At 69.4% G+C, this 53897-nt stretch carries 52 protein-coding genes and 1 other RNA gene (2 of these 53 running past the window's edge); 24 read left to right on the forward strand and 29 right to left on the reverse strand.

Features of this window, described 5'->3' with window-relative positions; translation table 11 throughout:
- The 4 genes in view from AC3WQR_RS02175 to AC3WQR_RS02190 are tightly spaced (at most 29 nt apart) and all read right to left on the reverse strand, a layout consistent with a single transcriptional unit that may run on beyond the window.
- Window positions 1-349, reverse strand: the 5' portion of a protein-coding gene (locus AC3WQR_RS02175) for an aconitase X swivel domain-containing protein (RefSeq protein ID WP_492741017.1). It extends 95 nt beyond the left edge of the window; only the first 349 of its 444 coding nucleotides appear in the window; its start codon is at window positions 347-349; its stop codon lies off the left edge, out of view.
- Window positions 350-375: 26 nt separating this feature from the next.
- The gene (locus AC3WQR_RS02180; protein WP_492741018.1) at window positions 376-1200 is read right to left on the reverse strand and encodes an SDR family NAD(P)-dependent oxidoreductase; all 825 of its coding nucleotides are present in this window, start codon (window positions 1198-1200) and stop codon (window positions 376-378) included.
- Window positions 1201-1229: 29 nt separating this feature from the next.
- A complete protein-coding gene (locus AC3WQR_RS02185; protein ID WP_492741019.1) occupies window positions 1230-2285 on the reverse strand; it encodes a beta-keto acid cleavage family enzyme in 1056 nt (351 codons plus the stop codon).
- Between the two features lie 6 nt (window positions 2286-2291).
- The gene (locus AC3WQR_RS02190) at window positions 2292-3263 is read right to left on the reverse strand and encodes a Bug family tripartite tricarboxylate transporter substrate binding protein (RefSeq protein ID WP_492741020.1); all 972 of its coding nucleotides are present in this window, start codon (window positions 3261-3263) and stop codon (window positions 2292-2294) included.
- Window positions 3264-3394: 131 nt separating this feature from the next.
- On the opposite strand from AC3WQR_RS02190, the gene AC3WQR_RS02195 reads away from it, so the two are divergent.
- The 3 genes from AC3WQR_RS02195 to AC3WQR_RS02205 all read left to right on the forward strand — a co-directional run bounded on the left by AC3WQR_RS02195 (window position 3395) and on the right by AC3WQR_RS02205 (window position 4940).
- Window positions 3395-4411 carry an AraC family transcriptional regulator gene (locus AC3WQR_RS02195; RefSeq protein WP_492741021.1) on the forward strand — a complete coding sequence of 339 codons (1017 nt, stop codon included), beginning with the start codon at window positions 3395-3397 and terminating at the stop codon, window positions 4409-4411.
- Between the two features lie 95 nt (window positions 4412-4506).
- Window positions 4507-4704: a hypothetical protein gene (locus AC3WQR_RS02200; protein ID WP_492741022.1), complete on the forward strand. Its 198-nt coding sequence runs from the start codon at window positions 4507-4509 to the stop codon at window positions 4702-4704.
- Window positions 4704-4940 carry a hypothetical protein gene (locus tag AC3WQR_RS02205; RefSeq protein WP_492741023.1) on the forward strand — a complete coding sequence of 79 codons (237 nt, stop codon included), beginning with the start codon at window positions 4704-4706 and terminating at the stop codon, window positions 4938-4940. Before AC3WQR_RS02200 ends, AC3WQR_RS02205 begins: the two co-directional genes overlap by 1 nt.
- A gap of 650 nt (window positions 4941-5590) precedes the next feature.
- Here the strand turns inward: AC3WQR_RS02205 and AC3WQR_RS02210 are convergent.
- The 12 genes from AC3WQR_RS02210 to AC3WQR_RS02265 form a co-directional block, all read right to left on the reverse strand.
- On the reverse strand, window positions 5591-6562 hold the full coding sequence (locus tag AC3WQR_RS02210) for an NAD(P)H-dependent flavin oxidoreductase (RefSeq protein ID WP_070060187.1): 972 nt from the start codon (window positions 6560-6562) through the stop codon (window positions 5591-5593).
- 12 nt (window positions 6563-6574) lie between these two features.
- Window positions 6575-7507: an electron transfer flavoprotein subunit alpha/FixB family protein gene (locus tag AC3WQR_RS02215; protein WP_095743554.1), complete on the reverse strand. Its 933-nt coding sequence runs from the start codon at window positions 7505-7507 to the stop codon at window positions 6575-6577.
- Window positions 7508-7520: 13 nt separating this feature from the next.
- Window positions 7521-8270 (reverse strand): electron transfer flavoprotein subunit beta/FixA family protein, encoded by a 750-nt coding sequence (locus AC3WQR_RS02220; protein WP_369631195.1) that lies wholly within the window; start codon window positions 8268-8270, stop codon window positions 7521-7523.
- Window positions 8271-8307: 37 nt separating this feature from the next.
- A complete protein-coding gene (locus tag AC3WQR_RS02225) occupies window positions 8308-9306 on the reverse strand; it encodes a Bug family tripartite tricarboxylate transporter substrate binding protein (RefSeq protein WP_492741024.1) in 999 nt (332 codons plus the stop codon).
- Window positions 9307-9358: 52 nt separating this feature from the next.
- Entirely contained in the window at window positions 9359-11314 is a 1956-nt protein-coding gene (locus tag AC3WQR_RS02230) for an acyl-CoA synthetase (protein ID WP_492741025.1), read from the reverse strand.
- A 47-nt stretch (window positions 11315-11361) separates the two neighbouring features.
- Window positions 11362-12360, reverse strand: a complete 999-nt coding sequence (locus AC3WQR_RS02235; protein ID WP_307635933.1) for a Bug family tripartite tricarboxylate transporter substrate binding protein — start codon at window positions 12358-12360, stop codon at window positions 11362-11364.
- Between the two features lie 33 nt (window positions 12361-12393).
- Entirely contained in the window at window positions 12394-13602 is a 1209-nt protein-coding gene (locus AC3WQR_RS02240; RefSeq protein ID WP_062478545.1) for a CaiB/BaiF CoA transferase family protein, read from the reverse strand.
- A gap of 73 nt (window positions 13603-13675) precedes the next feature.
- Window positions 13676-14491, reverse strand: a complete 816-nt coding sequence (locus AC3WQR_RS02245) for an oxepin-CoA hydrolase, alternative type (protein WP_492741026.1) — start codon at window positions 14489-14491, stop codon at window positions 13676-13678.
- Window positions 14488-15630 carry an acyl-CoA dehydrogenase family protein gene (locus AC3WQR_RS02250; protein WP_492741027.1) on the reverse strand — a complete coding sequence of 381 codons (1143 nt, stop codon included), beginning with the start codon at window positions 15628-15630 and terminating at the stop codon, window positions 14488-14490. Before AC3WQR_RS02250 ends, AC3WQR_RS02245 begins: the two co-directional genes overlap by 4 nt.
- Before the next feature lie 13 nt (window positions 15631-15643).
- Window positions 15644-16852 carry an acyl-CoA dehydrogenase family protein gene (locus AC3WQR_RS02255; protein ID WP_062478554.1) on the reverse strand — a complete coding sequence of 403 codons (1209 nt, stop codon included), beginning with the start codon at window positions 16850-16852 and terminating at the stop codon, window positions 15644-15646.
- Between the two features lie 18 nt (window positions 16853-16870).
- Window positions 16871-18061 carry an acetyl-CoA C-acyltransferase gene (locus AC3WQR_RS02260; protein ID WP_159273823.1) on the reverse strand — a complete coding sequence of 397 codons (1191 nt, stop codon included), beginning with the start codon at window positions 18059-18061 and terminating at the stop codon, window positions 16871-16873.
- Window positions 18062-18092: 31 nt separating this feature from the next.
- Window positions 18093-20228: a 3-hydroxyacyl-CoA dehydrogenase NAD-binding domain-containing protein gene (locus tag AC3WQR_RS02265; protein ID WP_492741028.1), complete on the reverse strand. Its 2136-nt coding sequence runs from the start codon at window positions 20226-20228 to the stop codon at window positions 18093-18095.
- A 157-nt stretch (window positions 20229-20385) separates the two neighbouring features.
- On the opposite strand from AC3WQR_RS02265, the gene AC3WQR_RS02270 reads away from it, so the two are divergent.
- Window positions 20386-21300 carry a LysR family transcriptional regulator gene (locus AC3WQR_RS02270; RefSeq protein WP_492741029.1) on the forward strand — a complete coding sequence of 305 codons (915 nt, stop codon included), beginning with the start codon at window positions 20386-20388 and terminating at the stop codon, window positions 21298-21300.
- Here the strand turns inward: AC3WQR_RS02270 and AC3WQR_RS02275 are convergent.
- Both AC3WQR_RS02275 and AC3WQR_RS02280 read right to left on the reverse strand, forming a co-directional pair.
- Window positions 21285-21527 carry a hypothetical protein gene (locus tag AC3WQR_RS02275; RefSeq protein WP_492741030.1) on the reverse strand — a complete coding sequence of 81 codons (243 nt, stop codon included), beginning with the start codon at window positions 21525-21527 and terminating at the stop codon, window positions 21285-21287. The genes AC3WQR_RS02270 and AC3WQR_RS02275 overlap by 16 nt on opposite strands.
- Before the next feature lie 47 nt (window positions 21528-21574).
- The gene (locus AC3WQR_RS02280) at window positions 21575-21913 is read right to left on the reverse strand and encodes a Rieske (2Fe-2S) protein (protein WP_070060176.1); all 339 of its coding nucleotides are present in this window, start codon (window positions 21911-21913) and stop codon (window positions 21575-21577) included.
- A 175-nt stretch (window positions 21914-22088) separates the two neighbouring features.
- Here AC3WQR_RS02280 and AC3WQR_RS02285 point away from each other — a divergent pair, with 175 nt between their 5' ends.
- The 8 genes from AC3WQR_RS02285 (at window position 22089) to htpX (ending at window position 29762) form a co-directional block, all read left to right on the forward strand.
- Entirely contained in the window at window positions 22089-22832 is a 744-nt protein-coding gene (locus tag AC3WQR_RS02285) for a peptidoglycan-binding protein (protein WP_492741031.1), read from the forward strand.
- 148 nt (window positions 22833-22980) lie between these two features.
- Complete coding sequence (locus tag AC3WQR_RS02290; protein ID WP_070060174.1) at window positions 22981-23190, forward strand: YgaP family membrane protein; 210 nt, start codon at window positions 22981-22983, stop codon at window positions 23188-23190.
- A gap of 3 nt (window positions 23191-23193) precedes the next feature.
- Window positions 23194-23715 carry an RNA polymerase sigma factor gene (locus AC3WQR_RS02295; RefSeq protein WP_062478577.1) on the forward strand — a complete coding sequence of 174 codons (522 nt, stop codon included), beginning with the start codon at window positions 23194-23196 and terminating at the stop codon, window positions 23713-23715.
- Between the two features lie 45 nt (window positions 23716-23760).
- A complete protein-coding gene (gene pyrC, locus AC3WQR_RS02300) occupies window positions 23761-24792 on the forward strand; it encodes a dihydroorotase (protein ID WP_070060172.1) in 1032 nt (343 codons plus the stop codon).
- Entirely contained in the window at window positions 24789-25607 is an 819-nt protein-coding gene (locus AC3WQR_RS02305; RefSeq protein WP_307635922.1) for an NYN domain-containing protein, read from the forward strand. The genes pyrC and AC3WQR_RS02305 overlap by 4 nt, the downstream gene beginning before the upstream one ends.
- Complete coding sequence (locus AC3WQR_RS02310) at window positions 25583-26368, forward strand: DUF3025 domain-containing protein (RefSeq protein ID WP_492741032.1); 786 nt, start codon at window positions 25583-25585, stop codon at window positions 26366-26368. The genes AC3WQR_RS02305 and AC3WQR_RS02310 overlap by 25 nt, the downstream gene beginning before the upstream one ends.
- A gap of 106 nt (window positions 26369-26474) precedes the next feature.
- Window positions 26475-28730, forward strand: coding sequence for an IgaA/UmoB family intracellular growth attenuator (locus tag AC3WQR_RS02315; protein ID WP_492741033.1), 2256 nt, complete (start codon window positions 26475-26477; stop codon window positions 28728-28730).
- A gap of 159 nt (window positions 28731-28889) precedes the next feature.
- Window positions 28890-29762, forward strand: a complete 873-nt coding sequence (gene htpX / locus AC3WQR_RS02320) for a protease HtpX (protein ID WP_139701422.1) — start codon at window positions 28890-28892, stop codon at window positions 29760-29762.
- 93 nt (window positions 29763-29855) lie between these two features.
- Here htpX and AC3WQR_RS02325 read toward each other — a convergent pair whose 3' ends face one another.
- From AC3WQR_RS02325 to hmpA, 5 genes are all read right to left on the reverse strand, one after another.
- A complete protein-coding gene (locus AC3WQR_RS02325) occupies window positions 29856-30857 on the reverse strand; it encodes a ProQ/FinO family protein (RefSeq protein ID WP_492741034.1) in 1002 nt (333 codons plus the stop codon).
- Between the two features lie 111 nt (window positions 30858-30968).
- Entirely contained in the window at window positions 30969-31526 is a 558-nt protein-coding gene (locus AC3WQR_RS02330) for a VUT family protein (RefSeq protein WP_492741035.1), read from the reverse strand.
- A 2-nt stretch (window positions 31527-31528) separates the two neighbouring features.
- Window positions 31529-33154, reverse strand: a complete 1626-nt coding sequence (locus tag AC3WQR_RS02335) for an NAD(P)/FAD-dependent oxidoreductase (RefSeq protein WP_492741036.1) — start codon at window positions 33152-33154, stop codon at window positions 31529-31531.
- Between the two features lie 73 nt (window positions 33155-33227).
- The gene (gene cysK / locus AC3WQR_RS02340) at window positions 33228-34148 is read right to left on the reverse strand and encodes a cysteine synthase A (protein WP_492741037.1); all 921 of its coding nucleotides are present in this window, start codon (window positions 34146-34148) and stop codon (window positions 33228-33230) included.
- Between the two features lie 115 nt (window positions 34149-34263).
- Window positions 34264-35448: an NO-inducible flavohemoprotein gene (gene hmpA, locus AC3WQR_RS02345; protein ID WP_492741038.1), complete on the reverse strand. Its 1185-nt coding sequence runs from the start codon at window positions 35446-35448 to the stop codon at window positions 34264-34266.
- Window positions 35449-35583: 135 nt separating this feature from the next.
- On the opposite strand from hmpA, the gene norR reads away from it, so the two are divergent.
- The 7 genes from norR (at window position 35584) to AC3WQR_RS02380 (ending at window position 42983) form a co-directional block, all read left to right on the forward strand.
- Window positions 35584-37176 carry a nitric oxide reductase transcriptional regulator NorR gene (gene norR / locus AC3WQR_RS02350; RefSeq protein WP_492741039.1) on the forward strand — a complete coding sequence of 531 codons (1593 nt, stop codon included), beginning with the start codon at window positions 35584-35586 and terminating at the stop codon, window positions 37174-37176.
- Window positions 37177-37235: 59 nt separating this feature from the next.
- Window positions 37236-37604: RNase P RNA component class A (gene rnpB, locus AC3WQR_RS02355), an RNA gene on the forward strand.
- 157 nt (window positions 37605-37761) lie between these two features.
- Window positions 37762-38220, forward strand: coding sequence for a MarR family winged helix-turn-helix transcriptional regulator (locus tag AC3WQR_RS02360; RefSeq protein ID WP_492741071.1), 459 nt, complete (start codon window positions 37762-37764; stop codon window positions 38218-38220).
- Between the two features lie 12 nt (window positions 38221-38232).
- Window positions 38233-40353 (forward strand): FUSC family protein, encoded by a 2121-nt coding sequence (locus AC3WQR_RS02365; protein WP_492741072.1) that lies wholly within the window; start codon window positions 38233-38235, stop codon window positions 40351-40353.
- Window positions 40350-40556 (forward strand): DUF1656 domain-containing protein, encoded by a 207-nt coding sequence (locus tag AC3WQR_RS02370; RefSeq protein ID WP_062483051.1) that lies wholly within the window; start codon window positions 40350-40352, stop codon window positions 40554-40556. The genes AC3WQR_RS02365 and AC3WQR_RS02370 overlap by 4 nt, the downstream gene beginning before the upstream one ends.
- Window positions 40557-40581: 25 nt before the next feature.
- Window positions 40582-41505 carry an efflux RND transporter periplasmic adaptor subunit gene (locus tag AC3WQR_RS02375; RefSeq protein ID WP_095743575.1) on the forward strand — a complete coding sequence of 308 codons (924 nt, stop codon included), beginning with the start codon at window positions 40582-40584 and terminating at the stop codon, window positions 41503-41505.
- Window positions 41502-42983, forward strand: a complete 1482-nt coding sequence (locus tag AC3WQR_RS02380; RefSeq protein ID WP_492741040.1) for an efflux transporter outer membrane subunit — start codon at window positions 41502-41504, stop codon at window positions 42981-42983. The genes AC3WQR_RS02375 and AC3WQR_RS02380 overlap by 4 nt, the downstream gene beginning before the upstream one ends.
- A gap of 30 nt (window positions 42984-43013) precedes the next feature.
- Here the strand turns inward: AC3WQR_RS02380 and AC3WQR_RS02385 are convergent, their stop codons facing one another.
- The 3 genes from AC3WQR_RS02385 to AC3WQR_RS02395 form a co-directional block, all read right to left on the reverse strand.
- On the reverse strand, window positions 43014-43583 hold the full coding sequence (locus tag AC3WQR_RS02385; RefSeq protein ID WP_492741041.1) for a hypothetical protein: 570 nt from the start codon (window positions 43581-43583) through the stop codon (window positions 43014-43016).
- An 85-nt stretch (window positions 43584-43668) separates the two neighbouring features.
- Window positions 43669-44397 (reverse strand): RNA pseudouridine synthase, encoded by a 729-nt coding sequence (locus AC3WQR_RS02390; protein WP_354345787.1) that lies wholly within the window; start codon window positions 44395-44397, stop codon window positions 43669-43671.
- Entirely contained in the window at window positions 44394-46076 is a 1683-nt protein-coding gene (locus AC3WQR_RS02395) for an MBL fold metallo-hydrolase (RefSeq protein ID WP_492741042.1), read from the reverse strand. Before AC3WQR_RS02395 ends, AC3WQR_RS02390 begins: the two co-directional genes overlap by 4 nt.
- Before the next feature lie 110 nt (window positions 46077-46186).
- Between AC3WQR_RS02395 and AC3WQR_RS02400 the strand changes: the two genes are divergently transcribed.
- Window positions 46187-47191 (forward strand): Bug family tripartite tricarboxylate transporter substrate binding protein, encoded by a 1005-nt coding sequence (locus tag AC3WQR_RS02400; protein WP_492741043.1) that lies wholly within the window; start codon window positions 46187-46189, stop codon window positions 47189-47191.
- Here the strand turns inward: AC3WQR_RS02400 and AC3WQR_RS02405 are convergent, their stop codons facing one another.
- From AC3WQR_RS02405 to AC3WQR_RS02415, 3 genes are all read right to left on the reverse strand, one after another.
- Window positions 47192-48022 (reverse strand): TorF family putative porin, encoded by an 831-nt coding sequence (locus AC3WQR_RS02405; protein ID WP_492741044.1) that lies wholly within the window; start codon window positions 48020-48022, stop codon window positions 47192-47194. It lies immediately after the preceding gene.
- A gap of 50 nt (window positions 48023-48072) precedes the next feature.
- The gene (locus tag AC3WQR_RS02410) at window positions 48073-49020 is read right to left on the reverse strand and encodes a DMT family transporter (protein ID WP_492741045.1); all 948 of its coding nucleotides are present in this window, start codon (window positions 49018-49020) and stop codon (window positions 48073-48075) included.
- A 69-nt stretch (window positions 49021-49089) separates the two neighbouring features.
- The gene (locus tag AC3WQR_RS02415; protein ID WP_492741046.1) at window positions 49090-49857 is read right to left on the reverse strand and encodes a GntR family transcriptional regulator; all 768 of its coding nucleotides are present in this window, start codon (window positions 49855-49857) and stop codon (window positions 49090-49092) included.
- A gap of 167 nt (window positions 49858-50024) precedes the next feature.
- Here AC3WQR_RS02415 and AC3WQR_RS02420 point away from each other — a divergent pair, with 167 nt between their 5' ends.
- The 4 genes in view from AC3WQR_RS02420 to AC3WQR_RS02435 are tightly spaced (at most 38 nt apart) and all read left to right on the forward strand, a layout consistent with a single transcriptional unit that may run on beyond the window.
- Window positions 50025-50243 (forward strand): DUF3311 domain-containing protein, encoded by a 219-nt coding sequence (locus AC3WQR_RS02420; RefSeq protein ID WP_095948148.1) that lies wholly within the window; start codon window positions 50025-50027, stop codon window positions 50241-50243.
- On the forward strand, window positions 50240-51715 hold the full coding sequence (locus tag AC3WQR_RS02425; RefSeq protein WP_492741047.1) for a sodium:solute symporter family protein: 1476 nt from the start codon (window positions 50240-50242) through the stop codon (window positions 51713-51715). Before AC3WQR_RS02420 ends, AC3WQR_RS02425 begins: the two co-directional genes overlap by 4 nt.
- 38 nt (window positions 51716-51753) lie before the next feature.
- Entirely contained in the window at window positions 51754-52956 is a 1203-nt protein-coding gene (locus AC3WQR_RS02430; protein ID WP_492741048.1) for an amidohydrolase family protein, read from the forward strand.
- A protein-coding gene (locus AC3WQR_RS02435; protein ID WP_492741049.1) for a cyanate transporter crosses the window boundary here: on the forward strand, window positions 52953-53897 show its 5' portion. It continues 366 nt past the right edge of the window; the window shows 945 of its 1311 coding nt (coding positions 1-945); the start codon lies at window positions 52953-52955; the stop codon falls past the right edge of the window. The genes AC3WQR_RS02430 and AC3WQR_RS02435 overlap by 4 nt, the downstream gene beginning before the upstream one ends.

Here is a 53897-nt window from a genome sequence, read left to right on the forward strand (position 1 = left end):
TGGGGTCGCCGTCCAGGCTGTCCACCGCGGGGATCTCGCCGGCGATGGCGCCCGCGATGTCGATGTCGTGCACGTTGCGGCAGACGATGCCGGTCGGGCCGACCTTGGACACCTGGCACTTGTAGTACAGGCCCACCGAGCCCAGCGTCGTGCCGGACACGGTCGGGTACACCACGATCTTGCCCTTCACGCACTGGCCGTTCAGTGGGTTCTCGTACGCACCGATGATTCCGCCGTCGTTGGTGACCGTGTTGAAGCCCCAGCCGAATCGCATTTCGCTGACGAGGGCCTCACCGCTTGCCCGCCCCTTGGCGCGGGCAATGCCCTTCAATACTTTCACTTGGTCCATGTTTGTCTCCTTGTTCTCTAACGTGTTCAGATCAACATGCCGCCGTTGGGCGAGATGACCTGTCCGGCCAGGTAGTGCTCGCCCGCCAGGTGCACCACCGTGGCGGCGTACTCTTCGGGGGTGCCCATCCGTCCGGAGGGCACGAGCTGCATGAAGCGATTGCGGCCTTCCTCGCCCATCGTCTGCAGGATCGCGTCGACCTCCTGCGTGTGGACAAGGCCAGGTGCCATCACATTCACGTAGATGTTGCTGCCGGCGACCTCCGCGGCGACCGCCTTGCTGAAGGCGATCACCGCCCCCTTGGTTGCGCTGTAGTGGGGGCTGTGGGCGGACAGGCCCGACATGCCCGACAGCGATGCGACATTGACGATGCGCCCGTACTTCTGCGGTTCCATCAGCTTGAGCGCTTCGCGCGTGCAATAGAAGGTGCCGTGCACGTTGACGCCCCACCAGCGGTGCCATTCCTCATCGGTGATGTTGCTGGTGAACTCCAGTGACTGCCTCGGGAGGGGCGTCGTGAGGTAGGTGTAGTGGCGGTTGCGCCGCGCATCGTCGCTCTTCCGGTTGGGTGTCAGCGCCGCGTTGTTCACCAGGATGTGCACGGTGCCAAAGCGTTCGGCCGCCTGGGCGAACATGCGCTGTACCGCGGCGCTGTCCGAGACGTCGCAACGCACGGTCAGGCATTGCGAGCCGGCCTCTTCGACCGCGGCGCGCGCCTGCTCCAGGCTCGCTTCATTGATGTCGCAGACGACAAGATTGGCGCCGGCTTCGGCCAGGGCGCGCGCCAAGGCGCGGCCAAGGCCCGGGCCTGCGCCCGTGACGAGCGCGACACGCCCTGCGAGGGGTCGCATGGAGTTCATCATGATGAGCTCTCCCGCAATCAGGCCACGCGACGCAGCGGAGCGCCGCGTTCGCCGGGTTCACGGTTCGGCGCGTAGCCGATCTTTGCCAGGGTTTCGTCGACGCTCTTGTAGTGCTCGCCGATCTTGTGGATCTCCTTGGCCTGCTTGCCGGTGGCCACTTCGCGATGCATTTCGCGCGAAAGCCGCACCATCTGCTCGACCTGCTGCACGGAGGTCATGCGTTCGCCCTTGCGGCCCCAGAGGTTGTCTTCGATGCCCACGCGCACGTGCAGGCCCATGGCGATCGCCATTGCATTCAAGGGCAGCACGCTGCGCATGATGCTTTCGATGGTCAGGACCGCGCCATCGGGGACTCGGCGGATGAACTCCATCATGTTGTAGGGGTTCGGCCCGTCCATGCCGCCGCCAATCGCCGCCCAGTTCATGGTCAGGGGGCCGGTGTAGATGCCGCGCCGGATCAGACGCTCGACCGACTCGAGCTGCCCCACGTCGCCGAGCATGAACAGCGGCTGGATGCCGTTGGCCTGCAGCCGGCGCAGGTGTTCCTCGACGAAGCCGGGCCCCGAGGGAATGGTCATTTCGCGGTAGGCCTGCTGATAGGTCGGATTCGCAAGGGACGTGTTCGCGACATCATCCGCGGTCAACAGCTCGCAGATGTTCATCTGGTTGGTGTTGATCGCGATCGTCACCTGGTCGGGCTTGGGCGTGAGCTCCGCGAGCATGTGGCGCGTGTCGTCGCTGAGCCATTGGGCCGCCTCGCTGTCGGTCTCCGGCGCAAACGAAATCGAGCCGCCGACCTGCAGGATCATGTCGGGCACCGCATCGCGCAGACGGGCCAGCAGCTCGTTGAACATCGACAGGCGCTTGGAGCCTTTGCCGTCCGCCTCACGGACATGGACGTGCAGGAGCGTGGCGCCCGCGTTGTAGCAGTCAACTGCCTTTTGAACCTGCTCATCCATCGACACCGGGATGTCGCTGGAGTCGGCGGGAATCCACTCCGGGCCGTAAGGCGCGACTTGGATGACGAGGGGTTGCTGGTTTTCGGGGAGCAGGGAGTCGTCGAGGAATTGCATGGCTGCTTATTCCGGTTTGAAGTTGATCGATTTCAGCGTCGAGGCCTGGCGCTCAGAGGCGGTGCGCAGCGACTTGGTCAGCTCATCGGTGGTGACGGGCAGACCGGGCTTCATGCCCAAGGCAGTCAGGCGCTCGCGCACCGCGGGCTGCTGCAGGGCCTTGAGCGCTGCGTCGCGCAGTCGGGCCTGCACGGCGGCCGGCACGTCGCTCGCGACCCACAGGCCGACCCAGATGACCTGCGTCATGGCGGGGAAGCCCTGCTCGGCGAAGGTCGGCACGTCGGGCAGGGCCGGCATGCGCTGCGCCGTGGTGACCGCGAAGGCCTTGACCTTGCCTGCCTTGACCATCGGCACCGATGTTCCAGGGCCGTCGAACATCAGCGGCACATGCCCAGCCATGACGTCCTGCAGCGCCGGGGGAGCGCCCTTGTAGCCCACGTGCTGCATGTCGAGCCCGGCCAGCGCGTTGAGCTCGACGCCCAGCGTGTGCGACACGGTGCCGGTGCTGTACGACGCGATACTGACCTTGCCGGGGTTGGCCCTCACGTGGGCGACCAGGTCCTTGAGCGTCCTGGCTTCCAGCTGCGGGCCGCCGACAAGGAGCAGCCCGCTGCTCGCGAGTTGCGCGATCGGCTTGATGTCCTTGAACGGGTCGAAACGCGGCTTGACCAGGTGCGGGATCTCGGACACGGCGCCGCTCAGGTGCGCCATCACGGTGTAGCCGTCGCGCGGCGCCGCCAGCATTTCGTTGACGCCCAGCATCCCCATGCCTCCGGGCTTGTTGTCGACGACGATCGGCTGGCCGAGGCTGGGCTGCATCGCATCGCCCAGGACGCGCGCGATGACGTCCATGCTGCCGCCGGCCGGAGCGGGCACCACGATGCGAATTGGCCTGTCGGGCCAGGTCTGGGCGGATGCGAGGGTGGCCGCTGCCCAAAGGCATGCGGCGAAGCTCGCCCGCAGGGAACGAATGGTCATTGATGTCTCCTTTTTTAATAGCGCCAAAGCGATGAATGGCGGTACAGAGTGTGGCTTTGCCCCCTGTCCGGCGCTTGACCCGTCGGGACATTCTGATTACCGTTCGGGACATTCGAAATCCCCTCGAAAGAATGCAGTCCACCATTCGCAGCGCAACGCTGATCGGGTACCCGGAACTGGCGCGCTCGATCGGCCTCGATCCGGATCGCCTGATGCGCAGGTGCGGCCTGAATCCTTCGTGCCTTGCGGATCCGGACTCGCGGATCGATGCCACAGCGGTGGCAAGGCTGCTCGAGACCTCGGCTGCGGAAGGCCAGGTCGAAGACTTCGGGTTGCGGCTTTCCAAGGCGCGGCGCCTGTCGAACCTGGGTCCGTTCAGCCTGGTGGTGCGAGAGGAGACCACGGCACGGCGCGCCATCGAAACGCTGGGCCGCTATCTGCAGCTGCACAGCGAACTGCTGTCCATCCGCATCGAGGATGCGGGCCAACTCGCCATCCTTCGGGTGCACATCGTTCAGGGCGCCCGGATGCCTCGCCGGCAGGGGATGGAATTGTTCGTGGGCTATCTGTTCCGCATCCTGCAAGAGCTGTTGGGACCGTCCTGGAAGCCTCGGCGCGTTCTCTTCGCGCATTCGCCACCCGCCAACCTGTCAGGGCATGTCGCCGTGTTCGGGCACATCGTCGACTTTGATGCGGAGTTCAACGGGATCGTCTGCGCGGCGGAGGACCTGGCCGGGCTACTTCCCTCCGCAGATCCGGCGATGGCGCGCTATGCGCGCCAGTATCTGGATGCCATGATCTCGCGCCCGGACATGACACTCGCGGACAAGGTCCGCTGGCTGGTGCGCGAGACGCTGCCGCTGGGCCGCTGCAGCATCGACAAGGTGGCGCAGCATCTTGGCGTTGATCGCCGGACGGTGCACCGGAATCTGGCGCGTGACGGAGAAACGTTCTCGTCACTCGTGGACGAAGTGCGTGCCGAGCTGGCCGAAGGTTACCTCGAGGGCAGCAAGGGGCGCCTCGCTGATGTTGCAGACTTGCTCGGGTTCTCGCAGCTCAGCGCCTTCTCGCGCTGGCACAAGCGCCACTTCGGTTTCAGCTTGACGGAACGGCGAAGCGGCTCAGGAACGGGCGGGGGTATGAAATGAAATGGCGCGTATGCGACTGCGCGATTTGCCTGTGACAACGCGCCGCGAGCGTGTGCGCTGGGCGTTGATCCCGGCAGCGTGCATCCCCCATCCCTGTGGCATTGCTTGCTGGCTGGCGGCTGCAAAGCGCGATGCCGCGCCACATTGTTCTGGCGTCCGGCTTGCGAGACGGCATGAGCTTGGCACGCGCCGATGCCTATCCGCGCTTATTTCCATACATCACCAAGCTGACGCTGCCACCGGGGACGTGGGATTGGGCATCCCCAAAGCTGACCGCCGCGAACGACTCCTGATGGCCGATAGTACCCATTCGCGCAAGGCCGAGGGATGTCTGCAATGGCTGCAAAGCGGATGCTCGCATTGTCTGCCGACGATCAGCATGGAGCGCATGGCTGCCACCGAGGCCTGCACCACAAGCACCTCGACCGAACCGAATTCCCTCCATCACATGAGCTTCAGCCGTCGCATCCAAAAGAACCTGTTCACCAGGGCGGGCCGCGAAACACGCAGCCCGCAGACCAGCCGCTAACCGCCAGTCTCAAGCGCTCCACGTCGCGCCTTTTCACTCAGCTGAAACAACTCTCCAGCCTTGCGAGCCAGTTCAGCCGCAAGCCAAAGCAGGTTGTCCAATCGCCGAGGCCCGTCACCGCTGCACCAGTCGATCTCTTCCCCGTGGCAGACCCACAGAAGAGCTTCGAGTTGCGAGAGGGTGTTTTCGAGAAGATCCGCCGGGTCTTGGGCGTTGTCTTCGGAAGCTACCGGCGTAGTTGGCCGGGCTATAGTCTTGGTAGCCATCTTTGTGCGTTTCCTTCCAAGGTGTTGCACGAACTTGGTTAGACGGCTGGGGTGCTAGTAACACCTCGGCCGTCGCCTTTTGATACCTCGCATCTGCATCGCTGCTTTCGCACCGACGACCTGCCGCGAGGCAAGCAGCCTTCAAACATCTCAGTAGGGGGTGGGGTGTGGCGCCTTTCTTCTTCCCTTGGTGGGGTGTCGAGTGACAGGGGCATTCACTCTAGAGAAGAACCCGGCGAAGTGGCCGGTTCATGCGGCACGAAGTCTCGGCGAGCGCCAACAAATGCAGCTTCTGCGACGCGCTGAGCACGGACCTCGTGGGCCCGTGCCGCGCCAGTCCGAAGCGGCTCTGAACGCTCCCGTCGGCGGGAGCGCGGCAGAGCTTCAGTTCATCCAGCTGCGAGCGCGGTCCAGATGCTCCCGGCACTCGCGCACCATGCGTTCGAGCAATTCAGCGCAGGTCGGGATGTCGTCGATCAGCCCGATGCACTGGCCGGCCGAGACCACGCCGTTGTGCACCTCGCCCGACTCCAGCGCTGCGCGGCCGCGTGCGCCGGCGACCAGCGGGCGGATGTCCTCGAACTCGCAGCCGCCCGGACGGCGTTCGGTGGCCACCACTTCTTCGGAGATCGCGTTGCGGAACACGCGCGCCGTGTTGTGCAGCGTGCGGAACATCAGCTTGGTGTCGCGCTCGGTTGCGGCCACCAGCGCCTGTTTGATGTTGTCGTGGATCGGCGCTTCCTGGGTCACGCAGAAGCGCGTGCCCATGTTGATGCCCTCGGCACCGAGCGCCAGCGCGGCGGCCATGCCGCGGCCGTCGGCGATGCCGCCCGAGGCGATGATTGGAATGCGCAGCTTGCGCGCCGCCACTGGCAGCAGCACGAGGCCGGGCACGTCGTCCTCGCCCGGGTGGCCCGCGCATTCGAAGCCGTCCACGGACACCGCGTCGACGCCGTTGCGCTCGGCCGAGAGCGCGTGGCGCACCGAGGTGCACTTGTGGACGATCTTCACGTCGTGGCGCTTCAGGGCCTCGATGAAGTCCTTCGGGCTGTTGCCCGCGGTCTCCACGATCTTCACGCCGCTGTCGATGATGGCCTGCACGTACTCGGCGTACGGCGGCGGCTTCACCGCCGGCAGGATCGTGAGGTTCACGCCGAAGGGCTTGTCGGTCATCGTGCGCGTGCGCGCGATCTCGTTGCGCAGGTCGTCGGGCGTGGGCTGCGTGAGCGCCGTGAGAATGCCCAGGCCGCCGGCGTTCGACACGGCCGCGGCCAGCTCGGCGCGGCCCACCCATTGCATGCCGCCCTGGATGATGGGGTAGCGGATGCCGAGCAGTTCGGTGATGCGGGTCTTCATCGTCGCAGCCGCTTACAGCGTGGTCACGAGTTCCGGCACGGCCGTGAACAGGTCGGCCACGAGGCCGTAGTCGGCCACCGAGAAGATCGGGGCTTCTTCGTCCTTGTTGATCGCGACGATGACCTTCGAGTCCTTCATGCCGGCCAGATGCTGGATGGCGCCCGAGATGCCCGCGGCGATGTACAGCTGCGGCGCGACGATCTTGCCCGTCTGGCCCACTTGCCAGTCGTTCGGGGCGTAGCCTGCGTCGACGGCTGCGCGGCTGGCGCCCAGGCCGGCGTTGAGCTTGTCGGCCAGCGGCGTCATCACTTCGTTGAACTTCTCGGCGCTGCCGAGAGCACGGCCACCCGAGACGATGATCTTGGCGGCGGTCAGTTCGGGGCGGTCGCTCTTGGTGACTTCACGGCCCACGAAGGCGCTCTTGCCGCTGTCGGCCACGCCTTCAGCGGTTTCAACGGTGGCGCTGCCACCGGTGGCAGCGGCTGCATCGAAGCCGGTCGTGCGAACCGTGATCACCTTGGTGGCGTCGGTGCTCTGCACGGTGGCGATGGCGTTGCCGGCGTAGATCGGGCGCTCGAACGTATCCGGGCTATCGACCTTGGTGATGTCGCTGATCTGCGCCACGTCGAGCTTGGCAGCCACGCGCGGTGCGACGTTCTTGCCGTTGGCGGTCGAGGGGAACAGGATGTGGCTGTAGTTGCCGGCGATCGCCAGCACTTGTGCTGCAACGTTTTCGGCGAGGTTCTCAGCCAGGCTGGCGCTGTCGGCAGCGATCACCTTGGACACGCCGGCGATCTGCGCGGCGGCCTTGGCGGCTTCGGCGGCGTTGGCACCGGCCACGAGGACGTGGACGTCGCCACCGCAAGCCAGGGCTGCGGTCACGGTGTTGAGGGTGGCCGGCTTGATGCTGGCGTGGTCGTGTTCGGCAATGACGAGTGCGGTCATGTTCGTTTCTTCCTCAGATCACTTTGGCTTCGTTCTTGAGCTTGTCCACCAGGGTGGCAACGTCGGGCACCTTGATGCCGGCGCCACGCTTCGGGGGCTCGCTGACCTTGAGGGTCTTCAGGCGGGGCTTCACGTCCACACCCAGGTCTTCAGGCTTGAAGGTGTCCAGCTGCTTCTTCTTGGCCTTCATGATGTTGGGCAGCGTCACGTAGCGCGGCTCGTTCAGGCGCAGGTCGGTCGTGATGACCGCGGGCAGCGTGAGCGTCAGGGTTTCCATGCCGCCGTCGACTTCGCGTGCGACGGTGACCTTGTCGGCTGCCAGGTCGACCTTCGAGGCGAAGGTGGCTTGGGGCAGGTCGGCCAGTGCAGCCAGCATCTGGCCGGTCTGGTTGGCGTCGTCATCGATGGCTTGCTTGCCCAGGATGATCAGCTGGGGCTGTTCCTTGTCGACCAGTGCCTTGAGCAGCTTGGCCACAGCCAAGGGTTGCAGCTCTTCGGTGGTCTCGACCAGGATGCCGCGATCCGCGCCGATGGCCATCGCGGTGCGCAGGGTTTCCTGGCACTTGGCATCGCCGCACGAGACGGCGATGACTTCGGTCACGATGCCCTTTTCCTTCAGCCGAACCGCTTCTTCGACAGCGATCTCGTCGAAGGGGTTCATGCTCATCTTGACGTTGGCAATGTCCACCCCGGTGCCGTCGCTCTTGACGCGCACCTTCACGTTGTAATCGACGACCCGTTTGACAGGCACCAGAACTTTCATGGCTGTTCCTCTTGAATGACAAAAATGGGAAAAGGGGTTACTCGAGCTTGGCGCCCGACTGCTTGATCAGGCGCTCCCACACGGGGCGCTCCTGCTTCCAGGCTGCGGCAAAGAGTTCGGGCGAGCTGTCCTTGATCTCGAAGCCCATGGCCGCCACGCGCTCGCGCACGTCGGGCTGCTGCGTGGCCTTGCGCACTTCGTCGGCGATGCGGTCGACGATGGCCTTGGGCGTCTTGGCGGGCGCGGCAATGGCGAGCCAGCCGGTCACGCGGTAGGCCTCGTCCTTCAGGCCCTGCTCGGCCAGCGTGGGCACGTTGGGCAGCGTGCTCATGCGGCGCTCGCCGGTCACGCCGACGGCCTTGAGCTTGCCGGCGTCGATGTGCGGCTTGGCCGCGAGCGCGCTGGCGTAGGCCATCTGGATCTGGCCGCCGATGAGGTCCTGCACCATCGGCGCTTCGCCCTTGTAGGCGACGTGGTTCATGTCGGCCTGCTGCGTGAGGCTCATGTGCGCGCCGGCCAGGTGCGGGTAGGCGCCCACGCCGTACGAACCGTAGGCGACCTTGCCCTTGTTCGCGGCCACGTACTTCAGCAGCTCGGGGCCGGTCTTGGCCGGCACGCTGGGGTGCACCACCAGCACCAGCGGCGCCATCGCGATCTGGTAGACCAGCGTGAGGTCGCGTTGCGTGTCGTAGGGCAGCTTGTCGTACAAGAACTCGTTGGTCATGAGCGAGTTGCTCAGCGACAGCACGATGGTGTAGCCGTCGGGTGCGGCCTTGGCGACCGCGTCGGTGCCGATGATGCCGGCCGCGCCGGGCTTGTTGTCGACCACGAGGGGCTGGCCCATGCTGGCCGACATCTTCTGGCCCAGCACGCGCGCCAGCACGTCGGTCGCGCCGCCGGCCTGGAAGGGCACGACGAGGCGGATCGGCTTGTTCGGGTAGGGCGCCTGCGCATGTGCGGGGGCCAACGCGAACAGCGCGGCGGTCGAGGCTGCGGCGCACAGCAGCGCACGGCGGGTCGAGGGTTGATGGGTCATGGTTTGTCTCCCGTTCGGTTTCAGAAAATCGTTGTGAAGAAGCAGATCAAGATCACTTCAGCGCGATGCGCGTCTTGAAGGGCAGCGGCTCCAGGGCCTTCTGCAGTCGCTCCTGCAGTGCCGCGGCTTGTGCGCCCGTTGCGGCGGCGTCGATCTGCACATGCACGAGGCTTTCGCCTTCCGTGGTCACTGCGGGCCGTGCCGCATCGCCCACGCCGAGCGCGGCGCAGACCTCGGCGACCGTGGCCGCCACCACCTGCCGCGCGGCCATGGCGCGCAGCTCGGGCTTGTAGATCTTGCCGACGTTGGTCATCGGCATCGTGGCGATCACCGACACCCACTTGGGACGCGCGGGTGCCTCGTCCACGCGCGCGGAGGTGAAGGCCAGCAGCTCGTCCTCGGTGGCCGAGGCGCCGGGCACCAGCGTCGCGAAGATCACGGGCAGCTCGCCCGCGTAGGCGTCGGGCGCACCGACGGCGGCGCACAGCTGCACGGCGGGGTGCGCGCCCAGCGCGTCCTCGATGGTCTTGGGGTCGATGTTGTGGCCGCTGCGGATGATCAGGTCCTTCGAGCGGCCCGTGAGGTGCAGCCGCTCTTCGGCGTCCATCCAGCCCAGGTCGCCGGTGGCGAGCCAGCCGTCGGCGGTGAAGGCCTTGGCGTTGTCGGCCGGATCGACAAAGCCCGAGAAGACGTTGGGCGACTTGAACAGCACCATGCCGGTCTCGCCCTGCGCCACCTCGCGGTCGCTGGCGTTGCCGTTTTCGTCGAGCGCCACGATGCGCACCTGCGCATACGGCAGCCGAAAGCCGACGCAGCCCGCGGGGCCGTTCACGCCGGGCGGCGTGATGGTCGAGATGCCGGCCATCTCGGTCATGCCCAGGCTCTCGTGCACGTGCAGGCCGAACAGGCGCTCGAAGCGCGCGGCCAGCTCGGGCGCGAGCACGGCGGCGCCGGTGCGGCAGTAGGTGATGGACGAGATGTCGGCGCCGTCCAGCGGCACGTTGGCCAGCGCGGCCAGCACCGTGGGCACGGCGGACAGCGAGGTCGGGCGGTACTTCTCGACCAGCTTCCAGTAGTTGGCCAGCACCTCCTTGTTGCGCAGCAGCGAGGGCGTCGGAATGATCACCTCCACGCCCGCCGACAGCGACGAGAGCGAGGCCGGCAGCACGCCCGCCACATGGAACAGCGGGTAGCCGTTGATCGAGATGCCTTGTTCGTTCATGCCCGCCAGCTGCACGCTGGCCCAGGCGGTGAACACCTGCGCGCCGTGGCTGTGGCGCGCGAGCTTCGGCGCACCCGTGGTGCCGCCGGTGTGGAAGTAGGCGGCGATGTCGGTGGGGGCGATGTCGCGGCCGCTCACGAGGCGGTCGCTCGGTTGCGCGGCGCGCAGCACGTCGAACTCGGCCACACCTTCGGGCAACGCACCTGCAGCACCCGGCGCTTCGTCGTGCGGCGCCACGCGCAGCACGGTGGTGAGCGTGGGCACCTGGCCGCGCAGGCGCATGGCCTTCGACCACATGCCCGATTCGCTGTCCGAGCCGTAGGCGATGAGCACCTTGGCGCGCGCTGCGGTCATCAGTGCGACCAGCTTCTCGTCGGTGAGCAGCGGGTTCAGCGGTTGCACGATGCCGGCGGCCTCGCCGCCCCACAGCGCGAGGTGGTACTCGAGGCAACCGGGCAGCAGCACCGCCACCGCATCGTCGGGCCCCACGCCCAGCGTGTGCAGCAGGTTGGCGGTCTGGTGGATGCCCGCGAGCAGCTGCGCATACGACCAGCGGATGGGTTCACCCGCCGGGTTGCCGCTGCGCAGGAAGGTCAGCGCGGTCTTGTCGCCGAAGGCCGCGCCGGAGTTGCGGAAAAGCTCGTAGGTGCTGCGCACCGTGAGCGCTTCTTCGAGCGGCGTCTCCTCCAGCCGCCGGATGTCGGCGAGACCGCGCACCGGGAACAGGGGGCGGAACGGCGCGCTGGCCGTTCCCGTGGGGTTGTTCTTGTCGTTGCCTGTTGTCATGTTGTCTCCTTGAGGGGGTCTTGCCGGCTGCGGACGGAGGCCGTGTCTTACTGGTTCGTGATCTTGTTGTCGCGAATGACCTTGCCCCAGCGCTCGAAGTCCTGGCGCATGCGCGTGGCGGTCTGTTCCGGCGTGCCGTAGGCCGCGAAGGAGCCCACGCTCTGCAGCTTCTCGCCGACTTCCTTGTCGGCCAGCGCCTTCTTCAGCTCGGCGCTCATGCGGTCGACCACGGCCTGCGGCGTGCCGGCCGGGGCCAGCAGCCCGCCCCACGAGGTGGCGTCGAAACCGGGGAAGCCCTGCTCGGCCACGGTCTTCACGTCGGGCAGCAGGCTCACGCGCTTGCCCGAGCCCACGGCGATCGGGCGCAGCGTGCCGGCGCGGATGTGCGGGATCACGGCCACGAGGTCGGAGAACATCGCGGGCACCTGGCCGCCGATGAGGTCGGTCACGGCCGGGGCGCTGCCGCGGTAGGGCACGTGCTGCATCTCGAACTTGCCGATGTTCTTCAGCTGCTCGGTCGTCAGGTGGCCGAAGCTGCCGGCGCCGGCGGTCGTGTAGTTGAGCTTGCCGCCGTCGGCCTTGGCCTTGGCGATCAGGTCCTGCAGGCCGTTCACGCCGGGCAGGGCCTTCGGGTTCACCACCATCACGATCGGCAGGTCGTACACCGTGCCCACGGGCGTGAAGTTCTTGAAGATGTCGTAGGGCACGGTGCCGTACAGGTGCGAGGCCAGCAGCGTCGGCGTGGCCAGCATCACGAAGGTGTAGCCGTCGGGTGCGGCCTTGGCGGCAAAGGCCGCGCCGATGGTGCCCGAGGCGCCGCTGCGGTTGTCGACCAGGATGTTCTGCTTGAGCGACAGCGACATCTTCTGCGCCACGATGCGCGAGGCCACGTCGGTCGGGCCACCGGGCGGGAAGGGCACGACCAGCGTGATGGGCTTGGTCGGCCAGGCCTGGGCGAAGGCGCTGCCGGCCAGCAGGGGAAGGGCCAGCGCGAGCAGGGCGCGGCGCACGGGGTTGCGGGGGGTACGGAGGAACGGGAAGGCCATGGATTTCTCTTCAGGGATGCGGGCGCTGCCTACTTAGACAACGCCATTCGTTTTCAGCGCTGCCAGCTTTTCATCCGACAGGCCGAGCAGGGACTTCAGCACGTCGTGCGTGCCTTCGCCCAAAGTGGGCGGCGCGCTGCGCACGGGCAGGCGCTCGCCATCGAAACGGTAGGGCGGCGCCAGCACATTGACTTCGCCGGCCACCGGGTGCGGCTGCTTGGTCACCAGGCCGGCGTCGGTTGCGCGCGGGGAGTTCAGCGCTTCCAGCAGGCCCAGCACCTCGCCGCAGGGGATGCCCGAGGCGTTGAGCTTTTCGAGCAACGCAGCGCGCGGGCGCTTCGCGAGTTCGGCGGTCAGCTCGGGCAGCAGCGCCGCGCGGTTGGCCGAACGCAGGATGTTGGTCTTGAAGCGCTCGTCGGCCGCCAGGTCGGGGCGCTCGATCACCTCGGTGCAGAAGCGCATGAACTGCGCGTTGTTGCCCACGGTGATCACCAGCGGGCCGTCGGCCGCGTCGAACACGCCGTAGGGCACGATCGACGGGTGCGAGTTGCCGTAGCGCGGCGGGTCTTCGCCCATCAGCAGCGCTTCGAGGCCGTAGTAGGCGGTGATCATCAGGCCGCAGTCGAACAGCGCCATCTCGATGTGGCGGCCCGTGCCGGTCTTCTCGCGCTGGTAGAGCGCGGCCAGCACGGCCTGCGCCGAGTACATGCCGGTGAACAGGTCGACGGCGGCCACGCCGAACTTCAGCGGCGGCTGGTTGGCTTCGCCGTTCAGCGCCATCAGGCCGGCCTCGCCCTGCACCACGAGGTCGTAGCCGGGGCGTGCGGCCTCGGGGCCGGTGCGGTCGTAGCCAGAGATCGAGCAGTAGATGAGGCCCGGGTTCTCCTTGCGCAGCTGTTCGTAGCCCAGGCCCAGCTTGTCGATGCCGCCGAACTTGAAGTTCTGCAGCACCACGTCGCACTGCTTCGCGAGGTCGCGCGCGATCTGCTGGCCTTCGGGCGTCTGCAGGTCGAGCGTGACGGAGCGCTTGTTGCGGTTCACGCTGTTGAAGTAGGCGGTTTCGGTCTTGCCCACGCGCAGGCCCCAGTCGCGCGTGTCGTCGCCGCGGCCCGGGTGCTCGACCTTGATCACCTCGGCGCCCATGTCGGCCAGCACCATGCCGCACCAGGGGCCGGCAAGGATGCGGGACAGATCGAGGACGCGCACGCCGGCGAGCGGCAGCGAGGAATTCAGCGAGGGCATGGGAACAACTCCAGGAAAACGAAAGGCCCCCGCATCTGCATCGGCATGCACACGCGGGGAAGGGCGCGGCGCGTCAGGACGCGTCGGGCTGGGGTGCGTGGCGCAACGCGACGAAGTCGGCCTTGCGCTTGCCGAGGAAGGCGCCGATGCCTTCGGCGGCTTCGGCATCGGCCTGCGACGCCACCATGTAGACCGCTTCGGCCTCGAGTTGTTCCTCGAGCGTTGCACGATGGGCCTGGCGGCACAGCGTCTTGATGCGTGCACTCGCGCGCTGCGGGCCGTTGGCCACCTTGGCCGCGAGCGCGATGGCCTCGGCCAGCGCGGCGCCCTTGTCGGTCAGGCGGTTCACGGCGCCCATCGCGTGCAGGCGCTCGGCCGTGAGGCGGTCGCCGGTGAGGCACAGCTCGGTGAGAAGCTGGCGCGAGACGAACTCCGCGAGGAAGGCCGTGGCGCCGCCGTCGGGCGTGAGGCCGACCTTGACGTAGGCCACCGTGTAGAACGCATCGCGCGCCGACACCAGCATGTCGCAGGCCAGCGCCATCGACAGGCCCGCGCCGGCCGCGCCGCCCTCGACGGCCGCGATCACGGGCTTGCCGCAGTCGCGGATCGCGCGGATCAGGTCGTGCAGGCCTTCGAGCTTCTCGCGGCGTTCGGCCTCGGGCAGTTCGCGGCGCTTGGCCAGCAGGTTCAGGTCGCCGCCCGAGCAGAAGAAGTCGCCTGCGCCGGTGAAGACGATGGCGCCCACCTCGGGGTCGTTCTGCGCGTCGGTGAGCGCGGCGGAGAGTTCGGCGTACAGCGTCGGCGTGATCGCGTTGCGCGCGGCCGGGTTGCTGTTGGTCAGGATGCGGACGGCGCCTTCCTGCGAGATGAGGACGGTCTTGTCCGTCATGCTGCGACCTCTTTGCCCAGTGCGATGTAGCGCTGCAGGTGGTGGTCTTCGTCGCCGAGCTGGTGGTCGATCATCACGAGGCGCTTGGCGTAGTGGGGCAGCGGCAGCTCCCAGGTCATGCCGATGCCGCCGTGCATCTGGATGCTTTCCTCGGCCACCAGCGCGCCGATGCGGCCGATGCTGAACTTGGCGGCCGACAGCGCGCGCTCGCGCGCCACGCGGTCGCTGCCGTCGATGGCGGCGGCGGCGTTGATCACGGCCGAGCGGGCCTGTTCGATCTCCAGCAGCAGGTCGGCCATGCGATGTTGCAGGGCCTGGAAGCTGCCGATGAGGATGCCGAACTGCTTGCGCGTGCGCAGGTATTCGAGCGTGGCGGTCTTGGCGGCTTCCATCGCGCCCAGTGCTTCGGCGCACAGCGCGAGCACGCCGCGGCCGATGGCGCGTTCCAGCGTGGCGGCGCCCTGGCCTTCGGCGCCCAGCAGCGCGTCGGCGCCGAGCGTCACGCCGTCGAGCGTGAGTTCGGCCACGCGGCCACCGTCGATCGCGGGGCAGCCGCGCACGGTGAGGCCGGCGGTCTTGGCGGGCACGAGGAAGAGCGAGATGCCGGCTTCGTCGTCCACATGGCCCGAGGTGCGGGCCGACACGAGGAACAGGTCGGCCTGCTCGCCTTGCGGCACCACGGCCTTGGCGCCCTGGAGCACCCAGCCGTCGCCACGGCGCTCGGCCTTCGTGGCCACGCGCGTGCGTTCGTAGTGCGTGTCGGCTTCGTCGTGCGCAAAGGCCGCCACGGTCACGCCGTTGACGATGTCGCCGATCTTCTCTTTCTGCGCGTCGCTGCCGGCGGCGCTGATCGTCTCGCCGACCATCACGGCGCCCAGCAGCGGCTCGACCACGAGGCCGCGACCCAGTGCCTCGAAGACCACGGCGATGTCGAAGCCGCTGCCGCCGAAGCCGCCGTCGGCCTCGCTGAACAGCGCGCCGATCACGCCGAGCTCGGCGAAGTTCTGGAAGATCTCCTTACTGAAACCGTGCGCCGACTTCGCGATGCGGTCGCGCGCATCGAAGGCGTACTGCTCGGCGATGAAACGGTTCAGGCTGTCGGCGAGCATGCGCCGGTCTTCGGTGTGTTCGAAGTTCATGTGCGTGTCTCCTTTACAGCCCGAGGATCATCTTGGAGATGATGTTCTTCTGGATTTCGTTCGAGCCGCCGAAGATCGACAGCTTGCGGTTGTTGAAGTAGCGCGACGCGGCGGCCTTGGCGTAGGCCGGGCCGAAGGTCTCGCCGGTGAAGCCGTCCTGCAGCGCTTCGGCCACGAAGGGGCGGCCGTACACGCCCATGGCGCGGCGCGCGAGCGACGAGATTTCTTGACGAATTTCCGTGCCGCGAATCTTCAGCATGGAGCTTTCCGCGCCGGGCACGCCGCCACCGGCCACCGCCGCGATCACGCGCAGGTTGGTGGTCTTCATGTTCTCCAGGTCGATCTCGACGCGCGCCAGGCGCGCGGCGAAGGCCGGGTCGTCCGCGAGCGGCTTGCCGTTCTTGGTCTGCGAGGCGGCGATGCCCTTGAGCTGTTCGAGCGCGGCCACCGAGAAGCCCACGCCCGCGATGTTGGTGCGCTCGTAGGTCAGCAGGTACTTGGCACAGGTCCAGCCCTTGTTCTCTTCGCCCACGAGGTTCTCGGCGGGCACGCGCACGTCGGAGAAGAACACCTCGTTGACTTCATGCTCGCCGTCGAGCGTGATGATCGGGCGCACTTCCACGCCGGGCGAGGTCATGTCGACCAAGAGGAAGCTGATGCCTTCCTGCTTCTTCGCCTCGCGGTTGGTGCGCACCAGGCAGAAGATCATGTTGGCGTGCTGGCCCAGCGTGGTCCAGGTCTTCTGGCCGTTCACGATGTAGTGGTCGCCCTGCGCGTCGATGCCGCGCACGGCCGTGGTCTTCACCGCGGCCAGGTCGGAGCCCGCGCCGGGTTCCGAGTAGCCCTGGCACCACCAGTCGGCGCCGCTCAGGATGCGCGGCAGCCAGTAGCTCTTTTGCGCTTCGTTGCCGTACTTGATGAGCACCGGGCCCAGCATGTTGACGCCGAAGGGCACGATGCGCGGCGCGAAGGCCAGCGCGCACTCGTTCTCGAAGATGAACTTCTCGACCGCGGTCCAACCCGGGCCGCCGTATTGCTCGGGCCAGTGGTTGGCGAGCCAGCCGCGCTCGTTCAGGATGGCGTGCCATTCCTGCATGTCGGCCTTTTCCAGGATCTTGCCGCTGCGCACCTTGTCGGACAGCCGCGCGGGCAGCTTGTTCGCCAGGAAGGTGCGCACTTCGCTGCGGAAGGCTTCTTCTTCGGTCGTGAAGTTCAGGTCCATCGCGGACTCCTCAATGAATCAGTAAATTTCGAACAGGCCCGCCGCGCCCATGCCGCCGGCGATGCACATCGTGACCACGGCGTACTTGGCGCCGCGGCGCTTGCCTTCGATGAGCACGTGGCCCGTGAGGCGTGCGCCGGTCATGCCGAAGGGGTGGCCGATGGAGATCGCGCCGCCGTTCACGTTCAGGCGTTCCGACGGAATGCCCAGCTTTTCCTGGCAGTAGATCGACTGCGAAGCGAAGGCTTCGTTGAGTTCCCACAGGTCGATGTCCTGCACCTTCAGGCCGTGGCGCGCGAGCAGCTTGGGCACGGCGAAGACCGGGCCGATGCCCATCTCGTCGGGCTCGCAGCCGGCCAGCGCCAGGCCGCGGAAGGCGCCCAGCGGCTTCAGGTTGGCGCGCTCGGCGTCCTTGGCTTCCATCATCACGCAGGCCGAGGCGCCGTCGGACAGCTGCGAGGCGTTGCCGGCGGTGATGAACTTGTCGTCGCCCATCACGGGCTTGAGCTTGGCCAGCGCCTCGTAGGTGGTGCCGCGGCGGTTGCAGTTGTCTTCCGTGGCGGTGACTTCGCGGTGGGTGACCTCCTTGGTCTCCTTGTCGGTCACGGCCATCGTGGTGGTGCAGGCCACGATCTCGTCCTTGTAGCGGCCGGCCAGTTGCGCTTCTTCGGTCTTGCGCTGGCTCTCGGCGGAGAAGCGGTCCTGTGCTTCGCGGCTGATGTTGTAGCGCTTGGCGACGATGTCGGCGGTGTCGATCATCGCCATGTACAGCTCGGGCTTGTGCTCGACGATCCACGGATCCAGGCTGAGGTCGCCGCCGTCGCCGGGGCTGCGGCCGCGGATCTGCGAGATGCTTTCCACGCCGCCCGCGATCATGGCCGGCGCGCCGTCCACCACGATGCGGCCGGCGGCCATGGCGATCGCCTGCAGGCCCGAGGCGCAGAAGCGGTTCACGGTGGTGCCGGCGATGCTGATGGGCAGGCCCGAACGGATGATCGACTGGCGCGCGATGTTGCGGCCGGTGGTGCCTTCGGGGTAGCCGCAGCCGAGGATCGCGTCCTCGATCAGGGCCGGGTCCAGGCCCGAGCGCTCGACCGCGGCCTTCACCGCGAACGAGGCCAGCGTGGCGCCGGAGGTGATGTTGAATTCGCCGCGGTGCGCCTTGGTGAGCGGGGTGCGGGCGGTAGAAACGATGACGGCTTCACGCATGGGGTTGTCTCCTGGGGGCTCTTGCTACGGGTTACTCGGATTGATTCAGGCTGGCGAAATCGGCGCCGCGTTCGACCAGCTCCACGAGCAGCGGCGACGGCTTCCAGAAGATCGGGTCGGCCTTGGCGAACTCGCGGATGTCGGCGAGCACCTTGGGCAGGCCCACGGTGTCGGCGTACTTCATGGGGCCGCCGCGGTGGCGCGGGAAGCCGTAGCCATAGAGGAAGGTCACGTCCACGTCGAGCGGGCGCAGCGCGATGCGCTGCAGCACGACGTTGGCGCCTTCGTTGACCATGGCGGCCATGTAGCGGCGCATGATTTCTTCTTCGGTGAAGCTGCGCGGCGTGATGCCGGCGCGCACGCGCTCGGCGTCGATGATGGCCAGCACCTCGGGGTCGGGCACGCCGGTGCGCGCGCCTTCGGGGTACAGGTAGTAGCCGCGCTGCGTCTTCTGGCCGAACCAGCCGCGCTCGCAGATGCGGTCGGCCACCTGCACGTAGCGCGCCTGCGGGTCGCGCGTGGCGGCCTTGCGCTTGCGCGTGGCCCAGCCGATGTCGCCGCCGGCCAGGTCGGACACCTGGAACGGGCCCATCGGGTAGCCGAAGTTGCGCACGGCCGCGTCGATGTCGTAGGGCGAGGCGCCGTCTTCCATCATGTGGTCGGCGGCCTGGCGGTACACGGCCAGGATGCGGTTGCCGATGAAGCCGTCGCACACGCCGGCGCGCACGGGTACCTTCTTGAGCTTCTTGGCGAGTTCGAAGCCGGTGGCGACCACGTCGGCGCTCACCTTGGCGGGCACCACGATCTCCAGCAGCTTCATGATGTTGGCGGGCGAGAAGAAGTGCAGGCCCACCACGTCCTGCGGGCGCGAGATGCTGGCGGCGATCTCGTCGATGTCCAGGTATGAGGTGTTGGTGGCGAGCACGGCGCCCTTCTTGCACACGCGGTCGAGCTCGGCGAACACGGCCTTCTTGACGCCCATTTCCTCGAACACGGCCTCGACCACGATGTCGACATTCGCGAAGGCGTCGTAGCTGGTCGAGCCCGAGAAGCGCGCCATGACGGCGGCCTTGGCCTCTTGTGTCATGCGGCCCTTGGCGATGAGGCCGTCGTACACCTTCTCGACGTGGGCACGGCCGCGCGCCAGGCTGGGCTCGTCGCGCTCGACCATGGTCACGGGCAGGCCCGCGTCGAGCATGGCCACGGCAATGCCCGCGCCCATGGTGCCGCCGCCCACGATGCCGGCCGAGGTGAGCGGGCGCGGGCTGGCCGAGCGGGTCTCGGGCGCCTTCAGCACTTCGCGTTCGGCGAAGAAGGCGTGGATCAGGCCGGCGCGCTGCGGGCTGTCGATGCACTGCAGGAACAGCTTGCGCTCCAGCGCCATGCCTTCGTCGAAGGGCAGCGTGAGCGCGCCTTCGACCGCTTCGACGATCTTCATCGGCGAGAACAGGCCGCGGCTCTTCTTGGCGGTGTCGGCGCGCGCGGCCTCGAGGGCGGCACGGGCGGCTTCCTTGTCGGCCAGGCCGGCGGCGTCGCGCGTGCGGCGCACCGGGGCGTTGGCAGTGACGAGTTCCTGTGCGTAGGCGAGGCCTTCGGCGCGGGCGTCGGCTTCGGTGCCGAGGCGGTCGACGAGGCCGAGCGTCAGCGCTTCCTTGGCGCCCGCATGGCGGCCGCTGAGCATCAGTTCGAGCGCGGGCTTCACGCCGATCAGGCGCGGTGCGCGCTGCGTGCCGCCCGAGCCGGGCAGCAGGCCCAGCGCCACTTCGGGCAGGCCCAGCTTGGCGGTGGGCGCGGCGAGGCGGTAGTGCGCCGACAGGGCAATCTCCAGCCCGCCGCCGAGCGCGGCGCCGTGGATGGCGGCGACCACCGGCTTGCTGCAGTTCTCGATCTTCAGGCAGACCTCGGGCAGCGAGGGTTGTTGCGGCGCCTGGCCGAACTCGCGGATGTCCGCGCCGGCGATGAAGTTGCGGCCCGCGCCGACGATCAGCACCGCCTTGGCGCCGCTGTCGGCCTCGGCCGCGTCGATGGCGGCGGCCAGGCCGCGGCGCACGTCCACGCCCAGGGCGTTGACGGGCGGGTTGTCGATGGTCACCACGCACACGTCGCCTTGACGCTGGAAGGTGACGGGACCGTTGGACGTGGAAGGGCTGGGAGTGGGGGTGGCCATGTGCGTGTCGCTTGTCTCTTGCTTGCGTGGCAGGCCCTCGTGAAGTCTCGAGGGGTCCGGGGCTCTGGGGAGCCCTGCATTCTTGGCCGGCATCGCTGCTTTGACAATTGCATAGGTGGTTGACAGACTGTCAAAGAATTTTTGACACAATCCGCCCATGGACCTGCAATCGCTCACCCTGCTGGTGGAAATCCTTGACGCGGGCAACCTGAGCGCGGCGGCGCGCCGGCTCAAGATGACCCGCGCCAACGTCAGCTACCACCTGAACCAGCTGGAGCGCTCGGTGGGCGCGCAGCTGATCCGGCGCACCACCCGGCGCGCCGAGCCCACCGAGATCGGCCTGCGGCTGTACCAGCACGGCGTGGCCATCCAGGGCGAGCTGCTGGCGGCGCGCGAATCGGTCACCGCGCTGGGCGAGGGCCTGCAGGGCCGCGTGCGCCTGAGCGTGCCCAGCGGCTACGGCCAGCTCGTGATGGCCGACTGGCTCATCGACTTCAAGCGCCAGTACCCCGGCATCGTGCTCGACGTGGTGTTCGAGAACCGCATCGAAGACCTGCTGCGCGACGAGGTCGACATCGCCATCCGCGTGATCCCCGAGCCGCCGCAGAACCTGGTGGCGCGCGAGATGGGCCCGGTGCGCTATGTGGCCTGCGCCACGCGCGCCTACGCCGAGCGCCACCCGCTGCCCGTGCAGCTGGACGCGCTGCGCGCCACGCCGGTGGTCACGGCCGCCGTCATCGGGCGGCAGCTGCGCATCTCGGCCTACCAGGGCGAGACGCGGCGCGAGGTGATCCTGGAGCCGACGCTGATCTCGGAAAACTTTTTATTCCTGCGCCAGGCCATCCTCGCGGGCCTGGGCGTGGGCCTCGTGCCCGACTACGTGGTGCAGGAAGACGTGCGCCGCGGCGACGTGGTGACCACGCTGGACGACTGGCGCCTGTCGATCTTCGGCACCCAGATGTTCATGCTCTACATGCCGAACCGCCAGCACACGCGGGCGATCCGGACGTTCATCGATTTCATCCTGGCGCGGGTGCGGCCGGAAGAAGCCGAGGCTCAGTCGCAGCGGTAGACGACTTCTCCTGCCGGCACGCCTTCTGCCGGCACCTCCGACAGCGTGCTGCTCAAAAAGCGCATCGGCGCGCCGAAGTTGCGGCAGTAGTTCTCGGCGTCCTGCGCGGTGGGCGACTTGAACACGCCGTCGGCCAGGAAGGTGACGCGCGGCGCGGGTCGCGAGACGCAGCTCGCGCCGATGAACAAGGCCGGAAAGAGAACGGAGAAAGCAGCGAATCGGCGCATGGGGCAGGGCGGAAAGAAGAGGTCGCGACTGTAGCCGCTCGGCGGCGTCAGTCGGCCAGCCACACGCTGCCGTCCGCCGCCTCGCGCAGCGCCAGCGGCGTGAGGCGCGCGCCGCGGCAGGGGCCGCCCACGCAGCGCCCGGTGTCGGGCTCGAAGATCGCGCCGTGCCGCGCGCACATCAGGTAGCGCCCGGAGCTTTCGAGGATCTGGCCTTCGAAATCGAGCGGGCCGCCGGCGTGCGGGCACTGGTTCAGGTAGCCGTGCACGGCGCCCTGCCAGCGCACCGCGAAGGCCGGCGCGCCGCCGGGGGCGGTGAACAGGGCCGCGAGGCCGCCGTCGGCGAGTTCGGTGGCGATGGGCTGGGCGGTCGGGGCGGGCGCGGTCATGGGGAACGAGCCTACCAAGGTCCGCCGCGGGGCTGGCGCTGGGGAAAAACCTCCGTGGCATCACATGTTCCGGCTATGTCATCCGACCAATAGACGCAGGGGCGTGCCGTTTTCACAATGCATCCGCTCGCTTTCCTTCGTCCGTGCATCCTTGTGTCAAGGGGGATTCCCACCGATGAGCACGCTGAAACAGGGCTGGCGCGGGGCCGATGTCCGTCGCCTGCAGGAGGCCCTGAACCGCAAATTGCAGCCCAGCCCCGGCCTCGCGCCCGACGGCGACTACGGCCCCGTCACCCGGGCGGCCGTGCTGCGCTTGCAGGCCGCGCACTGGCTGTGCGAGGACGGTGAGGCCGGACCCTGCACCCGCAACGTGGCCTTCGACAACGAAACCCACGCGCCGCTGCTGCACCCCGTGGCGCTGATCCCGCAACCGGCGCCCGCGCTGTGCTGGGCGGCCGCCACCGCGATGCTCACGCGCGCCACCGTGCAGACCGTGGTCGCGCGCACGCCTTCGGAGCTGATGGGCGCCGACGGCGCCTTGCGCCGCCGCGTGGACAGCGACCGCCATGCGCAGGGCAGCGACCCCGATGACGACGACAACCGCCGCTTCGCCGCCGCGCACGGCCTCACGCTGCGGCCCCACGGCCCGTGGACCGTTGCCGCGCTGCGCACCGCGCTGCACGCCGGGCCGCTGATGTTCGACCTGCGCTGGGGCGCCAAGGGTGGCGCGCCCGCCGGCCAGCCGGGCCACATGGTCGTGCTCGCGGGCATCCGCGGCGACAACGACCCCGGCGGGGGCGGCACCACGCTGCGCCTGTTCGACCCCTGGCCGCCGGGCCGGGGCGCGCGCAGCTCGACCAGCCATGTGCGCTGGATGCAGGCCGTGGCCGATCGCATCTGCGGGGTGTTCCAGCGGTAGTGGCGCCCGGCTGCTGTGGCCGTTGGCACCGGTGCATGAAAAAATCCTGACTTTCCGCGAACCGTTTTGGCGGGTGGCTGCCTCTTTCCATGCGGGAGGGGCGTTCTGTTCCTCCGCATTCACACGTCACGGATCGAAGGAAACCACCATGCTCTACGTCAAGAATGTTCCCGGCTGGGAACGCGCCCTGCGCATCGCCCTGGGCCTCGCCGGCCTCGCCTTCGCCGCCATGAACTGGCCGGCGGACGTCCTGGCCGTCGCGGTCGGCCTCATGGGCGCGATGCTGGCCCTCACTGGACTCGTCGGCTTCTGCCCGATGTGCGCGATGGTCGGGCGCACCCTCGACAAGGGCCGCTGACCCATGGCCACCGCAGCGATCGATCGCACCTGCCTGATCCTGGCCGCGCAGACCGGCGACCCCGTCGCCCTCGAGGGCCTGCTCGCCGCCTGCCAGACCGACGCGCGCCGCTACGCCCGCCGGCACTGCCAGGCCAGCGACGTGGACGACGCCGTGCAGGAATCGCTGCTGGTGGTCGCGCGCCGCGTGCGCGGGCTGCAGGCGGCCGCGGCGTTCTCGTCGTGGCTGTTCACCGTCATCCGGCGCGAATGCCTGCGCCTGCAGCGCGCGATGTTCCGCCACGACCCGCTCGACGAAGACACCGTCGAGCGCCAGCTCGCGGCCCGCAGCGACCACGCGCTGCGCATCGACCTGGCCCATGCGCTCGAATCGCTGCCGGCGCACTACCGCGAGGTCGTGCTGCTGCGCGACTTCGAGGAACTCACCATCGCGGAGATCGCCGAGCGCCTGGGCGAGCCGCCGGGCGCCGTGAAGAGCCGGCTGCACCGGGCGCGCCTGCTGGTGCGCGAGTACCTGCTGGGGTAGCCCGGGGGTGCTCCGGTCGAGGGGCGATGCGACAATCTCGCCGCAATGACAGACACCCTCACGATCACCCGCCCAGACGACTGGCACCTGCACGTGCGCGATGGCGCCGCCCTCGAAGCCGTCGTGCCCCACAGCGCCCGCCAGTTCGGCCGCGCGCTGATCATGCCGAACCTGCGTCCGCCCGTGACCACCGCCGCCCAGGCCGTGGCCTACCGCGACCGCATCCGCGCCGCCGTGCCCGCGGGCACGTCCTTCGAGCCCGTGATGTCGCTCTACCTGACCGACAAGCTGCCGCCCGAAGAAATCGCGCTGGCCGCCGAAGCCGGCGTGCGCGCGCTCAAGCTCTACCCGGCCGGCGCCACCACCAACAGCGATGCCGGCGTGACCGACATCCGCAAGACCTACAAGACGCTCGAGGCCATGCAGAAGCACGGCCTGCTGCTGCTGGTGCACGGCGAAGTGACCGACCCCGCCATCGACCTGTTCGACCGCGAAGCCGTGTTCGTCGACCGCGTGATGATCCCGCTGCGCCGCGACTTCCCCGAACTCAAGGTGGTGTTCGAGCACCTCACCACCAAGGAAGGCGCCCACTACGTGCGCGACGCCGACCGCTTCACGGCCGCCACCATCACGGCGCACCACCTGCTGTACAACCGCAACGCCATCTTCACCGGCGGCATCCGCCCGCACTACTACTGCCTGCCCGTGCTCAAGCGCGAGACGCACCGCGTGGCGCTCGTCGAGGCCGCCACCAGCGGCAGCGACCGCTTCTTCCTGGGCACCGACAGCGCGCCGCACCCCGCGCACCTGAAGGAACATGCACTGGGCTGCGCCGGCTGCTACACCGCGCTCACCGCCATCGAGCTGTACGCCGAGGCCTTCGACAGCGTGAACGCGCTCGACAAGCTCGAGGGTTTCGCCAGCTTCCACGGCCCCGACTTCTACGACCTGCCGCGCCACACCGACACCATCACGCTGAAGCGCGAAACCTGGACCCTGCCCGAGACCGTGCCCTACGGCGAAGCCACGCTCAAGCCGCTGCGCGGCGGCGAGACGGTGAACTGGAAGCTCGCATGACGGCGCCGGTGCCCCTGTCGTCGCTGCGCGTGATGCTGCTGATCGACGCCGACAACGTCTCGGCCGACGTGATCGAGCAGGCCGTGCAGCGCACGATGGAGGACTACGGCGCCATCCACGTGCGCCGCGCCTACTGCAACGCCGAGATGGCCGTGAACCGCCAGGCGCTGTTCAAGCGGCTGTCGGTGCGGCCCATGGTGAACCTGTCGGCGGGCAAGAACAGCACCGACATCGCGCTGGCCGTCGACGCCATCGACCTCGTGATCGCCGAGCGGCCCGACGTGGTCGTGCTGGTGTCGTCCGACTCCGACTTCGCGCCGCTCGTGATCCGCCTGCGCGAAAAGGGCTGCCGTGTCTGCGGCATCGGCCAGCAGGGCAAGACCGGCGAAGAGACCGTCGGCATCTACGACAGCTTCATCGACCTCGCGCACCACGGCATCAAGCCGGCCGTGCGCACCGCGCCGGCCAAGAAGGTGGCGGCTGCGAAGAAGACGCCGGCCGCGAAGACCGCCCCCGCGAAGAAGGCGGCTGCCAAGACCGCGCGCAAGACGGCGGCAAAGACGGCCAAGCCGGTGGCACCGCCACCGCCGCAGCAGCCTGAAATCTCCGAAGCCGCCGAGTTCATCCTGCAGGCCGTGCCCGCGCTGCGCCGCGGCACCGACGTGCCGCTGAACGACGTGGCCAAGGCCCTGCGCACCGCCGGCCTGCTCAGCAAGAGCGGCAGCTCGCTCAAGCTCTTCGACAAGCTCACGGGCGAGTTCGCGGTGATGCAGCATCCCGACCGCATCCGATGGACGGGGGCGCCCGCGCCTTGACCCCGGGCCTGCCAGCGGTCGCGGCCATCGAGTGGGCCGCACCCTGGCTGGCGCCGTACCGTGATCCCGGCGAAGCCGTGGCGCGGACCATCGCACAGGGTGGCACCGTCGCCGCCGCGCTGCAGGCGGCCAAGCCACCCGCCGTGCCCGACTTCGTCACGCAGGACGCGCTGCCCGAAGGCCTGGCCTACGAGGCCCACATCTTCCGCACGCGCACCGTGCCCACGCGCGACAACCTGCACGACTTCTTCAACGGCCTGGTCTGGCTGACTTTCCCTGAAACCAAGCGCCGGCTCAACGAACTGCAGGCCACCGAGATCGCACGCGCCGGCGTCGGCGCCACGCGCGGGCCGCTGCGCGATGCGCTCACGCTGTTCGACGAGAACGGTGCGGTGCTCGATGCGCCGCCTGCGCTGTGGGAGGCGCTGATCGCGCGCGACTGGCAGGCGTTGTTCGTCACGCGGCGCAGCCTGTGGCATGAGGCGCGCCTGCTGCTCTTCGGTCATGCGCTGCTCGAAAAACTGGTGACGCCGCGCAAGCCGATCACCGCGCATGTGTTGCTGACGCACTGCGCGACCGGCGCCGCAGCCCTCGACGATGCGGCAATCGCCCGAAGCATCGGTGCGAAAAGGCTCGAAGCCAAGCCTTTCGTTCCCCTGCCGGTGCTCGGCGTGCCCGGTTGGTGCATCGAGAATGACGCGGCTTCGTTCTACGCCGACCCGCAGGTCTTTCGACCGTTGCCGGGCTCGTCGGCAGGCTGAAGCCACGCCAGCACGCACGGGTTCGGGAGGGCCCTCGGCTGGCGGTCGCATCGCGCGCAAGTGCGCGCGACGTACGTCAAGAAAAAATCAGGGAGGTCAAAAAAAGATGGACACCGTCCTCATCGTTCTCAAGCTCGGGCTGGTTCTCTACGGGATCTACAGCTTCATCACCTACATGTCGCGGCGCTCCGAGAACCGGAATGCCTTGAAAGACTTTCGCAGCAGCTCGCCGGTGCTGCGCAGCATCACCGACGAAGAAAAATCGGCGCTGCAACCCTTTCTCATGGGGCAGGGCCTCGTGATCGGCGACAACGTGCACGAGCTCGACGGCGCGTTCGTGCGCCACGGCCTCCAAACGCAAGGCGCGACCACGCTGCACGACACCCTCGGCGACGTCGACGTGCTGCTGCCCTACGACGCCCTCCACTACGTCGAGGCGTACAACGAGGCGCAGGTGGTGCTGGCCGGCAAGTGCGCCGTGGTGATCCGCCTGAACGGCTTCGAACTGCTCGAAGGCCGGGCGCGCGCGCAGCGCCAGCAGGCCCAAGACCAACAATGGCAGCGCGGCGAGCGCGGCGCGCTGCCGTCGCTCGATGAGACCGTGGCGGCCGAAGTGGCGACTGGCGTGGTGGTGCCGGAAGCTGCGGTGGCATCGATCGCGACCGACCCTAACGCGCGCTACCAGCGCGGCGAGGTCGACATCCTGAGCCAGCGCACCGAAACGCCCGAGGAGGTCGAGAGCCGCATCGGGCGCGGCGGCTGGGCCTCGGCCTTCGCGTGGCTTCTGGCGTTCGTGCTGTTGTGGGTCGCCACCTGGGACGCCACGCGCGCGGCGCGCATCTACCTGCTGGGCGCAGGCCTGCTCGCGGGTTTGTGGGCCGTGTGGCTGTTCGTGCGCAAGCCGCCGGCCACGGCGCCGGAGCGGGAACCGCAGCCCGTGAACCGCGTGCGCGGCATGCTCAACCAGATTTCGGTGACGAATGCTGGCAACACGTCGGTCCAGAGCGTGGGCCTGTTCATCGGCGACAAGTTGAGCCTGGTGCTGCCTTCGCACTGGCGCAACGCAGCAGCCGTGGCGCACGGCGAGGTGATCGAAGCTGAGCTGCGCACCAGCGACTACAGCGCAGTGGGCTTCGGCCCCAAGTGGTCGGTGAGCGACGAGTGGCGGCGTTTCCAGCCCGTGTACTGGGGACGGCACCTGCTGCATCTGATCATCGGCCTGCTCGCCGCAGGTGCGGTCGCGCTGTCGGTGCCCGACCTGCGCAGCGAGGCTGCGCTGGCGGCGCAGTGGGTCATGAATGGCAGCGGCACCACCGCCTATGCCGACGTCGGGCAACTGGCCGACAATCCGCCGCCCTGGGGCAGCCGCGCGCGCATGGCAGGCGAAGGCCGGTGCGAGATCGACCTGAGCGGCCGTGCCGGCGTGCCCGCCACCGATTGCACCCTGGTGCGCTGGGACGGCACCGCACCCGTTGTTCCCGCGTTGGACATTCCGCAGACCGTGCTGGCGCTCGCCAGCCCCCACTTCATTCGTGTGTCCGAGGACTACACGATGTCCAGCCTGATCGAGGTGCAGCGGCTTCTGCAGGGCGGACGGGTGGACGACAGGCTCGCGGCCTACAGCGCGCGCGAGCGCACGCTGTGGATCGCGCGGGGTTTCGACCAGTCGGTGGCGGCGATCGAGGCCGCCTGCAAGGACGCCGATGGCCTGTCGCCCTCCGCCTGCGAGAGCCTGCAGCGCGACCTCGTGCGCACCATCGACGCCACCGTAGACAAGGACGGCGTCGACATGCCCGTGATCACCTGGCAGGCGTTGGCCGCGAGCGTGGCGACGGGCCAGGAGAACGCATCCCTGAGGCTGTCGCAGCAACAGCTGGCGTCTGTCCGGCGTGCGTTGCAACAAGCCGTCGACAGTACGGTGGCTGCGAAGATCGAGACGGCGCGCACCGCCATCGTGCCCGCCAAGGGCGGCGTGCTGCTGGCGTCTGCCACGCGCATCGTGGACATGCCGGCGCAGCCCGGCAAGGCCGAAGATGGCGAGAGCACCCCGCTCGCCCGCTGGACCCGCCTGCAGCTCAACGCCACACCAGACAGCCTGAAACCCTTCACCCTCGAAGGCCTCGTGACCGCCAGCGGCAAGGACACCACCGGCACGCCGTGGGTGCGCGTCGACCCGAGCCTCGATGCCTCGCGCATGACTGCGGCGGGCGCGCACGCGCTGTGGTGGCTGTTCGCCGCGGGGCTGGTGCTGGTCAACGGCGTGCTGTTCGCGCTGCGCTGGACGCAGGACAGCCGCCGACGCGACCGGCTCGAGGCTGACATCGCCACCCGCCCCGCGCCGGGCACCAGCGGCCTTTTCTGACAGGCCTTGACTCCGGCGGGGAATATCGGGGCGCCAGAACTTTTGCTCCTATCATGGCTCCACCGGAAGCAACACCGAGGGCCTCCCCGTCGCGCGCGGCTTGAAGAGGGCCCCGGGGCCCTTATCTAAGGGGGCAGATTTCCCCACGGAGAATTCAACTTGAAACGTATCCTTCTGTTTGTCCTGACCAACGTGATGGTCGTCGCGGTGCTCGGCGTGGTCGCCAGCCTGCTCGGCGTCAACCGCTTTCTCACGGCCAACGGGCTCAACCTGACGGCGCTGCTCGGCTTTGCGCTGGTCATGGGCTTCGGCGGCGCGATCATCTCGCTGCTCATCAGCAAGCCCATGGCCAAGTGGACGGCCGGCCTGCGCATGATCGACAACCCCCAGTCGCCCGATGAGGCCTGGATCGTCGGCACCGTGCGCAAGTTCGCCGACAAGGCCGGCATTGGCATGCCCGAGGTCGGCATCTTCGAAGGCGAGCCCAATGCCTTCGCCACCGGCGCGTTCAAGAACTCGTCGCTCGTGGCCGTGTCCACCGGCCTGCTGCAGGGCATGACGCGTGAAGAGGTCGAGGCCGTCATCGGCCACGAAGTCGCGCACATCGCCAACGGCGACATGGTCACGATGACGCTGATCCAGGGCGTGATGAACACCTTCGTCGTGTTCCTCTCGCGCGTGATCGGCTACGCGGTCGACAGCTTCCTGCGCCGCGGCGACGACCGCTCGTCGGGCCCCGGCATCGGCTACTACGTGAGCACCATCGTGCTGGACATCGTGCTCGGCTTCGCCGCCGCGATGGTGGTGGCCTGGTTCTCGCGCCAGCGCGAGTTCCGCGCCGACGCCGGTGCCGCCGCACTCATGGGCAACCGCCAGCCGATGATGAACGCGCTCGCCCGCCTGGGCGGCCTGCCGGCCGGCGAGCTGCCCAAGGCCGTCGAAGCCATGGGCATCACGGGCGCGATGGGCAAGCTGTTTGCCACGCACCCGCCGATCGAAGAGCGCATCGCGGCGCTGCAGAACGCGCGCTGAGCAAGTTGCAGGCACGGCGGCCAACGCCGTCGCCCATGAAAAAAGCCGCCACAGTGATGTGGCGGCTTTTTTCGTTGGAGCGGGCGTGTTGCGTCAGTCCGCAGCGGGTGCTTCGGGGGCGGCCGGGGCGGCTTCTGCGTCGGGCGCCGCCTGCACTTCAGGCGCTGCGGCTGCCGCCGCTTCAGCGGCCACCGCTGCGGCAGCGGCAGCAGCCTCGGCCCGCTTCTTGTCGTCCCGCACGCGTTGCAGCGTGCGCGTCACGTCGCCGGGCTTCATGCCGTACATGTCGGCGAACTCCTGTTCGCTGCGGCCGCTGGCTTCGAAGGCGCGCAGCAGGGCTTCGCGCTTGGCGGCCTGCTGGGCGAGTTCGGCCAGGGCTTCGTCGACGACGGCATTGTTGTTGGCATCGCGCGAGCGCACCAGCACGGCATAGGCCTCGTGGTCGAGGCCGGAGGCTTCGATGGCCTTGGCGATGCGCGTCACCAGCTGCGGACGCAGGTCTTCGCCGGGGTTGCGGTGCGAGCGGCGGCGGTGCAGCTCGAGGATGGCGTGGTGCACGTGCTCGGGCGCGACCGGGTCGAGCGCGTTGCCGTCCAGGTCATGGCGCGCATGGCCGGCGGCCACGCTTTCGAGGTAGCGCGTGGAGCGCGCGTGCTGGCCCATCGCGATCTTCAGGTCTTCGGCCTTGAAGTCTTCGGGATGGCGCGCGATCAGCTCTTCGTACACGCCGAGCTTCAGCGGCACGAAGCGTGCGCCGAACAGCTGCGGGTACAGCTCGAACAGGCGCTCGAGCACGGGGTTGACCTTGCGCGGTGCGCGCTGGGCTTCGGGCTGTTGTTGCTGTTGCGGCTGCTGTCCGCGCGGCTTGCGCCCTTGCTGCGGCTGTTGCTGCCCGTGCGGGCGCTGTTGCTTGGCGCGCGGCGGGCGTTGTTGCTGCTGCTGTTGCGCGGGGGCGGGCTGCGCCGCCGACGCGTCAGCGCCTGCGTCGGTGCCCGCGCCGGCCTTCAGCTGCTGCAGCTGCTCGGCCATGTCCGGGCGCTGGCGCCGTGCGTTGCGCGAGTTCGTGTTCGGGGCGGCGGTGGATGCGTCGGTCATACGGAAGGCTCGGCGATGGGCGCGAGGGGATGGAAAGGGAAGAAAAAGAACAACCGGTCCCGCGCGGTCAGCGCGGCCGGAACATCCTGCGGGTATTGTCAGGGCGGATGGTCATGCGCGTGCAGCGCCTCGGTCACCTCGGTCAGGGACCTGCCGCCCGATCAGCAGCCGGAACGGCAGCAGCATCAGCACGCCGACACCGAGCTTCACGCCCAGGTCGCCGAGCGCCCAGGTGAGCCAGGGGCCGTCGGTGCCTGCGAAGGCGATGCCCCAGAAGACGATGCTGTCGAGCACGGCCGCGATCACCGTGGCCACCAGCGGCGCGCGCCACCACAGGCCCCGGCGCAGGCGGTCGAACACGCGGATGTCGAGCAGCTGCGAGGCGATGAAGGCCAGGCCCGAGGCGGCGGCGATGCGCGCCGGCGCCAGCAGCAGCGACACCGCCACGGCCACCGCGAAGCCGACCCACGCCACGCGCCGCGCCATGCCGGGGCCGAAGCGCCGGTTGACGAGGTCGCTCACGAGGTAGGCCACCGGGTAGGTGAAGGCGCCCCAGGTGAGCCAGTCGTTGATGGCGAACTGCACCAGGACGTTGGACGCGAGCACCACGGCGGCCATCGCCAGCGTGGCGACGGCCAGCTGGCCGGTGGTGGGGCGGTGGAAGTGCATCGTCAAACCGCGCTGCCGAGCACGCTGCGCGCCACGGCCTCCGCCACCTTGATGCCGTCCACGCCGGCCGACAGGATGCCGCCCGCGTAGCTCGCGCCTTCGCCGGCCGGGTAGAGGCCGCGCACGTTGAGGCTCTGGAAGTCGTCGCCGCGCGTGATCTTGATCGGCGACGAGGTGCGCGTTTCCACGCCCGTGAGCACGGCGTCGTGCGTGTCGAAGCCCTTGATCTTGCGGCCGAAGGCCGGGAAAGCTTCGCGCATCGCCTCGATGGCGTAGGCGGGCAGGGCCTGGTGCAGGTCGGTCGGCGTCACGCCGGGCTTGTACGACGGGATGATGCTTCCGAGCGCGGTCGACGGCTTGCCGGCGATGAAGTCGCCCACCAACTGGCCGGGCGCGTGGTAGTTGCTGCCGCCGAGCACGTAGGCGTTGCTTTCGAGCTGGCGCTGCAGCGCGATGCCTGCCAGCGCATCGCCGGGGAAGTCCTTCGGGTCGATGCCCACCACGATGCCCGCGTTGGCGTTGCGTTCGTTGCGCGAGTACTGGCTCATGCCGTTGGTGACCACGCGGCCCGGCTCGCTGGTGGCCGCGACCACGGTGCCGCCGGGGCACATGCAGAAGCTGTAGACCGAGCGGCCGTTGCTGGCGTGGTGCACCAGCTTGTAGTCGGCCGCGCCCAGCAGCGGGTGGCCCGCGTGGCGGCCCCAGCGGGCGCGGTCGATGAGGCCCTGCGGGTGCTCGACGCGAAAGCCGATGGAGAAGGGTTTGGCCTCGATGTGCACGCCGCGTGCATGCAGCATCTCGAAGGTGTCGCGCGAGCTGTGGCCCAGCGCCATCACGACGTGGTCGGCGCGCAGTTCGCTGCTCTGGCCCGTCGTCTGATCGAGCACGGTGAGGCCACGCAGATGGCCGTCTTCGATGTGCACGTCGGTCACGCGCTGCTCGAAGCGGATCTCGCCGCCGAGCGCGACGATCTGCTCGCGGATGTTCTCCACCACCTTCACCAGCTTGAAGGTGCCGATGTGCGGGTGCGCGACGTACAGGATTTCGGGCGGCGCGCCGGCCTTCACGAACTCTTCCATCACCTTGCGGCCGAGGAAGCGCGGGTCCTTGATCTGGCTGTAGAGCTTGCCGTCCGAGAAGGTGCCGGCGCCGCCTTCGCCGAACTGCACGTTCGACTCGGGGTTGAGCACGCTCTTGCGCCACAGGCCCCAGGTGTCGCGGGTGCGCTGGCGCACGGTCTTGCCGCGTTCGAGCACGATGGGCTTGAAGCCCATCTTCGCGAGCATCAGCGCCGCGAAGATGCCGCAGGGGCCGAAGCCGATCACCACGGGGCGCGTGGCGTCCGCGGGCGCCTGGCCCGGCGGCGTGTAGCGCATGTCGGGCGCGGGCTGGATGTGCGGGTGGCTGGCGTGCCTGGCCAGCAGCGCGGCTTCGAGCGCGGCATCGGCCAGCTGCACGTCGCAGATGTAGACCGTGAGCAGGTCGGCCTTGCGGGCGTCGAAGCTGCGCTTGTAGACGGTGTGGGAGGCGATCGCGGCAGGCGGAACGTCGAGCGTCCGGGCGATCAGGGTGGCCAGCGCCTCTGGGGCGTGGTCGAGCGGGAGTTTGAGTTCGGAGATTCGCAGCATGTCGTGGGGCTTGTGGTTATCAAGCAGACCGACGATTTTAAGCGCCCGGGGCGCTATGAAACTTGTAGCTGGGTCAGGCGGGCAGGAAGCCTTCGACGGAGAGGTAGCGCTCGCCCGTGTCGTAGTTGAAGCCCAGCACCACCGCGTCGGGCGCCAGCGAGGGCAGCTTCTGCGCAATGGCCGCGAGCGTCGCGCCCGACGAGATGCCGACCAGGATGCCTTCCTCGACCGCGCAGCGGCGCGCCATTTCGCGCGCGGGTTCGGCGTCGACCTGCAGCACGCCGTCGAGCAGCGAGGTGTCGAGGTTCTTCGGAATGAAGCCCGCGCCGATGCCCTGGATGGGGTGGGGCGCCGGCGCGCCGCCCGAGATCACGGGCGAGGCCACCGGCTCCACCGCGAACACCTGCAGCTTGGGCCACTTCTTCTTGAGCACCTTCGCCACGCCGGTGATGTGGCCGCCCGTGCCCACGCCGGTGATGAGCACGTCGATGCCCTCGGGAAAGTCGGCCGCGATTTCTTCGGCCGTGGTGCGCACGTGCACGTCGACGTTGGCGGGGTTGTTGAACTGCTGCGGCATCCACGCGCCCGGCGTGCCGGCCACGATTTCCTCGGCGCGGGCGATGGAGCCCTTCATGCCGTTGGCGCGCGGCGTGAGGTCGAAGGTGGCGCCGTAGGCCAGCATCAGGCGGCGGCGCTCCACCGACATGCTGTCGGGCATCACCAGGATCAGCTTGTAGCCCTTGACGGCCGCGACCATCGCCAGGCCGATGCCGGTGTTGCCCGAGGTGGGCTCGACGATGGTGCCGCCGGGCTTGAGCGCGCCGCTCTTCTCGGCGTCTTCCACCATCGCGAGCGCGATGCGGTCCTTGATCGAGCCGCCGGGGTTGGCGCGCTCCGACTTGATCCAGACCTGCTGCTTCGCATGGCCGAACAGGCGGTTGATGCGGATGTGCGGCGTGTTGCCGATGGTCTGGAGGATGTTCTGGGCCTTCATGGAATCTCCTTGGGTGCGAGGGTCGGATGGTCAGCGCGCATTGTGGCGCCCCCTGGGCCGGGTTGCACCCGGCCCGCGACCGTTTCAGCACGAGGGGATGGCAGGCCGTTGCGATTCAGGCCTCCAGGGCTTCCAGCGGCCCGAAGAACTCGTAGCGAAGCTGCTGCTTCGGCACGCCGAGCGCCAGCCCGTTCGCATACACCGCCTGCATGAAGGGCTTCGGTCCGAGGAAGTACAGGTCGACGTCGCGGTCTTCCGGCAGCACTCCGGCCAGCAGCTCGCGGGTGACGAAGCCGGTCGCGTGCGGCGTGTCGGTGTCGCGCGGCGCGTCGTAGACATACAGCGGCTTCACGTTCGCATGCCGCTGCGCGAGTGCGTCGACGCGGGCGCGGAACGCATGCGCGCCGCCGTGCCGCGCCGCATGGACGAAGTGCACCGGCCGGCCCGTGTGGGCCACCGATTCGAGCATGCTCATCGCGGGCGTGATGCCCACGCCGCCCGTCACCAGCACGAGGGGGCGCACCTGCTCGCCCGCGGGCTGCAGCACGAAGTCGCCGCACGGCGCCTGCACCTGCAGCCGCGTGCCGACCGCGGCGGCCTCGTGGAGCCAGTTCGAGGCGCGGCCGCCTTCCTCCTTCTTCACGCTGATGCGGTACCACGGCTTGCCCGGCGCGTCGGACAGCGAGTAGTTGCGCCGCACCGGCTGGCCGTCGATCTCCAGCACCAGCGTGAGGTACTGCCCCGGCGTGAACGCCAGCAGCGCGCCGCCGTCCACGGGCTCCAGGTAGAACGAGGTGATGACCTCGCTTTCGTCCTCACGCCGTGCCACGCGGAATTCGCGCGTGCCGCGCCATCCGCCGGGTTGGGCCGCGTTGGCGCTGTAGACGGCTTCTTCCGCGGCGATGAGCAGGCCCGCCAGCGATTCGTAGGCCTCGCCCCAGGCGGCGATCACCTCGTCGGTCGCGGCATCGCCGAGCACCTCCTTCACGGCGCGCAGCAGGTAGTGGCCGACGATCGGGTAGTGCTCGGGCAGCACGCCCAGCGCGGCGTGCTTCTGGATGATGCGGGGCAGGGCGCCGGCGATCGCTTCGAGCCGGTCGATGTGCGCGCCGTACGCGATGACCGCGCCCGCCAGCGCGCGCGCCTGCGTGCCGGCGGCCTGGTGCGCTTCGTTGAAGAAGGCCTTCACCTGCGGATGGCCCTCGAACATGATCTTGTAGAAGTGGCTGGTGATGGCCTCGCCGTGGGCCTGGAGCGCGGGCACGGTGGACTTGACGATGGCGATGGTTTGCGGGTGCATGGTCTGGCTCTTCCTCAGTTGAGATGCCGTTTCCATCTCACGATCCGTGCCAGCCGGAAGGCCTCTGCAAGTGCTTGACGCCATTGGGGATTTATTGGGCGTGGTCAAATTCACAACAACTTCAGCGTTGTACTTATGACCACATTGCATGTCGATTCGACCACCGAAGCCTCACCACCTGAGCCCGAGCCCGAAGCCGAGGCCGCCCGCTACCGATCGCTGCTCGCCGCCGCGCGCGGACTGGTCCGCTGCGATGCCGCCGCGCTGCTGCAGCTCGACGTCGACGTGCTGAAGCCCGTCGCGGTCGACGGCCTGAGCGATGAAACCCTCGGGCGCCAGTTTCCCGTCGCCGCCCATCCGCGCTTCGCGCGCCTGCTCGCCAGCGAACGGGGCCTGCGCTTCGCCCACGACAGCAACCTGCCCGACCCGTACGACGGCCTCGTCGCCGGCCAGCCGGGCATCCTGCCCGTGCACGACTGCATGGGCGCGCCGCTGCGCCTGCGCGGCGCCGTCTGGGGCCTGCTCACGCTGGACGCCCTGGAGCCGCACGCCTTCGATGCCGTGGGCCCGGCGCAGATGGAGGCACTGATCGCCCTCGTCGAAACCGGCATCGAGGCCGCCGACACGATCCGCGAGATGCAGGCACGCGCGATGCGCGAGCAGGCCGTCGCGCAGGCGCTGCGTGCCGGGCGCGGCGCGCCGCGCGAGCTGCTGGGCAGCAGCCCGGCGATGAAGCAGCTGTGCCACGAGATCGACACCGTCGCCGTGTCCGACCTCACGGTGCTGCTGCTCGGCGAAACCGGCGTCGGCAAGGACCTGGTCGCGCAGCGCCTGCACGCGCGCTCGCGCCGCAGCGAGCAGCCGCTCGTGCAGGTCAACTGCGCGGCGCTGCCCGAGTCGCTGGCCGACAGCGAACTCTTCGGCCACAAGCGCGGCGCGTTCACCGGCGCCGTGCAGGACCGCGACGGCAAGTTCGAGATCGCCGATGGCGGCACGCTCTTTCTCGACGAGGTCGGCGAGCTGCCGCTGAGCGTGCAGGCCAAGCTGCTGCGCGTGCTGCAAAGCGGCGAGGTGCAGCGCCCCGGCAGCGACCGCATGCGCAAGGTCGACGTGCGCGTGATCGCGGCCACCAACCGCGACCTGCCCGCGGCGATCGCGCAGGGCCGGTTTCGCGCCGACCTGTACCACCGGCTGTCGGTCTATCCGCTCGTGGTCGCGCCGCTGCGCGAGCGGGGGCGCGATGTGCTCGTGCTCGCCGGCAGCTTTCTCGAGGAGAACCAGCACCGGCTGGGCGCGCGCAACCTGCGGCTCTCGCCGGCGTCGAAGGCCGCCATGCTGGCGCACGGCTGGCCGGGCAATGTGCGCGAGCTCGAGCATGTGATCAGCCGCGCTTCGCTGCGGGCGTTCAGGGAACAGCCGCGCGGCTCGCGCTGGACGGCCATCGAACCGCATCACCTGGCGCTGGACAGCGCTGCCGCCGTGGGAGGCGCGGTGGCAGCGCCCGTGCAGGCCCCGGCGAACGAACACGCGGGGCCTGCCATCGCTGGCGGCACGCTGCGCGAGGCGACCGACGCCTTCCAGCGGACCTGGCTCTTGGAACTGCTCGCCCGCCACGGCGGCCGCGTGGCCAGCGCCGCGCGCGAGGCCGGCATCGACCGCAGCAACTTCCACCGGACCTTGCGCAAGCTGGGCCTGGTGCAGGCCGGCGACAGCGAAACGCCCGGCTGACGGTCGGCTGGCGGCGTCGCCTGAAGGGTCATTGATGGGGCGGGCGATAATCGAGCGGTGAAGCACGCCAGACCGCCGCTGGTGCAAGCCCGAAAGGGACGATGCTCTGCCCTCGGGCAACAGCATCGGGTCGAAAGATCGCACTGGAGGAACGTCCGGACTGCACAGGACAGCGCAGGAGTTAACGACTCTCCACCGTGAGGTGAGGATCAGAGCAACAGAGACGAGCCGATTCAGTTCGGGTGAAACGGGCAATCTCTGCGCGCAGCAACACCAAGTAGGCCAGTATTGAGGTGGTTCCGCTGAGCTGGCGGGTAGGTGGCATCGAGCCGTTTGGCGACAAACGGCCCAGAGTAATGGCGGTCACGCCGGGGTCTTCGCAAGAGGGCTCCGGTGCACAGAATCCGGCTTATCGGCGAGCTTCACACTTTTCTTTCTCCCCCCTTTTCCCTGGGCCGCGCGCCGGCGTCGTGCGCGGCCGCGTGCAAGACTCGGTAGAAACCCGTACAATTGTTAGCAAGCTAACTAATTGATAACGCCGTGGCCGATACCGAACCCATCTCCCCGTTGCGCGAACACGCGCTGATGCGGCTCGGCACCTCGCTGTCGGTGCTCCAGCGCGGCTACCGCGCGGCGGCCGACAAGGCGGTGGCGCACGTGGGCCTGTCGCAAACGCTGGCCTGGCCGGTTGTGGTGCTCGGGCGGATGGAAGACGGCGTGCGTCAGGGCACGGTGGCCGAGGCGCTGGGCATCGAAGGGCCGTCGCTGGTGCGCTCGCTCGACCAGCTGGTCGAGGCTGGCTTCGTCGAGCGCCGCGAAGACCCGGCCGACCGCCGCGCCAAGACGCTGCACCTCACGCCCGCCGGCCGCGCTGTCTGCGAGCCCATCGAGGCCGCGCTGCGCCAGATGCGCGCCGCGCTGTTCGAAGGCACTCCCGACGAGGACATTGCCGCCACCTTGCGCGTCTTCGGCGCGCTCGAGGCCAAGCTCGGCCGCAGTGCCGCCGGCATGCAGAGCCTGCAGCAGGAAGGGCGCGGCCAGTAGATGTCCACGGCGATGTCGTTGCCGCGCTTCACCCGCGCGGAAGTTCTCTTTTCCGTCAAGAGCTTCGCCGCCGCGATGCTGGCGATGTACCTGGCCAGCCGCGCCGGCCTGCCGCGCCCGTTCTGGGCGCTCATGACCACCTACGTCGTCGCCCACCCGCTGGCCGGCGCCGTGCGCTCCAAGGCGGTGTTCCGCTTCTGCGGCACGCTCATCGGCAGCGTCGCCACCGTGCTGATGGTGCCCGCGCTGTCCAACGCGCCCGAGCTGCTCACGCTGGTGCTCGCGCTGTGGGTGGGGCTGTGCCTGTATGTGTCGCTGCTCGACCGCACGCCGCGCTCGTACGTCTTCATGCTCGCGGGCTACACGGCGGCGCTGATCGGCTTTCCGTCGGTGCAGACGCCGCTCGTGCTGTTCGACACCGCCGTGGCGCGCGTGGAAGAGATCGGCCTGGGCATCTTCTGCGCCACGCTGGTCCACAGCCTCGTGCTGCCCGCGGGGCTCGCGCCCACCGTGCTGGGCCTGCTCGACCGCACGCTGAAAGACGCGCGCCAGTGGATCGGCGACCTGTTCCAGCCCGGCGATCGCAGCACCCCCAAGGACGCCGACCCCAAGCGCCTGGACGCCGACCCCAAGCGCCTGGACGACGACCGCCGCCGCCTGGCCGGCGACATCACGCAGCTGCGCCTGCTCTCGACCCACGTGCCCTTCGACACCACGCACCTGCGCTGGACCGCCGGCGCGATCCGCGCCATGCAGGACCGCGTGGCGGCGCTCACGCCCGCACTGTCGGCCGTCGAAGACCGGCTGCAGGCGCTGGCGCAAGCCGAAGGCCGCCTCGCGCCCGACGTCACCGCCGTGCTGGCGCTGGCCGCACAGTGGCTGCGCGACGAAAGTGACCCGGCCGTCGATGCCTCCGCACGCCTGCAGGCGCTGCGCCAGGCCATCGCCGCGCTGGGCAGCGCGCAGGGCGCGGGGTTCACGCCCTGGGCCCGCGCACTGCGCATCGGCCTGGCGGGCCGGCTCGAAGAGCTGGTCGACGGCTGGACCGCCTGCGCCCAACTGCGCCGCGACATCGACGAAGGCCTGAAGGGCGGCGCGCCGCTGCGCCGCACGGCCGCGCTGGGCCAGCGCGCGATGCACCGCGACCACGGCATGGCGCTGCTGTCGGCGCTGGCCGCCGTCATCGCCATCTGCGTGTGCGGCGCGTTCTGGATCCTCACGGGCTGGACCATGGGCTCGGCCGCCACCATGATGGCCGCCGTCTTCTGCTGCTTCTTCGCCACCATGGACGACCCCGTGCCCGCGATGCACGGCTTCCTGAAGTGGACGCTGTGGTCCATTCCCATCTCGGCCGTCTACGTGCTGGTGCTCATGCCCACGGTGCAGGACTTCGGCATGCTCGCGCTGGTCTGCGCGCCGCTGTTCCTGGTGCTGGGCCTGTACCTGCCGCGCCCGACGCACTTCATGGCCGCGATGGCGCTGGTGTTCGGCGTGTCGGGCACGCTGGCGATGCACGACACCGCGAGTGCCGACCTCGTGAGCTTCATCAACAGCATGACCGGCCAGATCGTCGGCGTGGTGATGGCCGCGCGCGTCACGCGGCTGGTGCGTTCGGTGGGCGCCGACTGGAGCGCGCGCCGCATCCAGCGCGCCACCTGGCGCGAACTCGGCGACATGGCCGCCTCCACCCAACCGCAGTACGCGCAGAGCGACGCCTACGCCGTGCGCATGCTCGACCGCATCGGCCTGCTGGCGCCGCGCATCGCGCAGGCCGGCGGCACCGTCGAGGGCGTGGCCGCCAACGACGCGCTGCGCGACCTGCGCATGGGCGCCGACATCGCCGTGCTGCAGCGCGTGCGCGCCCAGCTGCCGATGGCCACCTCGGCCGCGCTGCTCGGCGGCATCGCGCGCTTCTTCCGCCAGCGCGGCGAAGGCCGCATGGCGCCGCGCCCGGCGGCGCTGCTGCCGCAGATCGACGAGGCGCTGGCGGCCGTGCTCGCTGCGCGCGACAGCTCCACCGCGTCGCGCGCCGCCGTCACCGCGCTGGTCGGCCTGCGCCGAAACCTGTTCCCCGACGCGCCGCCTTCGCTGGCAGGCGTGTCTTCCTCTTCACCGCAAGGAGCTTCCGCATGATCGGCGAAGCCAGTTTCTACGGGCTCTACGTGCCCTGGCTCATGCTGCTGGCCGGCGCCGCGCTGCTCGCCCTGTGGGGCGTGCGCCGGCTGCTCGCCGCCACCGGCCTGTACCGCTGGGTGTGGCACCCGGCGCTGTTCGACATGGCGCTGTACCTGCTGCTGCTGTACGGCCTGAGCCGCCTCACGGCGCACCTGCAATGACAACGCAAACCACACAGAGATTTCCATGAAAGCCAACCCCTTCGCAGACAACCCCCGGGCCCAGAGCCTGCTGCGCGTTCTCCTCACCGTGGCCGTGGTGGCCGCCGCCGTCTGGGCGGGCTTTCGCCTGTGGGACCACTACGAGCTCGCACCGTGGACGCGCGACGGCCGCGTGCGCGCCAACGTGGTCCAGATCGCGCCCGACGTGTCAGGCCTCGTCACGGCCGTGCCGATCCGCGACAACCAGCCGGTCGCCGCCGGCACGCTGCTGTTCGAGGTGGACCGCGCGCGCTACGACCTCGCCGTGCGCCAGGCGCAGGCCGCGCTCGCCGCGCAGCGCGCCGTGAGCGCCCAGGCCCAGCGCGAGAACGCGCGCAACACGGGGCTCGACGAGCTGGTGTCGAAGGAGTCGCGCGAACAGACCCGCGCTCGCGTCGAGCAGGCCCAGGCCGCCGTCGCGCAGGCCGAGGTGGCGCTCGATTCGGCGCGCCTGAACCTGCAGCGCGCCGAAGTGCGCGCGCCGGCCGACGGCCTCGTCACCAATCTCGACCTGCGCCAGGGCAGCTACGCCGCCGCCGGCCGGCCGGTGCTCGCGCTGGTCGATGCGCAGTCGTTCTACGTCGAGGGCTACTTCGAAGAAACCAAGCTGCCGCGCATCCACCTGGGCGACCGCGTGCGCGTGACGCCGATGGGCGGCGGCGCGGTGCTCGAAGGCGCGGTCGACAGCGTGGCCGCCGGCATCGCCGACCGCGACCGCTCCACCAGCGCCAACCTGCTGCCCAGCGTGAACCCGACCTTCAACTGGGTGCGGCTGGCGCAGCGCATCCCGGTGCGCGTGAAGCTCGACCCGCTGCCCGAAGGCGCGCGCCTCGTGGCTGGCCAGACGGTCACGGTGCAGGTCCTCGAACACGACGCGGCCCACGCGGCCGCCACGCCGAAGAAGGGATGACCGCCATGACCCGCTTCGCCTTTCGCATGGCTTCGCTCGCGGTCGCGGCTGGGCTCGCGGCCTGCGCGGCGGTCGGCCCCGACTACCGGCAACCGCCCGAGGCGCTGGCCAGCCAGCCCGCTGCCGGCAAGCCTTTCGCCGAAGCACCGGCGAATGCCGCGCCGCTGCCCGCGCACTGGTGGCGCCTGTACCACGACCCGCTGCTCGACCGGCTCGTCACCCAGGCGCTCGCGCACAACACCGACCTGCGCCAGGCCGTGGCCAACCTCGAGCGCGAACGCGCCATCGAAACCGAAGTGGCCGGTGCCAAGTACCCCACCATCGGCGTGAACGCCGGGCCGTCCTTCGGCCACGTCTCGGGCCTGTCGCTGCTGCAAAAGGGCTACGAGCCGCCGAACACCTTCAACTACAGCGCGGGCGCGTCGCTGTCGTACCAGGTCGACCTGTTCGGCCAGATCCGCCGCGCCATCGAGGCCTCGGCCGCCAGCAGCCAGGCCGCCGAAGCCGCGCTCGACCTCGTGCGCGTGAACGTCGCGGCCGGCACCGCGCGCGCCTACGCCGAAGCTTGCTCGGCCGGCCTGCGGCTGCAGATCGCGCAGAAGTCGGTCTCGCTGCAGCAAGACGCCGTGAACGTCACCGAGCGCCTGCAGCGCGCGGGCCGCGCCGGTGCCATCGACGCCGGCCGCGCGCGCGCCCAGCTCGCGCAGCTCGACGCCGCGCTGCCGCCGCTGAAGGCCCAGCGCCAGGGCGCGCTCTACCGCCTGGCCACGCTCACTGGCGCGCTGCCGCAAGACTTTCCGCGCGAGGTGGCCGACTGCACCACGCCGCCGCGCGTGGCCGGCGCACTGCCGGTGGGCGATGGCGCCGCGCTGCTGCGCCGCCGGCCCGACATCCGCCAGGCCGAGCGCAGCCTCGCTGCCTCGACCGCGCGCATCGGCGTGGCCACGGCCGACCTCTATCCGAAGGTGACGCTGGGCCTGTCAGGCTCGTCGGCCGGCCATGCCACCGGCTTCGGCCGCCAGGACACGCTGGCCTGGAGCGTCGGCCCGCTGATCTCGTGGACCGTGCCCAATACCGGCGCCGCGCAGGCCCGCATCGCGCAGGCCGAGGCCGGCACGCGCGCCGCGCTCGCGAAGTTCGACGGCACCGTGCTCACCGCGCTGCGCGAGACCGAGACCGCACTGGGCACCTACGCCCGCGAGCTCGACCGCCGCGCCGCCCTGCAGGCCTCGCGCGACGAAAGCGCCAAGGTCGCCGCGCAGGCGCGCCAGCTGTACCGCAACGGCCGCACCGCCTACCTCGACGCGCTCGACGCCGAACGCGCGCTGGCCGGCGCCGACGCCGCCTTGGCCGCCAGCGACGCGCAACTGGCCGACGACCAGGTCGTGCTGTTCATGGCGCTCGGCGGCGGCTGGGAGCCGGCCGATGATGCGCTCGCACAAAGCCAACAAGGCAAGCCCGCCACGACCGTCCGCTGAGCGGCACGTGCCGCTCGCCGGCCGCAACGCTCAGCGCGTGAACAGCCAGCCGCCCTTGGGCTGGCGCGTCAGCTCGTGGCGCTTGATGGCGCGCTCCTCGCCGTCGTCGCCCACGTAGACCACGTCGAAGCGCAGCAGCCGGGGCGACACCAGTTTCCAGTTCTGGATGCGCTGCACCGTCACGCAGGCGGTCTTGTCGTGGTACTGCATCTCGGCCATCGGCCCGCCCTGGAAGCCCGTGCCGTCGAACAGTCGGCCGGGCGCCGCGAAGGGGTTGAGCACCGCGCCGTTGCGCGCCGTGATGCAGCCTTCGGTACGCAGGAAGGATTCGATGGTCGGCGACGCGCTCCCCACCACCTTGCCCACCGCGGGGCTCGGGGGCTTGCCGCCGACGGCTTCGCGGATGCGATCCACCTGCACCGCGGTGATCGGCGCGAGGCCGTCCTTGGAAACCACGGCGGGTGGGGCGGCTGTCGTCGCGGCGGTCGGCGAACCGACCGGCGCGTCCGGGAACAGCAAGGCCGTGAGGTAGCTGCAGCCCGCCAGCAGCGTCAGGGGCAGGGTGCAGGCCAGGGTGCGGATCGGTGTGCCGAACTTCATGGTGCTGGTATCTCCCGTGTGCGGCGCGGGGCCGCTGTCTTCAGGTGGCAGTTTGCGGTGCTGCCTCGTCGTCCTCAAGCCGCTTTCAAAAACGCTCGTTCGGCGCCAGGTAGCGCCACTGGCCCGGCTGCAGCCCGGCCAGCGAGACGCGGCCCACGCGCAGGCGCCGCATGGCGACGATGCGCAGGTTCACGCCGTCGCAGATGTGCGCGATCTGCCCGGGCCGCGCGCCCTTGAGTGCAAAGCGCAGCCCGGTCTGCTCGGGCGACTGCCGGCCGATGCTCACGCGCGCGGGCGAACGCTCCAGCCGCGCCAGCACCTCGGGGCTCACCGGGCCGGCCACGTCGACCATCACTTCGTGTTCGAGGATGCCCGCGTCTTCCTGCAGTTTGCGCTCGATGCGCCATTCCTGCGTGTAGGCCACGAGGCCGCTGGCGCCGGTTTCGAGCGGCGTCATGCAACGCTGGCCGCGCGCATGCGCCGGCAGGAAACGCTGGCCCTCGCGCTCGGGCTCGTGGTGGTTGGCGGCCACCAGCAGCTGGTGGGCGTTGTCGGTCGGCATGCCGGCGGGCTTGTAGAGCACCATCGTCACCGGCACCACGGGCTCGGGCCGCGCACCGGCGGCGATCTCGACCTGCTGATGCGGCTGCACGCGCGACTGCGGCAGCAGCGCGGGCACGCCGTCCACGCGCACCGCGCCGTTCTCGATCAGCAGCTCGGCCTCGCGGCGCGACACCTGGGCCAGGGCGGCCACGCGCTTGGCCAGGCGCACGCCTTCGTCGTCGGGTGCAGAGGGGCGGTTCGAGCGGTTCATCGCGCGTCGGCCAGTTGCCGGATGCGCGCCACGTGCGCCGCCAGCGAACGCGCCGCCACCGGCCACATGCGCTCGGGTACGTCGTCGTAGGCGAGCGGCAGCCACTGCTCGGGCGTGCCGTCGGGCAGCCGCTGCATCGCGGCGGCGATCTTGGCCTCGCGCTTGAGGCGGTGCGCCTTCAGGTGCGCGATGGCCGTGCGCGCAAAGCCGATCACGTAGCCGTGCGCCGGCAGGATGAAATCGATGCCGCCGGCCGCGCAGGCCGCGTCGAGCTTGTCGAGCGAATCGAGGTACGCCGTCATGTCGCCGTCCGGCGGATCGACCACCGTCGTGCTGCCGTTGAGGATGTGGTCGCCCGAGAACAGCAGGCCGTCTTCTTCGAGCACCAGGCACAGGTGGTTGGCCGCGTGGCCGGGCGTGTGGATGGCGCGCAGCGTGTGCACGAGCGGCGTGCCGTCGGGTGCGGTGCCCGAGAGCACCAGCCGCTCGCCGTCGGCCAGCTCGCGCTCGGCGCTGAAGCGTGCGGTGGAGCGCGCCGTGGGCGCGGACGACAGCCCGAGGATCGGCGGCTTGCGCTCTGCCGCGCACAGCGCCTGCAGCGGCGCGGCGCCCGGCGAGTGGTCGGCGTGCGAGTGCGTGCAGACGATCAGGCGGATGTCGCCCTGCGTGGCTTCGATCAGCCGTGCGAGGTGCGTCGCGTCGTTCGGGCCCGGGTCGATCACGAGGTAGCCGGTGGCCGCGTCGCCCACGAGGTAGGTGTTGGTGCCCGGGCCGGTCATGGCGCTGGGGTTCGGCGCGGTGAGGCGCTGCACGTTCTTCAGCAGCGCCACGGGCTGCGTGCTCTGCCAGTCGAGCGCGTGCGCGATCTGGCCATCGGGGCACACCAGCGCGAGTTCGCCGAAGGGCGACTCGTGTTCCATGTAGCGCGCGTCCTCGCCCTTGAGCAGGCCGGCGCGCGGGCAGCTGGTCCACAGCGGCTTCTCCTGGCCGTCGGCCCCGGGCGCGCAGGCCGCGAGCACCGCATCGACCGTCGCATAGGCCGCCATGCGCTGCAGCGTGCGGATGGTCGGGAAGATCATGAAGAAGCTGCCGGCCTCGTGGCGCGCCAGCGCGTCGGCCGGGCGCACCCAGCAGGGCTCGAACTGCTCGCTCTCGTCGGCCGTGGGCTCCTGGCCCTCGGGCATGCGCGCCACCAGGAAGGGCACGTCGAAGCGCTTGGGCAGGTCGCGGTCGGTGATCCAGTGCGCGAAGGTGAAGACCTCGTCGGCCGACAGCACCAGGCCGCGTGCCGCGCACTGGTCGGCGAAGGCCGTGCCGGCGGTGGCGTTGCGGTCCATGGCGGCGACCTCGCCGGCGCTCACCGCGCGGCCGTCGGCGTGGCGGGCCAGCAGGATGCCCAGTTCTTCGAAGGCCTCGCGGATCGCGGCGATGGCCTGCGTGTGCTGCGTGTCGCTTTGCGTGGCGCGGCGTGCCGCGATGCGCGCGGCGGCGGCGTCGGCCGCGTCGATGTGGCCCCCCGGAAAGACGTAGGCACCGGGCGCGAAGCTCGCGGTGGCCGAGCGACGGGTCATGAGGACCTCCAGGCCGGCGTCGGTGTCGCGCAGCAGCAGGACGGTGGCGGCGGCGCGCACGGGCACCGGTTCGCGATGGGTGTGGAGTTGTTGTGTGGGGCGGACCATGGAGCGATTATGGAGAGGCAAGGGGCGCGGTGCATAAGCACATGTGCAAACAGATATCAGCCGCGCGCCACAATCGGCGCCTGCACCGTCCGCCTCGAAGAAAGACCGACATGGCCCATTCTCCCTTCCCGCGTCGCGCCCTGCTGGCCGCTGGCGCCTTGCTCTGCACCGCCGCCGCATCGACCCTGGCGCTGGCCCAGCCCGACTGGCCGCAACAACCCGTCACACTGATCATGGGCTTCCCGGCCGGCTCGGGCGTCGACGTGGTCGCCCGCGCCATCCAGGAGCCGCTGTCGCGCCAGCTCGGCAAGCCCGTGATCATCGACTACAAGTCGGGCGCCGCCGGCAACATCGCCAGCGAGTACGTCGCCCATGCCAAGCCCGACGGCTACACGCTCTCGTTCGGCACCGCCGCCACGCACGGCAGCAATGCGGCGCTGTACAAGAAGCTGCCCTTCGACGTCGAGGCCGACTTCGTGCCCGTGGCGCCCGTGCTCGACGTGTCGAACGTGCTCACCATCAACCCCGACGTGATCAACGTGCGCACGCTCAAGGAGTTCGTCGAGCTGGTGAAGGCCAACCCCGGCAAGTACAACTACGCCTCCACCGGCAACGGCGCGGGCACGCACATGGCCTTTGCGGAGTTCAACTCGCGCCTGGGCCTGAACATGGTCCACGTGCCCTACAAGGGCGGCCCCGAGGCCATCACCTCGGTGGTGCGCGGCGAGACCTGCTGCATCATGAACCAGGTGCAGACCGTGCTGCCGCACTACAAGGCCGGCAAGGTGCGCCTGCTGGGCGTGACCACCGCCACGGCGGTGCCGGCCGTGAAGGACGTGCCGACCATCGCCTCCAGCGGCCTGCCCGGCACCAAGGGCTTCGACAGCGCCATCTGGTTCGGCATCTTCGCGCCCAAGGGCACCGACGCGCACATCGTCGACAAGCTCAACGCCGCCGTGAAGACCGTGCTCGAGCAGCCCGAGATCCGCGAGCGTTTCGAGAGCCAGGGCAACACCGTGCGCATCGAGTCGCCCGCGCAATTCAAGAAGACCGTGCACGCCAACCGCGTGAAGTGGGCCGAAGTCGCCAAGGCGGCGAACATCAGCATCGACTGATCACAAGGTTTTGGTCAGCGTGAGGATGAAGCGGGCCTTGTTCGGCGAGTAGGTCGTCTGGCCGACGGTGCCGAAACCGTAGTCGAAGCCCGGGTTGGCCACGGACACGTACGCGCCCTTCTTGTTCGCGCCCTGCACCGAGCCGGTGAGCGTGAGGCCGCTGCCGAAGTCGTACGTGGCGCCGACGTTGTAGTCCACGTAGCTCCTGTAGCCCAGGCTGCGGATGTCGCTCGACATGTTCGTGTAGCCGACAGCCGCTTTCAGCGTGACCTTGGGCACGATCTCCTTGCTGTAGGCCAGGTTCAGGTAGCCGGTGTTGCGGCCCGTGCGGCCCGAGCCGGTCTTGGCGCCGGCATAACCGAAGTAGTCCTTCGACACCGTGTGCGAGTACTTCAGCGTGAACGAGCCGAGCGTGGCGTCGGTGTAGCCCGCGCTGGCGTACAGCTCCGTCGTGTTGCCCGTCGAGTTGCCCGGGTACAGGTAGGTGAGGGCGCCCACGTCCATGTCGAGCGGGCCGGCCTTGAACTTGTAGCCGCCGTACAGGTCGCTCTCCAGGCTGTTGCCCTTGAGCCAGTTGACGCTGGAGTTCCAGTTGCCGATGTAGAAGCCGCTGTCGCCGAAGGCGTAGTCGAAGCCGCCCTGCACGGCGGGCTTGAAGCCGCGGGTCTTGGCGTAATCGTTCTTGCCCAACATGTCCTGGTCCTGGCCGCGGAACTTGTAGTTCGTGGTCAGCGCCACGTTGCCCGTGAGCTGCGCGTTCGCGAGCACCGGCAGGGCGAACAGGGTGGGAAGAACGAGCACCGGCAAGGCGGTGCGAAGGAGGTGTTTCATCGAAAGAATTCGCTAACGGATGGAGGAGCCGGCAGCGTAGAAGCGAGGGTCTAAAAGCCGCGTAAAAAACGAAGGCCCCGGCGCAAAAGTTGTGTGTCGGGCATCGTCATCGCGACCACGCCCACCACCACGCAGGCCAGCCCGACCCACGCCGTGGGCGCCAGTGTCTCGCCCAGAAACACCACACCGATCGTCACGCCGATGGGCACGCGCAGGTAGGCCTGTGCCGAGGTCGACATCGGCCCCAGGGTCTTGATGAGCCGGAAGTAGATCGTGAAGGCCAGCGCGGTGGAGAGCACCGCCAGCGCCAGCACGGCGAGCATCGAGGCGGCCGAGGGGGCGAGCGTCCAGGGTCTGTCGATCGCCAGGCTCGCGGGCACGAGCAGGGCCGCGCCGCTCAACAGCGAGCCGGCTGCGGGCACCATCGGGTCCAGGCCCTTGAATACGCGGCCGAACATCGCGGCGCAGCCGTAGCAGACGGCAGCCACCACCAGCGCCAGCTGTGCCAGCAGCGAATGCCCCAGCCCCTGCAGCGCCTCGAAGCCCACGATCAGGCAGATGCCCGCCAGCCCCGCACCCACGCCGAAGAGGCGCTGCAGCGTAGGCTTGCCCGCCCCGCCCAGGCCCCACCCCAGCAGGAAGATGAAGATCGGCGAGGTCGAGTTGAGGATGGTCGCCAGCCCCGCATCCACGCTGCGTTCGGCCCACGCGATCAGCGTGAACGGCAGCACGCTGTTCAGACAAGCCTGCAGCGCGAAGCGCCGCCATGTCGCGCCGTCTGTCGGCAAGCGCACGCCGCGCAGGCGCAGCACCGCGAGCAGCAGCAATCCGGCGATCAGGGTGCGTGCCGCGATCAGCGTGACCGGCGGGATCGTCGCCACGCCGATCTTGATGAAGGTGTACGAGGCGCCCCAGCAGGTCGCGAGCACCGCGAGCAGCGCCCATTCGAAGGCAGGGGCGTGGGGGCGGACTGAAGCGGCGAGCGGGGTCGTTGGCATGGTGCGCCGATCTTCGCGAGACCGGCCCCTCGACACTTCGCTGGTGGACGAAATGTGGGCGCGAAAGCCTCAGTGATCGTGCCCGTGGCTTCGCGCCGGCGCAGCGCCGTTCAGCAGCGCCGCCAGGTCGACCTCCTGCTCCGCCGCCGCGCCCGCGATCACGCGCTGCTCCAGCTCGTCCAGGTGCTCCAGCGCCACGGCCAGCGCGGCGTCGAGCGAGTCGCCCATGAGCGCTTCGATGATCTGTTCGTGCTCGCGCGGCGCGCAACTCGCGGCCTCGGCCGAGTCGTACAGCGCCTTGTACAGCTCGGTGTTCGCAATCAGCCGCCGGATGTACGACAGCAGCTCGTCGCTGCCCGCCATCTGCGCCAGCAGCAGGTGGAAGTCGCCGGCCAGGCGGATCGCGTCCTCGCGCCGGCCTTCCTTGAACGCCTTCTGCTCCGCCTGCACGTGCTTGCGCAGCGCGGCCACCTGCTCGCGCGCCAGCCGGCCGAACAGCGTGGCGACCAGCCCGGCCTCCACGATGCGGCGCGCGCGGTAGATGCCGCGCATGTCGTCGATCGACGGGTTGGGCACGAAGGCGCCGCGGTTGTGCTCCAGCACCAGCCGCTTTTCGGAGCCCAGCCGCGCCAGCACCTTGCGCACCGCGCCGCGCGTGCAGCCCAGCGCCTCGGCCAGCGCGCGCTCGCGCAGCGGCGTGCCGGGGCGCAGCTTGCCGCTGAGCAGCGCCTTGGACACGGCGGCGTAGACGCGCTCGTCCACGTTCGTGTCGTCAGCGGACTCGATGGGTTCAGTCGAAGGGGCGGGCGCGGCGGATCGGCGGGTGGCGGCAGGCATGGGCCTGCGGATTATTGCCTGCACCCCGCCACCTCCGGGAAAGCCCCCGGATTGACGCGGCCCGCCCGGCTCCGTACCATTCGCGCCGTTTGGTTAACCAAAATATATAAAATGGTTAACCAAAAGAAGATCGAATTTCCAACCACCCGAACACACAGAGACATCCCATGAAACTCGCCAAATGGCTGGCCCTGCTGCCGGTCGCCGCCTTCTTCAGCGGGGGATGGCTGTCGTCCGTCGCGCCCACCTTCGTGCTCGGCATGCCCTTCCTGATGGTCTGGAACGTGAGCTGGCTGGTGCTGACCTCGCTCATCATGGTGGTGATCGACCGCGCCGAAGGCGACCTCGACGCGCAAGACGCGCAGGCTGCAGGAGACGCGCGATGAACGCCGCACTCGGCGTGATCGCGCTCTTCGTGGCCGGCGCCCTCGGCCTGGCCGTGCTCGCGCGGCGCGGGCGCACCATGAGCCTGGAGCAATGGGCGCTGGGCGGGCGCGGGCTGGGCACGATCATGGTGTTCCTGCTCATGGCGGGCGAGTCGTTCTCGACCTTCACCTTCCTGGGCGCCAGCGGCTGGTCGTACAGCAAGGGCTCGCCGGCCTTCTACATCCTGGCCTACGGCGGCCTGGCCTACCTCATGGCCTTCTGGATGCTGCCGGCCATCTGGCGCTACGCCACCGCGCACAAGCTGGTGTCGTTCTCCGACTTCTTCGCCCACAAGTACGACAGCCGCCCGCTCGGCGTGCTGGTGTCGGTGGTCGCGCTCATGGGCATGGTGGCGCTGCTCACCATCCAGCTGCGCGGGCTGGGCATCATCGTGTCGGAGGCCTCGTACGGCTCCATCGCGCCGCAGGTGGCGATCTGGATCGGCACGCTCGTGATGGTCAGCTACATCCTGTTCTCGGGCATCCACGGCTCGGCCAGCATCGCCATCGTGAAGGACATCCTGATCCTCGTGCTCGCCGTGTTCCTGGGCGTGTACCTGCCGTGGCACTACTACGGCGGCGTCACGCCGATGTTCAGCGCCATCCACGCGGCCAACCCCGGCTTCTTCGAGTTTCCGAAAGAGGGCCTGAACCTCACCTGGTACAACTCGACCATCCTGCTCACGGCGCTGGGCTACTACCTGTACCCGTTCAACCTCACCTCGGTGTATGCCGCGCGCAGCGCGAGCGCGGTGCGCCGCAACACCATCCTGATGCCGCTGTACCAGGTGGTCATCGCCTTCCTGTTCCTGGTGGGCTTCGCGGCCATCCTGCAGGTGCCGGGGCTCAAGGGCTCCGAGGTCGACCTGGCCCTGTTCGGCCTCGTGAAGCACACCTTCGACCCGTGGTTCGTGGGCGTGATCGGCGGCACGGGCGTGCTCACCGCGCTGGTGCCGGGCTCGATGATCCTGCTCACCGCTTCCACCGTGATCGGCAAGAACGTCTACAAGGAAGGCTTCGCGCCCCATGCCACCGACAAGCAGGTCTCGCGCGTGGCGCGTGGCGTGCTGCCCGTGTTCGCGCTGGTGGCCGTGTACTTCGTGCTGCGCGGCGGCACCACCATCGTGGCCGTGGCCATCTTCGCGTCGAGCCTGCTCACGCAGCTGCTGCCCTCGCTGCTGTTCAGCCTGATGAAGAAACCCTTCGGCAGCAAGCACGCCGCCTTTGCGGGCATCCTCGCGGGCGGTGCGGTGCTGGCCTTCACGATGACCACCGGCGCGAACCTCGGCACGCTGTTCCCGGCGGCGCCCGTGGTCTTCAAGTCGCTCAACACCGGGCTGGTGGCGCTGGCGGTCAACGCGCTGGTCTTCGTGGCGGTGGCGCTCGTCACGCCGCGCGTGCTGCCGCGCACCGTGGCGGCGCAACCCGCCTGACCGGTCTTCTCTTGCCTCTGACCCACGAACAAAACCGAATGACCCAGCTCCTGATCCGCAACGTGCGCCCCCTGGACGCGTCTCCTGTCGACGTGCGCGTGCACGACGGCCGCATTGCCGAGATCGGCGCGGCGCTGGCCGCACCGGCCGGCGCCACCGTCGAAGACGGCGAGGGCGCCTTGCTGCTGCCCGGCCTCGTCGAAGGCCACACCCACCTCGACAAGACCATGTGGGGCATGGACTGGTACCGCAACGAGGTCGGCACCAACCTCACCGACAAGATCGAGAACGAGCGCGCCTTTCGCCACGCCAGCGGGCACGACGCCGCCGCGCAGTCGCTGGTGCTGGCCAAGGCCTTCCTTGCGCTCGGCACCACGCGCCTGCGCACGCACGTCGACGTCGACACGCAGGCCGGCCTGCGCCACCTCGAAGGCACGCTGCGCACGCGCGAGACGCTGCGCGAGGTGCAGCAGATCCAGGTCGTCGCGTTTCCGCAGTCGGGCCTGCTCGGGCGCGCCGGCACGGCCGAACTGCTCGACCAGTCGCTGGCCCTGGGCGTCGACGTGCTCGGCGGCCTCGACCCCTGCGCCATCGACGGCGACCCCGTGAAATCGCTCGACGTGCTGTTCGGCATCGCCCACAAGCACCAGCGCCCCGTCGACATCCACCTGCACGAGCCCGGCGCCATGGGTGCCTTCTCGCTCGAGCTGATCCTGCAGCGCACCGAGGCGCTCGGCATGCAGGGCCAGGTCGCCATCAGCCACGGCTTCTGCCTGGGCGACGTGAGCGAACGCGAGCGCGACGCGCTGCTCGCGCGCATGGCCAAGCTCGGCGTGGTGCTCATCACCAGCGCGCCGGCCTCGCGCAACGTGCCGCCGCTCATGGCGTGCCGCGCCGCCGGCGTCACCGTGCTGGGCGGCAACGACGGCATCCGCGACACCTGGTCGCCCTACGGCAACCCCGACATGCTTGAGCGCGCCATGCTCATCGGCCTGCGCTACAACCTGCGCCGCGACGACGAGCTCGAAGTGGCGCTCGACACCGTCACCCATTCCGGCGCGCGTGGCTGCGGCTTCGCGGCCTACGGGCTCGACGTGGGCTGCCGCGCCGACCTCGTGCTGGTCGACGCGCAAACACCCGCGCAGGCCGTGGTGGGCCGCCCCGTGCGCAAGCTCGTGGTGTCGGGCGGCCGCGTGGTCGCGCGCCACGGCACGCTCGTGCCCGGCGCCGTGCCCGCGTGAGCCGCGCATCCTCCGCCTCCGACAACCCGCGCACCGGCGCGGGCCCGGTCTTCTTCGCCTGCGTGGTCGTGCTGGTGGCGCTCAACCTGCGCGCCTTTCTCACGTCGAGCAGCCCCTTGCTCGAACCGATCCGCGCCGCGACCGGCATCGGCTTCCATGCCGTCGCGCTGCTCACCGTGCTGCCGATGTTCGCGATGGGCGCCGTGTCGCTGTCGGGCGCGGCCGTGGGCCAGCGGCTGGGCGCGCGCGGCGGCATCGCGCTCGGGCTCGGCGCCATCGCGCTGGCCTGCGCCAGCCGTTACGTGTCGGGCGGCGCTGCGGCGCTGCTGTGGAGCGCCGCGCTCGCGGGCGCGGGCGTGGGGCTGGTGCAGGCGCTCATGCCCGGCGTGGTCAAGCAGGCCTACCCCGCGCGGCTGGGCCTCATGACCGGGCTCTATTCGGCCGCCATCATGGGCGGCGGCGGGCTCGGCGCCATGGCCAGCCCGTGGCTCGCGCGCGCCGTGGGCGGCGATGCCCAACTCGACTGGCACGCCGGCCTTGCGATGTGGGCGGTGCTCGCGGTCGTGGCGCTGGTGGCCTGGCTGCGCAGTGCGCGGCAGCTGCCGTTCGCGTCGTCATCCGTGCGCGCCGCCGACCCCTCGCTCGACCGCGCCTGGCTGCGCTGTTTCGGCCACCGCCGCGCGTGGCTGCTGGCGCTGTGCTTCGGCCTCATCAACGGCGGCTACACCAGCCTTGTCGCGTGGCTGCCGCATTACTTCCACGCCGAGCGCGGCTGGACGGCGCAGCAGGGTGGCGCCGTGCTCGCGCTCATGACGCTGGCACAGGTCGTCGGCGCGCTCACCCTGCCGGCGCTCGCGCGGCGCGGCGGCCAGCGCGACCTGCGGCGCTGGCTGGTCGGCGCGCTGCTGGCGCAGCTCGCGGGCTTTGCGGCGCTCGGGCTT

It is taken from the genome of Variovorax sp. FW305-3-2-15-B-LB1 (assembly GCF_058787635.1).

Excerpts from the sequence above, each read along its gene's own strand:
- AC3WQR_RS02180 (WP_492741018.1), bottom strand. The coding sequence starts at position 1,200 with ATGCGACCCCTCGCAGGGCGTGTCGCGCTCGTCACGGGCGCAGGCCCG.
- AC3WQR_RS02185 (WP_492741019.1), bottom strand. The coding sequence starts at position 2,285 with ATGCAATTCCTCGACGACTCCCTGCTCCCCGAAAACCAGCAACCCCTC.
- AC3WQR_RS02190 (WP_492741020.1), bottom strand. The coding sequence starts at position 3,263 with ATGACCATTCGTTCCCTGCGGGCGAGCTTCGCCGCATGCCTTTGGGCA.
- AC3WQR_RS02195 (WP_492741021.1), top strand. The coding sequence starts at position 3,395 with ATGCAGTCCACCATTCGCAGCGCAACGCTGATCGGGTACCCGGAACTG.
- AC3WQR_RS02205 (WP_492741023.1), top strand. The coding sequence starts at position 4,704 with ATGGCCGATAGTACCCATTCGCGCAAGGCCGAGGGATGTCTGCAATGG.
- AC3WQR_RS02210 (WP_070060187.1), bottom strand. The coding sequence starts at position 6,562 with ATGAAGACCCGCATCACCGAACTGCTCGGCATCCGCTACCCCATCATC.
- AC3WQR_RS02215 (WP_095743554.1), bottom strand. The coding sequence starts at position 7,507 with ATGACCGCACTCGTCATTGCCGAACACGACCACGCCAGCATCAAGCCG.
- AC3WQR_RS02220 (WP_369631195.1), bottom strand. The coding sequence starts at position 8,270 with ATGAAAGTTCTGGTGCCTGTCAAACGGGTCGTCGATTACAACGTGAAG.
- AC3WQR_RS02225 (WP_492741024.1), bottom strand. The coding sequence starts at position 9,306 with ATGACCCATCAACCCTCGACCCGCCGTGCGCTGCTGTGCGCCGCAGCC.
- AC3WQR_RS02230 (WP_492741025.1), bottom strand. The coding sequence starts at position 11,314 with ATGACAACAGGCAACGACAAGAACAACCCCACGGGAACGGCCAGCGCG.
- AC3WQR_RS02235 (WP_307635933.1), bottom strand. The coding sequence starts at position 12,360 with ATGGCCTTCCCGTTCCTCCGTACCCCCCGCAACCCCGTGCGCCGCGCC.
- AC3WQR_RS02240 (WP_062478545.1), bottom strand. The coding sequence starts at position 13,602 with ATGCCCTCGCTGAATTCCTCGCTGCCGCTCGCCGGCGTGCGCGTCCTC.
- AC3WQR_RS02245 (WP_492741026.1), bottom strand. The coding sequence starts at position 14,491 with ATGACGGACAAGACCGTCCTCATCTCGCAGGAAGGCGCCGTCCGCATC.
- AC3WQR_RS02250 (WP_492741027.1), bottom strand. The coding sequence starts at position 15,630 with ATGAACTTCGAACACACCGAAGACCGGCGCATGCTCGCCGACAGCCTG.
- AC3WQR_RS02255 (WP_062478554.1), bottom strand. The coding sequence starts at position 16,852 with ATGGACCTGAACTTCACGACCGAAGAAGAAGCCTTCCGCAGCGAAGTG.
- AC3WQR_RS02260 (WP_159273823.1), bottom strand. The coding sequence starts at position 18,061 with ATGCGTGAAGCCGTCATCGTTTCTACCGCCCGCACCCCGCTCACCAAG.
- AC3WQR_RS02265 (WP_492741028.1), bottom strand. The coding sequence starts at position 20,228 with ATGGCCACCCCCACTCCCAGCCCTTCCACGTCCAACGGTCCCGTCACC.
- AC3WQR_RS02270 (WP_492741029.1), top strand. The coding sequence starts at position 20,386 with ATGGACCTGCAATCGCTCACCCTGCTGGTGGAAATCCTTGACGCGGGC.
- AC3WQR_RS02275 (WP_492741030.1), bottom strand. The coding sequence starts at position 21,527 with ATGCGCCGATTCGCTGCTTTCTCCGTTCTCTTTCCGGCCTTGTTCATC.
- AC3WQR_RS02280 (WP_070060176.1), bottom strand. The coding sequence starts at position 21,913 with ATGACCGCGCCCGCCCCGACCGCCCAGCCCATCGCCACCGAACTCGCC.
- AC3WQR_RS02285 (WP_492741031.1), top strand. The coding sequence starts at position 22,089 with ATGAGCACGCTGAAACAGGGCTGGCGCGGGGCCGATGTCCGTCGCCTG.
- AC3WQR_RS02290 (WP_070060174.1), top strand. The coding sequence starts at position 22,981 with ATGCTCTACGTCAAGAATGTTCCCGGCTGGGAACGCGCCCTGCGCATC.
- AC3WQR_RS02295 (WP_062478577.1), top strand. The coding sequence starts at position 23,194 with ATGGCCACCGCAGCGATCGATCGCACCTGCCTGATCCTGGCCGCGCAG.
- pyrC (WP_070060172.1), top strand. The coding sequence starts at position 23,761 with ATGACAGACACCCTCACGATCACCCGCCCAGACGACTGGCACCTGCAC.
- AC3WQR_RS02305 (WP_307635922.1), top strand. The coding sequence starts at position 24,789 with ATGACGGCGCCGGTGCCCCTGTCGTCGCTGCGCGTGATGCTGCTGATC.
- AC3WQR_RS02310 (WP_492741032.1), top strand. The coding sequence starts at position 25,583 with ATGGACGGGGGCGCCCGCGCCTTGACCCCGGGCCTGCCAGCGGTCGCG.
- AC3WQR_RS02315 (WP_492741033.1), top strand. The coding sequence starts at position 26,475 with ATGGACACCGTCCTCATCGTTCTCAAGCTCGGGCTGGTTCTCTACGGG.
- AC3WQR_RS02325 (WP_492741034.1), bottom strand. The coding sequence starts at position 30,857 with ATGACCGACGCATCCACCGCCGCCCCGAACACGAACTCGCGCAACGCA.
- AC3WQR_RS02330 (WP_492741035.1), bottom strand. The coding sequence starts at position 31,526 with ATGCACTTCCACCGCCCCACCACCGGCCAGCTGGCCGTCGCCACGCTG.
- AC3WQR_RS02335 (WP_492741036.1), bottom strand. The coding sequence starts at position 33,154 with ATGCTGCGAATCTCCGAACTCAAACTCCCGCTCGACCACGCCCCAGAG.
- cysK (WP_492741037.1), bottom strand. The coding sequence starts at position 34,148 with ATGAAGGCCCAGAACATCCTCCAGACCATCGGCAACACGCCGCACATC.
- hmpA (WP_492741038.1), bottom strand. The coding sequence starts at position 35,448 with ATGCACCCGCAAACCATCGCCATCGTCAAGTCCACCGTGCCCGCGCTC.
- norR (WP_492741039.1), top strand. The coding sequence starts at position 35,584 with ATGACCACATTGCATGTCGATTCGACCACCGAAGCCTCACCACCTGAG.
- AC3WQR_RS02360 (WP_492741071.1), top strand. The coding sequence starts at position 37,762 with ATGCGGCTCGGCACCTCGCTGTCGGTGCTCCAGCGCGGCTACCGCGCG.
- AC3WQR_RS02365 (WP_492741072.1), top strand. The coding sequence starts at position 38,233 with ATGTCGTTGCCGCGCTTCACCCGCGCGGAAGTTCTCTTTTCCGTCAAG.
- AC3WQR_RS02370 (WP_062483051.1), top strand. The coding sequence starts at position 40,350 with ATGATCGGCGAAGCCAGTTTCTACGGGCTCTACGTGCCCTGGCTCATG.
- AC3WQR_RS02375 (WP_095743575.1), top strand. The coding sequence starts at position 40,582 with ATGAAAGCCAACCCCTTCGCAGACAACCCCCGGGCCCAGAGCCTGCTG.
- AC3WQR_RS02380 (WP_492741040.1), top strand. The coding sequence starts at position 41,502 with ATGACCGCCATGACCCGCTTCGCCTTTCGCATGGCTTCGCTCGCGGTC.
- AC3WQR_RS02385 (WP_492741041.1), bottom strand. The coding sequence starts at position 43,583 with ATGAAGTTCGGCACACCGATCCGCACCCTGGCCTGCACCCTGCCCCTG.
- AC3WQR_RS02390 (WP_354345787.1), bottom strand. The coding sequence starts at position 44,397 with ATGAACCGCTCGAACCGCCCCTCTGCACCCGACGACGAAGGCGTGCGC.
- AC3WQR_RS02395 (WP_492741042.1), bottom strand. The coding sequence starts at position 46,076 with ATGGTCCGCCCCACACAACAACTCCACACCCATCGCGAACCGGTGCCC.
- AC3WQR_RS02400 (WP_492741043.1), top strand. The coding sequence starts at position 46,187 with ATGGCCCATTCTCCCTTCCCGCGTCGCGCCCTGCTGGCCGCTGGCGCC.
- AC3WQR_RS02405 (WP_492741044.1), bottom strand. The coding sequence starts at position 48,022 with ATGAAACACCTCCTTCGCACCGCCTTGCCGGTGCTCGTTCTTCCCACC.
- AC3WQR_RS02410 (WP_492741045.1), bottom strand. The coding sequence starts at position 49,020 with ATGCCAACGACCCCGCTCGCCGCTTCAGTCCGCCCCCACGCCCCTGCC.
- AC3WQR_RS02415 (WP_492741046.1), bottom strand. The coding sequence starts at position 49,857 with ATGCCTGCCGCCACCCGCCGATCCGCCGCGCCCGCCCCTTCGACTGAA.
- AC3WQR_RS02420 (WP_095948148.1), top strand. The coding sequence starts at position 50,025 with ATGAAACTCGCCAAATGGCTGGCCCTGCTGCCGGTCGCCGCCTTCTTC.
- AC3WQR_RS02425 (WP_492741047.1), top strand. The coding sequence starts at position 50,240 with ATGAACGCCGCACTCGGCGTGATCGCGCTCTTCGTGGCCGGCGCCCTC.
- AC3WQR_RS02430 (WP_492741048.1), top strand. The coding sequence starts at position 51,754 with ATGACCCAGCTCCTGATCCGCAACGTGCGCCCCCTGGACGCGTCTCCT.